General features: G+C 74.4%; 51 protein-coding genes (2 of these 51 cut by a window edge). 21 read left to right on the top strand and 30 right to left on the bottom strand.

What is annotated here, in order from left to right:
* A protein-coding gene (locus tag ACFXHB_RS01675; protein WP_380571296.1) for an FHA domain-containing protein crosses the window boundary here: on the top strand, nucleotides 1–957 show its 3' portion. The gene continues 39 nt to the left of window position 1, outside the view; the window shows 957 of its 996 coding nt (coding positions 40–996); its start codon lies off the left edge, out of view; it ends in the stop codon at nucleotides 955–957.
* Nucleotides 958–1,005: 48 nt separating this feature from the next.
* A complete protein-coding gene (locus ACFXHB_RS01680; protein ID WP_380571297.1) occupies nucleotides 1,006–1,398 on the top strand; it encodes a hypothetical protein in 393 nt (130 codons plus the stop codon).
* A gap of 76 nt (nucleotides 1,399–1,474) precedes the next feature.
* Here the strand turns inward: ACFXHB_RS01680 and ACFXHB_RS01685 are convergent, their stop codons facing one another.
* The 5 genes from ACFXHB_RS01685 to ACFXHB_RS01705 all read right to left on the bottom strand — a co-directional run bounded on the left by ACFXHB_RS01685 (nucleotide 1,475) and on the right by ACFXHB_RS01705 (nucleotide 5,455).
* The gene (locus ACFXHB_RS01685) at nucleotides 1,475–2,428 is read right to left on the bottom strand and encodes a phosphotriesterase (RefSeq protein ID WP_380571298.1); all 954 of its coding nucleotides are present in this window, start codon (nucleotides 2,426–2,428) and stop codon (nucleotides 1,475–1,477) included.
* The gene (locus ACFXHB_RS01690) at nucleotides 2,425–2,841 is read right to left on the bottom strand and encodes a carboxymuconolactone decarboxylase family protein (protein ID WP_380571299.1); all 417 of its coding nucleotides are present in this window, start codon (nucleotides 2,839–2,841) and stop codon (nucleotides 2,425–2,427) included. Before ACFXHB_RS01690 ends, ACFXHB_RS01685 begins: the two co-directional genes overlap by 4 nt.
* Before the next feature lie 17 nt (nucleotides 2,842–2,858).
* Nucleotides 2,859–3,434: a DUF4865 family protein gene (locus tag ACFXHB_RS01695; protein ID WP_380571300.1), complete on the bottom strand. Its 576-nt coding sequence runs from the start codon at nucleotides 3,432–3,434 to the stop codon at nucleotides 2,859–2,861.
* A gap of 178 nt (nucleotides 3,435–3,612) precedes the next feature.
* Nucleotides 3,613–4,179, bottom strand: a complete 567-nt coding sequence (locus tag ACFXHB_RS01700; RefSeq protein ID WP_380571301.1) for a TetR/AcrR family transcriptional regulator — start codon at nucleotides 4,177–4,179, stop codon at nucleotides 3,613–3,615.
* A 256-nt stretch (nucleotides 4,180–4,435) separates the two neighbouring features.
* Nucleotides 4,436–5,455, bottom strand: coding sequence for an LLM class flavin-dependent oxidoreductase (locus ACFXHB_RS01705; protein WP_380571302.1), 1,020 nt, complete (start codon nucleotides 5,453–5,455; stop codon nucleotides 4,436–4,438).
* Nucleotides 5,456–5,948: 493 nt separating this feature from the next.
* Between ACFXHB_RS01705 and ACFXHB_RS01710 the strand changes: the two genes are divergently transcribed.
* Nucleotides 5,949–6,938 (top strand): aldo/keto reductase, encoded by a 990-nt coding sequence (locus tag ACFXHB_RS01710; protein ID WP_380571303.1) that lies wholly within the window; start codon nucleotides 5,949–5,951, stop codon nucleotides 6,936–6,938.
* 245 nt (nucleotides 6,939–7,183) lie between these two features.
* Here the strand turns inward: ACFXHB_RS01710 and ACFXHB_RS01715 are convergent, their stop codons facing one another.
* The 6 genes from ACFXHB_RS01715 to ACFXHB_RS01740 form a co-directional block, all read right to left on the bottom strand.
* Nucleotides 7,184–8,260, bottom strand: a complete 1,077-nt coding sequence (locus ACFXHB_RS01715; protein WP_380571304.1) for an LLM class flavin-dependent oxidoreductase — start codon at nucleotides 8,258–8,260, stop codon at nucleotides 7,184–7,186.
* A 4-nt stretch (nucleotides 8,261–8,264) separates the two neighbouring features.
* A complete protein-coding gene (locus tag ACFXHB_RS01720; protein WP_380571305.1) occupies nucleotides 8,265–9,170 on the bottom strand; it encodes an ABC transporter substrate-binding protein in 906 nt (301 codons plus the stop codon).
* Nucleotides 9,171–9,313: 143 nt separating this feature from the next.
* Nucleotides 9,314–10,075, bottom strand: coding sequence for an ABC transporter ATP-binding protein (locus ACFXHB_RS01725; RefSeq protein WP_380571306.1), 762 nt, complete (start codon nucleotides 10,073–10,075; stop codon nucleotides 9,314–9,316).
* Nucleotides 10,072–10,878: an ABC transporter permease gene (locus ACFXHB_RS01730; RefSeq protein WP_380571437.1), complete on the bottom strand. Its 807-nt coding sequence runs from the start codon at nucleotides 10,876–10,878 to the stop codon at nucleotides 10,072–10,074. Before ACFXHB_RS01730 ends, ACFXHB_RS01725 begins: the two co-directional genes overlap by 4 nt.
* Nucleotides 10,879–11,045: 167 nt before the next feature.
* The gene (locus ACFXHB_RS01735; RefSeq protein WP_380571307.1) at nucleotides 11,046–12,074 is read right to left on the bottom strand and encodes an NrtA/SsuA/CpmA family ABC transporter substrate-binding protein; all 1,029 of its coding nucleotides are present in this window, start codon (nucleotides 12,072–12,074) and stop codon (nucleotides 11,046–11,048) included.
* A gap of 175 nt (nucleotides 12,075–12,249) precedes the next feature.
* The gene (locus ACFXHB_RS01740) at nucleotides 12,250–13,296 is read right to left on the bottom strand and encodes an ABC transporter substrate-binding protein (RefSeq protein WP_380571308.1); all 1,047 of its coding nucleotides are present in this window, start codon (nucleotides 13,294–13,296) and stop codon (nucleotides 12,250–12,252) included.
* 531 nt (nucleotides 13,297–13,827) lie between these two features.
* Between ACFXHB_RS01740 and ACFXHB_RS01745 the strand changes: the two genes are divergently transcribed.
* The gene (locus ACFXHB_RS01745) at nucleotides 13,828–14,610 is read left to right on the top strand and encodes an IclR family transcriptional regulator (protein ID WP_380571309.1); all 783 of its coding nucleotides are present in this window, start codon (nucleotides 13,828–13,830) and stop codon (nucleotides 14,608–14,610) included.
* A 75-nt stretch (nucleotides 14,611–14,685) separates the two neighbouring features.
* Here the strand turns inward: ACFXHB_RS01745 and ACFXHB_RS01750 are convergent, their stop codons facing one another.
* From ACFXHB_RS01750 to ACFXHB_RS01775, 6 genes are all read right to left on the bottom strand, one after another.
* Nucleotides 14,686–15,543 (bottom strand): winged helix-turn-helix domain-containing protein, encoded by an 858-nt coding sequence (locus tag ACFXHB_RS01750; protein WP_380571310.1) that lies wholly within the window; start codon nucleotides 15,541–15,543, stop codon nucleotides 14,686–14,688.
* Between the two features lie 82 nt (nucleotides 15,544–15,625).
* Nucleotides 15,626–15,754, bottom strand: a complete 129-nt coding sequence (locus ACFXHB_RS01755) for a hypothetical protein (RefSeq protein WP_360632088.1) — start codon at nucleotides 15,752–15,754, stop codon at nucleotides 15,626–15,628.
* A gap of 642 nt (nucleotides 15,755–16,396) precedes the next feature.
* Nucleotides 16,397–16,945 carry an ATP/GTP-binding protein gene (locus ACFXHB_RS01760; RefSeq protein ID WP_380571438.1) on the bottom strand — a complete coding sequence of 183 codons (549 nt, stop codon included), beginning with the start codon at nucleotides 16,943–16,945 and terminating at the stop codon, nucleotides 16,397–16,399.
* A 70-nt stretch (nucleotides 16,946–17,015) separates the two neighbouring features.
* Nucleotides 17,016–17,483, bottom strand: a complete 468-nt coding sequence (locus ACFXHB_RS01765) for a DUF742 domain-containing protein (protein WP_380571311.1) — start codon at nucleotides 17,481–17,483, stop codon at nucleotides 17,016–17,018.
* Between the two features lie 8 nt (nucleotides 17,484–17,491).
* A complete protein-coding gene (locus ACFXHB_RS01770) occupies nucleotides 17,492–17,911 on the bottom strand; it encodes a roadblock/LC7 domain-containing protein (RefSeq protein ID WP_380571312.1) in 420 nt (139 codons plus the stop codon).
* Entirely contained in the window at nucleotides 17,908–20,793 is a 2,886-nt protein-coding gene (locus ACFXHB_RS01775) for a nitrate- and nitrite sensing domain-containing protein (protein WP_380571313.1), read from the bottom strand. The genes ACFXHB_RS01770 and ACFXHB_RS01775 overlap by 4 nt, the downstream gene beginning before the upstream one ends.
* Nucleotides 20,794–21,335: 542 nt before the next feature.
* Here ACFXHB_RS01775 and ACFXHB_RS01780 point away from each other — a divergent pair.
* The 5 genes from ACFXHB_RS01780 (at nucleotide 21,336) to ACFXHB_RS01800 (ending at nucleotide 27,819) form a co-directional block, all read left to right on the top strand.
* On the top strand, nucleotides 21,336–23,165 hold the full coding sequence (locus ACFXHB_RS01780) for an AMP-dependent synthetase/ligase (RefSeq protein WP_380571314.1): 1,830 nt from the start codon (nucleotides 21,336–21,338) through the stop codon (nucleotides 23,163–23,165).
* Between the two features lie 212 nt (nucleotides 23,166–23,377).
* Nucleotides 23,378–24,595, top strand: coding sequence for a polysaccharide deacetylase family protein (locus tag ACFXHB_RS01785; protein WP_380571316.1), 1,218 nt, complete (start codon nucleotides 23,378–23,380; stop codon nucleotides 24,593–24,595).
* 828 nt (nucleotides 24,596–25,423) lie between these two features.
* Nucleotides 25,424–26,290 (top strand): helix-turn-helix domain-containing protein, encoded by an 867-nt coding sequence (locus ACFXHB_RS01790; RefSeq protein WP_380571317.1) that lies wholly within the window; start codon nucleotides 25,424–25,426, stop codon nucleotides 26,288–26,290.
* Nucleotides 26,287–26,514 carry a DUF397 domain-containing protein gene (locus ACFXHB_RS01795; RefSeq protein WP_380571318.1) on the top strand — a complete coding sequence of 76 codons (228 nt, stop codon included), beginning with the start codon at nucleotides 26,287–26,289 and terminating at the stop codon, nucleotides 26,512–26,514. Before ACFXHB_RS01790 ends, ACFXHB_RS01795 begins: the two co-directional genes overlap by 4 nt.
* A 426-nt stretch (nucleotides 26,515–26,940) precedes the next feature.
* A complete protein-coding gene (locus tag ACFXHB_RS01800) occupies nucleotides 26,941–27,819 on the top strand; it encodes a nitroreductase/quinone reductase family protein (protein ID WP_380571319.1) in 879 nt (292 codons plus the stop codon).
* A 60-nt stretch (nucleotides 27,820–27,879) separates the two neighbouring features.
* Here ACFXHB_RS01800 and ACFXHB_RS01805 read toward each other — a convergent pair whose 3' ends face one another.
* From ACFXHB_RS01805 to ACFXHB_RS01820, 4 genes are all read right to left on the bottom strand, one after another.
* A complete protein-coding gene (locus ACFXHB_RS01805) occupies nucleotides 27,880–28,680 on the bottom strand; it encodes an SGNH/GDSL hydrolase family protein (protein WP_380571320.1) in 801 nt (266 codons plus the stop codon).
* A 205-nt stretch (nucleotides 28,681–28,885) separates the two neighbouring features.
* Entirely contained in the window at nucleotides 28,886–29,329 is a 444-nt protein-coding gene (locus tag ACFXHB_RS01810; RefSeq protein ID WP_380571321.1) for a glyoxalase, read from the bottom strand.
* 4 nt (nucleotides 29,330–29,333) lie between these two features.
* Nucleotides 29,334–30,071 (bottom strand): hypothetical protein, encoded by a 738-nt coding sequence (locus ACFXHB_RS01815; protein WP_380571322.1) that lies wholly within the window; start codon nucleotides 30,069–30,071, stop codon nucleotides 29,334–29,336.
* 203 nt (nucleotides 30,072–30,274) lie between these two features.
* Nucleotides 30,275–31,732: a hypothetical protein gene (locus tag ACFXHB_RS01820; RefSeq protein ID WP_380571323.1), complete on the bottom strand. Its 1,458-nt coding sequence runs from the start codon at nucleotides 31,730–31,732 to the stop codon at nucleotides 30,275–30,277.
* A gap of 176 nt (nucleotides 31,733–31,908) precedes the next feature.
* On the opposite strand from ACFXHB_RS01820, the gene ACFXHB_RS01825 reads away from it, so the two are divergent.
* Both ACFXHB_RS01825 and ACFXHB_RS01830 read left to right on the top strand, forming a co-directional pair.
* Nucleotides 31,909–33,078: an exonuclease SbcCD subunit D gene (locus ACFXHB_RS01825; RefSeq protein ID WP_380571324.1), complete on the top strand. Its 1,170-nt coding sequence runs from the start codon at nucleotides 31,909–31,911 to the stop codon at nucleotides 33,076–33,078.
* Entirely contained in the window at nucleotides 33,075–36,125 is a 3,051-nt protein-coding gene (locus ACFXHB_RS01830; RefSeq protein ID WP_380571325.1) for an AAA family ATPase, read from the top strand. Before ACFXHB_RS01825 ends, ACFXHB_RS01830 begins: the two co-directional genes overlap by 4 nt.
* 101 nt (nucleotides 36,126–36,226) lie before the next feature.
* Here ACFXHB_RS01830 and ACFXHB_RS01835 read toward each other — a convergent pair whose 3' ends face one another.
* Nucleotides 36,227–36,448 carry a hypothetical protein gene (locus tag ACFXHB_RS01835; RefSeq protein ID WP_380571326.1) on the bottom strand — a complete coding sequence of 74 codons (222 nt, stop codon included), beginning with the start codon at nucleotides 36,446–36,448 and terminating at the stop codon, nucleotides 36,227–36,229.
* Between the two features lie 285 nt (nucleotides 36,449–36,733).
* On the opposite strand from ACFXHB_RS01835, the gene ACFXHB_RS01840 reads away from it, so the two are divergent.
* On the top strand, nucleotides 36,734–37,378 hold the full coding sequence (locus tag ACFXHB_RS01840; protein WP_380571327.1) for a DUF1990 family protein: 645 nt from the start codon (nucleotides 36,734–36,736) through the stop codon (nucleotides 37,376–37,378).
* Between the two features lie 102 nt (nucleotides 37,379–37,480).
* Here ACFXHB_RS01840 and ACFXHB_RS01845 read toward each other — a convergent pair whose 3' ends face one another.
* A complete protein-coding gene (locus ACFXHB_RS01845) occupies nucleotides 37,481–37,948 on the bottom strand; it encodes a YjbQ family protein (protein WP_380571328.1) in 468 nt (155 codons plus the stop codon).
* 205 nt (nucleotides 37,949–38,153) lie between these two features.
* The gene (locus tag ACFXHB_RS01850; RefSeq protein WP_380571329.1) at nucleotides 38,154–38,420 is read right to left on the bottom strand and encodes a hypothetical protein; all 267 of its coding nucleotides are present in this window, start codon (nucleotides 38,418–38,420) and stop codon (nucleotides 38,154–38,156) included.
* 760 nt (nucleotides 38,421–39,180) lie between these two features.
* Here ACFXHB_RS01850 and ACFXHB_RS01855 point away from each other — a divergent pair.
* A complete protein-coding gene (locus tag ACFXHB_RS01855; RefSeq protein ID WP_380571330.1) occupies nucleotides 39,181–41,394 on the top strand; it encodes a CDP-glycerol glycerophosphotransferase family protein in 2,214 nt (737 codons plus the stop codon).
* Between the two features lie 77 nt (nucleotides 41,395–41,471).
* Here ACFXHB_RS01855 and ACFXHB_RS01860 read toward each other — a convergent pair whose 3' ends face one another.
* Nucleotides 41,472–41,684 carry an EF-hand domain-containing protein gene (locus ACFXHB_RS01860; protein WP_360632140.1) on the bottom strand — a complete coding sequence of 71 codons (213 nt, stop codon included), beginning with the start codon at nucleotides 41,682–41,684 and terminating at the stop codon, nucleotides 41,472–41,474.
* A 238-nt stretch (nucleotides 41,685–41,922) separates the two neighbouring features.
* Here ACFXHB_RS01860 and ACFXHB_RS01865 point away from each other — a divergent pair, with 238 nt between their 5' ends.
* Complete coding sequence (locus ACFXHB_RS01865) at nucleotides 41,923–42,591, top strand: lysophospholipid acyltransferase family protein (RefSeq protein WP_380571331.1); 669 nt, start codon at nucleotides 41,923–41,925, stop codon at nucleotides 42,589–42,591.
* Nucleotides 42,592–42,640: 49 nt separating this feature from the next.
* Here ACFXHB_RS01865 and ACFXHB_RS01870 read toward each other — a convergent pair whose 3' ends face one another.
* On the bottom strand, nucleotides 42,641–44,464 hold the full coding sequence (locus tag ACFXHB_RS01870) for an ABC transporter ATP-binding protein (protein ID WP_380571332.1): 1,824 nt from the start codon (nucleotides 44,462–44,464) through the stop codon (nucleotides 42,641–42,643).
* 323 nt (nucleotides 44,465–44,787) lie between these two features.
* Entirely contained in the window at nucleotides 44,788–45,564 is a 777-nt protein-coding gene (locus ACFXHB_RS01875; RefSeq protein WP_380571333.1) for an SDR family NAD(P)-dependent oxidoreductase, read from the bottom strand.
* A 187-nt stretch (nucleotides 45,565–45,751) separates the two neighbouring features.
* Between ACFXHB_RS01875 and ACFXHB_RS01880 the strand changes: the two genes are divergently transcribed.
* From ACFXHB_RS01880 to ACFXHB_RS01895, 4 genes are all read left to right on the top strand, one after another.
* Nucleotides 45,752–45,949: a hypothetical protein gene (locus tag ACFXHB_RS01880; protein ID WP_380571334.1), complete on the top strand. Its 198-nt coding sequence runs from the start codon at nucleotides 45,752–45,754 to the stop codon at nucleotides 45,947–45,949.
* A gap of 93 nt (nucleotides 45,950–46,042) precedes the next feature.
* Nucleotides 46,043–46,882, top strand: coding sequence for a hypothetical protein (locus tag ACFXHB_RS01885; RefSeq protein WP_380571335.1), 840 nt, complete (start codon nucleotides 46,043–46,045; stop codon nucleotides 46,880–46,882).
* Nucleotides 46,879–47,817 (top strand): DUF6895 family protein, encoded by a 939-nt coding sequence (locus ACFXHB_RS01890; protein WP_380571336.1) that lies wholly within the window; start codon nucleotides 46,879–46,881, stop codon nucleotides 47,815–47,817. Before ACFXHB_RS01885 ends, ACFXHB_RS01890 begins: the two co-directional genes overlap by 4 nt.
* A gap of 5 nt (nucleotides 47,818–47,822) precedes the next feature.
* Complete coding sequence (locus ACFXHB_RS01895; protein WP_380571337.1) at nucleotides 47,823–48,977, top strand: serine hydrolase domain-containing protein; 1,155 nt, start codon at nucleotides 47,823–47,825, stop codon at nucleotides 48,975–48,977.
* A gap of 60 nt (nucleotides 48,978–49,037) precedes the next feature.
* Here the strand turns inward: ACFXHB_RS01895 and ACFXHB_RS01900 are convergent, their stop codons facing one another.
* Genes ACFXHB_RS01900 through ACFXHB_RS01910 form a run of 3 tightly spaced genes read right to left on the bottom strand, consistent with a single transcriptional unit; the run spans nucleotide 49,038 to nucleotide 52,590 of the window.
* Nucleotides 49,038–49,931, bottom strand: coding sequence for an SDR family oxidoreductase (locus ACFXHB_RS01900; RefSeq protein WP_380571338.1), 894 nt, complete (start codon nucleotides 49,929–49,931; stop codon nucleotides 49,038–49,040).
* Entirely contained in the window at nucleotides 49,928–50,875 is a 948-nt protein-coding gene (locus ACFXHB_RS01905) for an alpha/beta fold hydrolase (RefSeq protein WP_380571339.1), read from the bottom strand. Before ACFXHB_RS01905 ends, ACFXHB_RS01900 begins: the two co-directional genes overlap by 4 nt.
* A complete protein-coding gene (locus ACFXHB_RS01910) occupies nucleotides 50,872–52,590 on the bottom strand; it encodes a flavin-containing monooxygenase (protein ID WP_380571340.1) in 1,719 nt (572 codons plus the stop codon). The genes ACFXHB_RS01905 and ACFXHB_RS01910 overlap by 4 nt, the downstream gene beginning before the upstream one ends.
* Before the next feature lie 189 nt (nucleotides 52,591–52,779).
* On the opposite strand from ACFXHB_RS01910, the gene ACFXHB_RS01915 reads away from it, so the two are divergent.
* The 3 genes from ACFXHB_RS01915 to ACFXHB_RS01925 form a co-directional block, all read left to right on the top strand.
* Nucleotides 52,780–53,583, top strand: coding sequence for a MerR family transcriptional regulator (locus ACFXHB_RS01915; RefSeq protein ID WP_380571341.1), 804 nt, complete (start codon nucleotides 52,780–52,782; stop codon nucleotides 53,581–53,583).
* Nucleotides 53,584–53,690: 107 nt separating this feature from the next.
* A complete protein-coding gene (locus ACFXHB_RS01920; protein WP_380571342.1) occupies nucleotides 53,691–54,638 on the top strand; it encodes an ABC transporter substrate-binding protein in 948 nt (315 codons plus the stop codon).
* Nucleotides 54,639–54,999: 361 nt separating this feature from the next.
* Nucleotides 55,000–55,287, top strand: partial view of an MFS transporter gene (locus ACFXHB_RS01925; RefSeq protein ID WP_380571343.1) — the 5' end (the start) only. It continues 1,122 nt past the right edge of the window; 288 of the gene's 1,410 nt are visible here — the first part of the coding sequence; the start codon lies at nucleotides 55,000–55,002; its stop codon lies beyond the right edge, outside the window.

The following is a 55,287-nucleotide window of genomic DNA, read 5'->3' on the forward strand; positions in this document are numbered from 1 at the left end:
GTCGTCGACAGTCCGGACCGGCTCCGGGGCCAGGTGTTCGTCCTCGCCGACCGGCCGATGCTGGTCGGCCGGGACTCCACCTGTCAGATCCGGGTCGGCGATCCCGGCGTCAGCCGACGCCATGCCGTGGTGTGGCGGTCCGACGGTCACACCAGCGTCGAGGACCTGGCCTCCACCAACGGCACCCGGCTGAACGGCCGGCCGGTGCGGGGACAGCAGGAGGTGCACGCCGGGGACGTCCTGGACTTCGGGCCCTTCGAGGTGCACTACGAGGACCCGTACGAGGCCGCCACCGTCCCCGGCGCCGGTCAGCAGGGCCCCACCGCCAGCACCCGGACCGCCGAGCTGCCGCTGCGGCAGGAGCCGGCGGAAGGGCGCGGGCCGCAGGGAGCCCCCCGGCAGCAGCAGCCGCCGGCCCCACCCGTCCCGCCTCAGGCCCCCCGGTACCACTCGCCGCCGCAGCGCCCCGCGGCGCAACGGCCCCCGCCGGACCGGCCCCCGCCGCCGCCGGCCGGGGCGGATCGCCGGTTCGACGTGGGACAGCAGCAGGCCGGCAATCTCAGCAACGTCGCCGGCAACCAGTACAACGTCGTCATGCAGGCCCGGCGGGAGAGCTTCTTCCGCGAGATCGCCGCCACCCGGACCAAGGCGCGCCACTTGGTCGTGACGGGCTTCGTGCTCTTCGTGGTCGGCGGCGCGGTCTACGGCTGGGCGATCATCAGTTTCATCGCCAAGACCAACGACGCGGTCAGCTCCGCCCGCCCCGACGTCACCGTGCCCAATGTGCTCGGGCCGGAGATCGGCGGCATGCCGGTGGGCGCCATCGGATTCGCCGTGGCGGCGATCGGCAGCGTGCTGATCGTCATCGGCATCGTCCTGCACATCGTGGCCACCTCCCGGCGGCGCCGTTTCGAGTCGGAGGAGGCCCAGCGGCTGCAGGCGCCGCCACCGCGCTGATTCCCCGCCCACCCCCGTACTCCCGGACCTACGGACCGGAGGCCCGCCATGGTCTTCAACATCGGCAACCAACAGGGCGGCGTGATCAACAACGTCGCCGGCGACCAGACCGTCCGGGGCGGCCAGTCGGTTCACTTCACGGCGGACGGGCGGGACGTGCGCGAGCTGGTCGGCGAGCTCCGCACCGCCGTCGATGGGGCGCAGCTGCCGCCGGCGGTCGCGCCCGAGGTCCGGACCGAGCTCGACGCGCTGGACGACGAGGTCACCCGGCCGGAGCCGGACCACGAGGCGGTGGCGGGCCGGCTCACCCGGATCACCCGGCTGCTCTCCTCGGCCGGCGCACTGGTCGCGGCCGGCACCGGACTGCTCGGGCCGCTCTCCGCCCTGGCGGGCTGGCTCGGCACGCTGGGCCAACCGATCCTGCGGGCCCTCGGCGGCTGAGCGGAACCCGGGCCGGACGACGGACACCCGGATGACGAACGCCGGGCGACGAACGCGGGACGCCGGGCCACCGGCGTCAGGCGGCGGAGCGGGGGACGGCCAGCGCCTCGGCGGGGTTGGTGACGAGGAGCCGCCGGCTCAGACCGGGGCCGAACTCGCGGTCGAGGCGCGGTCCGACCGAGGTGAGCAGGTGGGTCGGCCCCGGGCTGTGCCGGGCGGTGCGGGTGGTGGTGTCGCCGCCGAGGAGGAGCCGGTCGACGTGCCCGGCCTCGACCAGCGCGGCGACGGTGTCGAACAGGTGGTGGTCGGTGGCGTGGTGAGCCCGGGAGGGACCGTCCAGGGCCAGGTAGGCGCCGGAGTCGGCGAGGTGCCGGTGCAGACGCAGGTCGGGCAGGCGGTTGAGGTGGCCGAGGATCACCCGGTGGGCCGGTACGCCGTACTGCCCGCAGAGCAGGTCGAGGACGTCCGGCGCGGCGGTCCCCAGTTCGTGGTGGACGGCGATCGGGGCTCCGGTGGCGTGGTGCGCCTCGGCGGCGGCCGCCATCACCCGGCGGGTGTGCGGGCCGAGGTCGTGGTAGTCGCCCGCCACCTTGATCAGCCCGGCCCGGACGCCGGCCGGCGCGTCGCGCAGGCCGGTGGTCAGCTCGGCGGTGAACAGCTCGGCGAGCCCGTCGTACAGCCCGGCGAGCAGCTCCGGTTCGTAGTGGACGGCCTGGTGCAGGCCGGTGGCCGCGACCAGGTGGACCCCGGTCGCCCGGGAGAGTCCGGCGAGGGCGGAGGCGCCGCGGCCCATCCCGTACGGGGTCCACTGGACCAGCGCCCGGCCGCCGGCCGCCGCGAAGGCGCGCAGCACCCGCTCGGCCGCCGCCGGGTCGTCCAGCTCCTCGCCGGGCAGCCGGGGACTGCGCAGGAAGAGGTGGTCGTGGGCGTCGCAGACACCGAATTCGGCCGGGTCGAGGTCGCCGAGAACGGTGCGGATCACGCCGCCCCCGGTGGTGGCGGCGGCGGTGGAAGGGCGGGCGGCGCTCACGCGGCCCGGCTCCCGGCGTCCGCCTCGGCGAAGGCGGCCCGGGCCACCCGCAGACCGGCCAGGGCCTTGGGCACGCCGACGTAGGGCGCGAGGTGGACCAGCACCTCGGTGATCTCCGCCCTGCTCAGCCCGACCCGCAGGCTGTTGCGGACGTGGTCGGCGAGCTGCGGCTCCACCCCGCCGAGGGCGGTGAGCGCGGCCAGGTTGGCCACCTGGCGGTCGCGCGGCGCCAGCCCGGGACGCTGGTAGGTGCCGCCGAAGAGGCTGGTGACGATCCAGTCGGCGAAGCCGGGCGCCAGCTCGTCCAGACCGCGCAGGGTGGCGTTCTGGGTCTGCGGGCCGGCGAGTTCGTCGAGCAGCGCGTAGCCGGCGGCCCGGTCGAACGGGGTGGGGACGAGGTCGTCGGGGTTCATGGCGGGAGGGCGTCCTTTCACCAGTGGCGGCCGGCGGGCAGCCGGTCGAGTTCGGGGGCGGAGAGGTGCAGCACCCGGTAGCGGGTACCCGGGTCGGCCTCGGGGGCGGGACCGGTCCGGAGCGCGACGCGCAGCAACTCCCAGCGATCGGGGTCGACGGCCACGGCGGCCGTGTGCAGCCCCGGGTCGTCGGGCAGGGCGGCGAGCGCGGCCTCGACGGCCTCGGCCGGGTCGGTGCCCTCCGGGATGCGTTCGAGCCGACGGGTGGCGGCGGCCACCGGCCCGGTGGCGGAGCCGCGGCGCAGACCGGCGCCGAGCCAGTGCCGGACCGCCGGGCGGCCGAAGTCGGCGCTCAGGCCCCGGAAGCCCGGGCCCCAGAGAAAGCTGTTCATGCCTTCGGGGGTTCGCCAGAGGTAGAACGGGGCGTACTGGTTGACGGGCGAGCGGTCGTGGCCGCGCTCGCGGACCAGGTACGCCTTGAGGCCGAGGCCGGGATAGGCGTCGATCAGGTGGCCCTTGTCGGCGACCCGCCGGTGGATGATCCCCATGTCGTAGTCGGCGGGGAGGGTGATCTCGTACTGCATGGCGTGCACGGCGGGGTCCTCACAGGAGGGCTTCGGTCAGGGGACTTCGCGCAGGGGGCTTCGGGTACGGCGCATTCGGGCACCGCGCTCCAGCACGGCACGGCACGGCACGGCACCGCACGGCACGACACCCCACCGCACGGCGCTTCGCGCAGGGGCCGGGCGCGCCGGGACCGGGCCGGCGGTCTCAGCCGGTGCGGTGGGCGGCGAGCAGCCCGAGGGCGCCCCGGACGGCCTGGTCGAACGGCTCGGCCGTCCCCGCCGCGCGGGCGAGCACGTAGCCGCCCTGGACGACGGCGACCACCGCGGCGGCGGTGTCGGCCGGGTCGGCGGCCGGGGCGAGTTCACCCGCGGCCTGCCCTGCGGCGATCACCTCGGCGAGCCGGCCGCGCAGCCAGTCGAAGGTCTCCTCGACCGGGGCGCGCAGCTGCGGGTCGGCGACCACGTCCGGGTCCTGCGCCATCCGGCCGATCCGGCAGCCGCGCAGCACGTCGCGCTCGCGGCCCAGGTAGCGGGCGATCCGGTCGTAGGCGGTACCGGGGGCGGTCAGATCCGCTTCGGCGACGGCACGCATCTGCTCGGCGCTGCGACGCAGCGCGGCGGCGGCGAGGTCGGGCTTGCCGGCGAAGTGGTGGTACATGCTGCCCTGGCCGACGCCGGCGCGTTGCTGGATGGCCTTGGGGCTGGTGCCGACGTAGCCGCGGTCCCAGAGGAGTTCCTGGGTGCTCTCGATGAGGCGGTCCTGGGTTGCCATGCGGCCACTGTACCTACTGGTACGGACAGCTGTACATACCAGTAGGTACAGAAGATCGGCGGGAGCGCGGAGACGACGGTGGGCCGTGGGCCGCCCCCCGACGGTCCACGGCCCCTCGTGATCACCGTCCCCCGGCGCACCCGGCCACACGCGCCCCGCGACCGTGGCGCGCGTCACGCGACGGTGTCACGCGACAGCCGGACCGGGCGACGCGGTGCGGTGTGACGCGGTGCGGTGCGGGCCGCCGGCTCGGCGGTCAGGGCAGCGCACGCCGGATCACCGGGGCCACCTCGGCGGCGAACAGCTCCAGTTGCTCGTGCTGCGCGTCCTCGGTGAGCGCGTCCACACCGATCCCGACCACCTCGTTGCCGAACGCCTCGTGATAGCGGTGGATCTTCTCGATCACCTGCTCCGGACTGCCGACCAGCGCCGACCCCCGCTCCAGGGCGTCCTCCAGCGACTGGAACGGCGAGTTGTTGTGCTTGCCGGCCGCGGAGTCGAACAGCGCGTTCCAGTACGGGCGGAAGCCCTCGACGGCGTCCTGCGAGCGCTTCGCGAGGAACAGCCCGCCGAAGCTCGTCCCGATCCGGGCGTCCTTCGGGTCACGGCCGTAGTGCTCCCAGCGCTCGCGGTAGTGGTCGACCAGCGCCTTGTACTTGGCCAGCGGGTGGAAGGAGTTGGCGGAGAACAGCGGATCCCCGAAGCGGGCCGCCAGGTCGGTGGACTGTTCGCTGGTCGCACTGCCGTGCCAGACCGGGATCGGGGCCTGGAACGGGCGCGGCGAGGTGGTGACCCCCCGGAGCGGCGGCCGGGTGCTGCCCTCCCAGCTGACCTTCTCCTCCCGCCAGAGCCGGCGCAGCAGCGCGTAGTTCTCGGCCAGCGCGTCCCACTGGCGCTCCTCCGGCAGTCCGAACAGGTCGAAGTGGCGCGGATCGTTGCCCTTGCCGATGATCAGTTCGAGGCGTCCGCCGGAGAGTTGGTCGAGCACCGCGTAGTCCTCGGCGACCCGCACCGGGTCCAGGATGCTGAGCACCGTCACGGTGGTGAAGAGCCGGATCGTGGAGGTGCGGGCGGCGATCGCGCTGAGCAGCACGGGCGGGGCCGGGGAGAGGAACGGTTCACCGTGCCGCTCCCCCACCCCGTAGCCGTCGTAACCGAGCTGTTCGGCCGTGACGGCCTGGTCGATGACGTTGTGCAGCTTCTCGTACGGGGTGCGCAGCACGCCGGTGACGGGGTCGGGGCCGTTGGCGACGAGGGACGAGACGGTGAACCGCATGGCGGTCTCCTTGGGGGCGCTCGGTGATCGCTCGGCGCGGCGCGCCGGCGTTCGGCGGGGAACTACGGGCAACCGCAGGAGGATCTGCGGGAGGGCACGCGGGACGACCGGGGGCCGGCCGAGGCCGACGAGGACCGGGCACGGCCGACGGAGCCGAGCGGACCGGCCGCACCTCGGCTCACGCGCTTCGGCGGGGATCCGGCGCCACGGAGGACCGGGCACCCCCGACACGACGGCGGCGCACCCGGGCTCCGTCACGCCCGCACGGAGACGCCCGCACGGAGACGACCGCGGGGCGGCACCGCGCGCGACCGGCGCGGCGGTGGTGTCAGCTGGAGCCGTCGACGGGGCGACAACAGCGCGGGAGAGCGGCGCGGATGGTCATATCGGCTCCCCTTCGGCTCGCGCACACACGATCAACCGCGAGCATATGCACCGGTCAGGAGCGGGGCAAGAGCTTGATCGGGGCGGTAGTCCTGGCAGGATGTCCGGCATGACGTACCTCGCCGCGGATGACCGCTATGCCTCGATGACCTACCGCCGGGCCGGCCGCAGTGGCGTCCAGCTGCCCGCCGTCTCGCTGGGCCTGTGGCACAACTTCGGGGACAGCCAGCCGCTGGAGGTGCAGCGGTCCGTCCTGCGCCGCGCCTTCGACCGGGGCATCACCCACTTCGACCTGGCGAACAACTACGGCCCGCCGTACGGCAGCGCCGAACGCAACTTCGGCTACCTCTTCGCGCAGGACTTCCGCCCGTACCGGGACGAGATGTTCATCGCGAGCAAGGCGGGCTGGGACATGTGGCCCGGCCCGTACGGCGACGGCGGCAGCCGCAAGTACCTGCTGGCCAGCCTGGACCAGTCGCTGGGCCGGATGGGCCTGGACTACGTGGACGTGTTCTACTCCCACCGCCACGACCCGGACACTCCGCTGGAGGAGACGATGGGCGCGCTGGACACGGCGGTGCGCTCGGGCCGGGCCCTGTACGCGGGGATCTCCAACTACCCGGCGGAGCAGCACCGGGAGGCCGTGGCGATCCTGCGCGAGCTGGGCACCCCGGTCCTGCTGAACCAGTCGGCCTACTCGATCCTCAACCGCTCCGTGGAGGAGGGGGTACTGGACGCGGTGGGCGAGACCAGGACCAGTCTGATCGCCTACTCCCCGCTCGCCCAGGGCTTGCTGACGGACCGTTACCTGTCCGGCGAGGTGCCGGCCGGGTCGCGGATGTCGGTCGGTCGGTTCCTGAAGGAGGAGGCGCTGACCGGCCCGAAGCTGGAGCAGCTCCGCTCCCTCGCCAAGGTCGCGGAGCGGCGCGGGCAGACCCTCGCCCAGCTGGCGCTCTCCTGGGTGCTGCGTGACGAGCGGGTCACCTCGGTGATCATCGGCGCGAGCAGCGTCGCCCAGCTCGACCAGAACATCGACGCGCTGAACGGCGGCCCGCTGACCGCCGAGGAGTTGGCGGAGATCGACGCGCTCAGCAGCTGAGCCGGCCGGCCCCGGCGGGCCGTGCGGCACGCACCTGGCCTTCTCGGTGCGCACCGCGTGACCTGCCGGGGCTTCGGGCGTGACCTGCCGGGGCTTCGGGCGTTGTACCGTCCGCACACGTCCTTCGAGACCCGGGAGTCCCCGTGCGGACGATCCTCCTGCGCGCTCTGGCGCGCTTCGCCCGGCAGCTGGCACTGACCTCGCCGCTGCCGTTCCCGCTCCTGCCGGGGTCCTTTCCCGTTCCGCTAGCGGCGGCCGACCCCGAGCGCGGGTAGCACCGTCTCGGCGACCCGGTGGGCCTCCTCCAGCAGCGGATTGCCGGAGAGGATGAAGGTGTCCACGCCGAGCGACTCGAACTCCTGGAGGCGCTCGACCACCTGGGCGGTCGAGCCGACCACCGCCGTGCCGGGACCGGGCCGGAACAGGCTCATACCGGGCCAGAGGTTCGGGTAGCTCTCCAACTCTCTTGCCCGAGCCGGGACTTTGCCGCCGTGCTGGCGGAACTGGCGCTGCCAGCCGACGCCGTCCTCGCTCGTGGCCCCGCCGAGTTGGCGGGCGTAGGTGGCCTCACTGGTGACGTCGAGCAGCCGGTCGGCGGCGGCCCAGGCCTCGTCCTCGGTGTCGCGGACGATCAGGTGCAGCCGCAGACCGATCCGCAGGGTGCGACCGTGGGCGGCCGCGCGCTCGCGGACCAGGTCCAGCTTCTCCTTGAGCTGCTGCGGCGGCTCGCCCCAGGTGAGGTAGACGTCCACGTGCTCGGCGGCCATCTCGATGCCGGCCGCCGAGCTGCCGCCGAACCAGAGCGGGATGCCGCCCGGCTGGACGGGAGTGAGCTCGCGCAGGCTCGCGCCGGCGTTCTTGAGATCGTAGAACTCACCCTTGTGGTCGAAGACTTCGCCCGAGGTGAGCCGCCTGACGATCGACCAGTACTCGGCGCTGAGCCGGTACCGGTCGTCGTGCTCGACGTCCAGACCGTACTCGCGCAGCTGCGCGGTGGAGCCGTTGACCACGTTGAACCGCAGCCGGCCGCCGTGCAGATGGTCGAAGCTGAGTGCCATCTTCGCCAGCAGGGTGGGCGAGATCAGCCCGGGGTGGACGGCCAGCAGCGGCTTGAACGCCGGGGTGGTGGCGGCGGCCAGCGCGTTGCCGAGGTCCCAGACGTCGTAGAGGTCGGTCGCCAGCAGCGCGCCGGTGTAGCCCAACCGCTCGACGCTCCCCGCGAGTTGCTGGAGGTAGCGGAGGTCGACCGGACGGCGGCCGGCCGGCTCCCACGGGTAGTGACCTTCGCGCGGGATGATGTACCAGAGGACTTCGGAGGCCATCGGGTCAGACCGCCTTGGCGAGTGCGGCGGCCACCGGGGCCTCCAGCGCGGGCAGGTGGGCGTCGGCGACGGTCAGCGCGCGGTCGATGAAGCCGACGCCGTGGAAGATGTCGGCGGCCTCCTGCTGCTCGGCGACGAACGCGGCGGTGGCGGGCTCCAGCCGCCACGGCAGCGCGGCCAGCGCCTGCTGCCAGTCCTCGACCGCACCCCCGAGGTCGGCGGCGGCGATCGCGGCCGCCTCGGCCGGGTGGGCGGCCACCCAGGCGTCCGCCCGGCGCAGCGCGACGCTGATCGCGGCGATCAGCTCCGGGCGCTCGGTGGCGACGTCCCGGCGGGTGAAGAACACCGAGCGGTCGGTGATGACGTCACCGGTGCGGATCAGCTCGCGGAACTGCCCGCTCCGGCGGGCGGCGGCCAGTTCGGCGCCCTGGGCGATCCAGCCGAGGATCTCGCCGTCGCGCAGGCGCCGGCCCTGGTCCTCGTCCGCGGCCGGCCGGACCGGGGTGATGTCGGTCGCGTAGGAGAGACCCTCGGCGTGCAGCGCCTTGGCCAGCAGGTGGGTCTGCCAGGACCCGATGCCCAGCACGACGGTGCCGCCCTTGAGGTCGGCGACGGACGTCACCGGCCCGTCGGCGAGCACCAGGAGCGCGCCGTGGTCGGGGCGGGGCGCGGAGACCACCGCGTACACCAGGTCGTGCCCCGCGGCCTGGGCGGTGACCGGCGGGGTGGAGCCGGTGCCGCCGAAGTCGATGGTGCCGTCCGCGAGCAGGGCGCCCGTGCGGGTGCCGTCGGCGTAGTGGTGGAAGGCACCGGTCTCACCGAGCGGAGCCAGCTCCTCGTCCAGGTAGGCCAGGCGGGAGAGGTAGTAGAGCGAGGGGTTGCTGGCGTGGACGCCGAGGGTGATGGCCATGGGGATCTCCGTTGGGCTTGCGGGGGCGTGCGGGGGGACTTGTGCGGAGGGGGACTTGCGGGGGGACTTGCGGGGGGACTTGCGGGGGGACTTGCGGGGACGGCTGAGAGGGAACGGCGCGGCCGGCGGACGGACGACGGGTGTCAGTGGACGCCGAGGTCGGCGAGCAGGCGGCGGCGCAGGTCGGCGAAGGCCGGGTCGGCCGGGTCCCGGGGGCGGTCGACGGCGACCCGCTCGTCACGGACGAGCCTGCCGTCGCGCAGGACGGCGACGCGGTCGGCGAGCCGGACGGCCTCCTCCACATCGTGGGTGACCAGCAGGACGGCCGGCCGGTGGCGCCGGACGAGGTCGCCGACCAAGTCCTGCATGCGCAGTCGGGTGAGTGCGTCCAAAGCGGCGAACGGTTCGTCCAGGAGGAGCAGTTGGGGCTCCCGAACCAGCGCGCGGGCGAGCGCCGCCCGCTGCGCCTCGCCACCGGAGAGGGTGGCCGGCCAGGCGTCGGCGTGCTTCTCCAACCCCACCTCGGCGAGCGCCCGCAGGGCGGTCTCCCGGGTCGCCGCGCCCCGGGGCAGGCCGACCGTGACGTTGGCGAGCACCCGCTTGGACGGGACCAGCCGGGGCTCCTGGAAGACCACGGTACGGACCGGCGGGACGAGCACCGTGCCGGCGTCGGCCTTGTCCAGAGCGCCGAGGATCCGCAGCAGGGTGGTCTTGCCGGTGCCGCTGGCGCCGAGCAGGGCGACGAACTCGCCCCGGGCGATGGACAGATCGACCCCGTCGAGGACGGCCCGGGTGCCGAACACCCGGCGCAGACCGCGCAGGTGGACCGCGGGGGCACCGAGGTCGACCCCGCCCGGGGTGGGGGCGGCCGTGGGGACGGCGGTGGGAACGGCGGCGGTGCTCATCGGCCCGCTCCTTGGGTGGCCTTGCGCCAGGGCATCAGAAAGCGCTCCAGGAGGCGGACGACGCCGTCCGCCGTGAGGCCGAGCAGCCCGTAGATCAGGATGCAGACGGCGAGGATGTCGGTACGCGAGAAGTTCTGCGCCTGGGCCATCAGATAGCCGATGCCCTCGGTGGAGTTGATCTCCTCGGCGGCGATCAGCGCGATCACGCTGAGCGTCATGGAGAGCCGCAACCCGGACAGCAGCGAGGGCAGCGCACCGGGCAGGACGACGGTGCGGACGATCGCCCAGCGGCCGAGGCCGAAGCTGCGCATCGCCTCGATCAGCTTGCGGTCGGTGTTGCGCACGCCCCCGGAGGTGGAGACGTACATCGGGAAGCTGGTCGCGACCCCGATCAGGGCGATCTTCGCGGTCTCGGTGATGCCGAACCAGACCATGAAGAGCGGCACCAGGGCGAGGAACGGCACGGTGCGCAGGACCTGCACCGCGGAGTCGAGCAGCTCCTCGCCCAGCCGGAAGAACCCGGTGACGACGCCGAGCACCAGGCCGACGCCGGCCCCGAAGAGCAGACCGAGCCCGGCCCGGGTGAGCGAGACGGTCAGCGCGTCGGCCAGCTGGCCGTTGCCCCAGAGCTCGCCGACCGCGTCGGCGACCTGGGCGGGCGAGGCCAGCACGTCCTGGGTGAGCGCACCGGTGGCGGAGGCCAGCGCCCAGCCGCCGAGCAGGGCGAGCGGGCCGAGGGTGCGCAGCAGGACCGCGACGGGGCGGCGGCGGGGCGCGGGCAGCCGGGTGCGCGGGGCGACCAGGCCCGCTTCGAGGGCGGCCGCGGTGCCGTCGTCGGCCGCGGTGGCCGGCGCGTCGGTCCCGGCCGGCCCGGGCGTGGCGGTGGCGGTGGTCTCGGTGGTGGCGGAGGTGGCGGTGGTGGCGGGGGTCTCGGTGGTGGCGGTGGTGGCGGTGGTCTCGGTCACGGTGCTCACTTGGTGCCGTCCGCGAACGTGCTGATGTCGATCAGGTACGGCTTGACGTCGACCAGCTGCTTGGTGACCTTCTGGTCGGCGAAGAACTGGGCCACCGTGCCGAACCGGGCGGTGTCGGCCTCGGCGATGACGTCGGCGGCGGCGCTCTGCCGGGTGACCGCGACCGCGATCTCCTTCTCGGCGGGGGTGACGGCGGTCGGACCGGAGTCGGTGAAGACGTTGAGGTAGCCGGCCGGGTCGGCCTTCTCCTTCAGTCCCCCCTCGTGCAGGTAGGCGTAGAAGGCCTTGACCACCGCCGGGTACTTCTCGGCGAAGCCGTTGCGCACCGCCCAGACCGCGTAGTTGTCGGAACCGACCTCCTTGCCGTTGACCAGGAAGTGCGCGCCGGAGTTGGCGATCGACGGGGTGGAGAAGGTGTTCCACGTCGCCCAGGCGTCCACCTGGCCGGAGTTGAAGACACCCGAGGTCTGGTCGGCTCGCAGGTAGACGCGTTCGACCTTGTCGGCCGGGACGCCGTTCTTCTCCAGTGCCTTGAGCAGCAGGTACTCGCTGGTGCCGCCCTGGCTGACGGCGACCTTGCGACCGGCCAGGTCCTGGACGGACTTGATGGGCGAGTCGTTCTTCACCAGGATGCCCTCGCCCACGCCGTCCGGCGCCGTCTGGGCGAACAGCTTGAAACCGGGCTTCTGGGCCAGCGCGGCGACGGCCGAGGTGATCGACCCCTGGGCGACGTCGAGCTGGTCGGCGGAGAGCGCCTGGGCGGCGGGGGCGAACGGACCGGCGCTGCCCGTCCAGGCGACCTTGGCGTGGACGGCCGCGAGGGCCTTGTCGAGCGAGCCGTCCTTCTTCCCGAGGGCGAGGAAGCCGCTGTTGCCGGGGTCGGGCAGGCGCAGCACCACCTCGGCCTTGCCTCCCCCGTCGGCGGAGGCCTCGGCCCCGCCGGTGGAGGAGCCGCAGGCGGCCAGAGCGGTGGAGGCGAGCAGCGCGGTGGCGGCGAGGGCGAGGCGAGGGGTCTTCACGGTCAACTCCAGGGGATCGGCAGGGGGGTCGGGGGCGGCGAGGGGCAACGGACGGACAGCCGGTCAGGGGCGGCTGTGCCGGTCGGGCCGGGCTACGGGGGCGGGGTCGGCTGCGGGCCTGGTCCGGCTGCGGGGCGGGACGGGCTCCGGGCCGAGCCGGGTACGGGGGCAGGCCGCGGGGTCAGCCCGGTTCGACCGTGCGGCGGCGGTCGGCGAGCAGGGCGCGGGCGGCGCGCAGCGGTTCGGGGTCCGCCCAGCCGCGGACGTCGACGGGTGCGGCCAGGAACCCGTGCCGGTGCAGGAACCGCTCCTGCTGCTCCAGCAGACCGAGGCGCTCCTCCGAGAGATCGAGGTGCAGGGTGCGGTGGCTGCCCGCCGCGTACGCCCCGGCGACGCCCTCGGCGCCGGCGCCGGTCTCGGCCCGCAGGATCCGGGCCACCTCGCCGGGGTTCTCGGCGGCCCAGTCGGCGGCCTCCAGCAGCACGGCCAGGAAGCGGACCACCAGGTCCGGGTGGTCGTCCAGCAGCCGCTGGTGGACGGTGACCGGGCGCGGAGTGCCGTTGTTGACCCGGGTGCGGCGGTCCGGCGCGGTGTCCAGCTCGATCGCGACCTCGGCGCCGAACCGGCGGGCCGCCTCGACGGCCAGGGCGCCCTTGACGTAGACCGCGTCCACGAGACCGTCACGCAGGGCGGCCAGCTCGGCGGTCCACTGCCCGCCCCCGGGGGCGGCCGGGACGTCCACCAACTCGGCGTCCTCCAGCGTGAGTCCGGTCGGGGCGAGGGCTCCGTGCAGGCCGGCCAGCGCCATCGCCCGCCAGAAGTCGATACCGATCCCATGGCGTGGGACGGCCAGGCGCAGGCCGCGCAGCTGCCCGGGTGAGGTGATGCCGCTGCCGGCCCGGACCAGGACGACCTGGCGCTCCTCGATCCAGGTGAGGCCGATCAGCCGGGTCTGCTCGCCGCGCGAACGGGCCCAGAGCGCGGGCACGTTGCCGCCCTCGCGGAACAGTCCGGTGAGGGCGTGGGTGTAGTGGTGGTCGGCGGCCACCTCGGGCGGGGCGTCCTGGAGCGAGCGGACGGTGATGCCGTCGGCGGCGAACTCCCGGGCGAACCGGCCCTGATCGGCGGCGATTCCGGTGGCGGTGGGCACGGGGCAGCGGGTGAACCAGAGGGTGTCCGGGGCGGCGGGTGCCGTCTCGGCGGCGGCGGAACGGGCGTGGCTGGGCACGGTGGCGGGTCCTCTGCGGCTGGGTGGGTGCACGGGTGCGGCGGGGCGCGACACCGGACGTGGTCGGTCGGGGCGCGGTCGGGACGGTGAGCTGCGGGGCGGAGCAGGGCGGGGGCGGAGCGGGGGCCGGCCGGGCCGCGGCGCAGCCGGTTCGGCGGCCCGCGGAGGCACCGGGACGGGCGGGAAGGGGTCGGGCGTGGGTGGCGTTCCGGCCGGCTCTGGCGTCTCGGCAGGGTCAGCGACAACAGGCGCAGGGGGCGGGGCACCGGTGTGTCGTCACGGCGCTGCTCCTTCCTGCCGGTTGGGTGGTCCGGGCGTCAACTCGGGCGCCGGACGGGGCCGCCCGGTGCGCTGTGCCGAGCGTTCCACGACGGAGGAGCGCGAAGCAAGCCTTTGCCACATGGTGGGATCACTTGTTCATCAATGCCATCCCATTGCAACGTCGCTGACACAATTCCACAGCACCCGCTGCCATAGTCTGGAACCGACTCCGGTGGACCCGCCGGGGCGCCGGACCGAACGCGAGGTGTCATGGCCGAGGCCGCCACCGCCGTCCAGAGCCCGCCGGCCGGTGCGCAGGCCGTCCAGCGGGCGCTCGGGCTCCTGCACTGTTTCCACGACAACGGTCCCGACCTGAGCGCCTCGGACCTGGCCCGCCGGATGGACCTCTCGGTCTCCACCGCGCACCGCCTGGCCCGTACCCTGGTCAGCGCCGGCTTCCTGGAGCAGGACGAGCAGACCGCCCGGTACCGGCTCGGCCCGGCCGTCGCCGAACTCGGCCAACTCAGCTTCCACCAGCGGGGCCTGCATCTGGCCGCACCCGAACTCGACCTGCTCGCCAAACGCACCGGCGCCACCGCCGATCTGGCGATCCGCAGCGGACCGCACGCGGTCATCCTGGTCGGCGCCTCCGTCCGCCCGGACACCGGACTCGGGCTCAGGCGACCGCTGCACTCGACGGCCCTGGGCAAGGTCCTGCTGGCCTGGCCCCGCTCCGGTGACTCGCAGTCGGCGGCGATCGGCCCGCTGCTGCCGTTCACCGAGCGGACCATCACCGAACCGGACCGGCTGGCGGACGAGTTGTCCAAGGTCCGGGCCGCCGGTCATGCGCTCAACGACGGCGAATCGGCCACCGGGGTCCGTACGGTGGCCGTCCCGGTCCTGGACGGCGCCGAGCAGGCCAGGTTCGCCCTGGCCGTCCGCTCGACACCGGCGCACCTGACCGACGACCGGCTGGACTGGTTCCTCGGACATGCCCGGACCTGCGCGGCCGCGCTCGCCGTCCTCCTGCTGCCGCCCGACCAGCGCGCCTGACGCATCGTCAGGAAAGCACGACGGGCCGGGCGTTCGAAGGAACGCCCGGCCCGTGGCGCAGGAATCAGCGGCGGTTCACGCCACCGGGGTGTACTTGTAGCCGACCCGGCGGACCGTCACGATGCTGTCGCGGTAGGCCGCACCGAGCTTGCGGCGCAGGCGCGCCACGTGAACGTCCACCGTGCGGCCGTCACCGACGTGGCCGTAGCCCCAGACGGCGGAGACCAGGTGGTCGCGGGTGTGCACCCGCTGCGGGTGCTCGGTCAGGTGCGCCAGCAGCTCGAACTCCAGGTAGGTGAGGTCGAGCAGCCGCCCGTCGACATAGGCGTTGCGGCGCTCGACGTCGACGGCGATGCCGTGAGCGGACGGCCGGATCGGACGGCCGACGGCCGGGGCGGCCGCCTGGGCCTGGCTACGGTCCTGGGGCTGCCCGGCGTGGAACGGCGCGTTCGGCACCGACCCGCCCTGGAGGTTCTGGCCGCCCTGGACGGTCTGGGCGGCCTGGACGGCGGCCGCGGGAACGGCCGCACCGAACGATGCGCCGTTCTCGGCGGGCACCAGCACCAGGTAGCCGACCATCGGGTGACCGGCCGAGGCCCCGAACTGCGCGCCGTACTGGGCGAGCAGCGCCTGCGGCAGCGCACCCTGCGGGAGCGCGGCGACGACGGCGGCCCCCTCCGGCAGCGCGGCGAGCAGGGCCTGCGGCGGCTGCGCGGCCGGGGCGTGCGGCGCCACCGGGTTGTGCGTCGGGAACTGCGCCGGAGCCTGACCGGCGGCCGGGTGCTGCGGAGCCGTCTGGTGCTGGGGTGCGGCGGGGTGCTGCGGGAGCGCCCCGCCGTGCCATCGCTCGGCCGTCGAGGGGAGGGAGCGGACCGCGCGCAGGTGCGGGGTCGCGGTGGGGAGGGGAAGGGTGGCCGTGGAGGAAGAAGACATGGTGCCGCTCATTTCGCGCGTGACGGACGGGGTGGAGTCGTCTGCGCGTCGACCGGGCGTACTGCCGGGGGCTGAACCGAGGTCAGCGGGCGGAGAGCCGGGACGCGCTGGGCGAACCCGGACACGTCTGGTCGAACAGGTGCGGCTGCCGGGACGGCCAGAACGGCTCAAGGTCGAGGTGACCTCGGCTGCTGTCCACGACGTTGCTCATGCGCCTATTGAACCATGTGAACGGATCGTTGCACCGCACTCGGCGCGGGGCTCCCGACACACCGTCGGACCCGCCGGCGGCGGGGGTGGAAGTGGGGCAGGCGAGGTTCACTGGTGCTCTCCGCGAAGCGGTACCGGACCACCGGCGAAGCACCGGACAGGGCGTCCGGCACGACCGGGTCGACGAATTGACGGATCGTCAGGACAGGGCGCGGCAGCCGGGGAAGGCAGGTCGAGCCAGCAGGTCCGTCGGATTACCGGGGGACGGGCCGATCCGTCACCGACAGCAGGCGCTGCAGATCAGCGCGTGGTCGATGTACCGGCGGATCGTCAGGGCCGGCGTGACCGGAGTGGGCGCGACGGCGGCACGACGGCGGTCGACGGTCACTGTGCTGCCCTCCCCCTGGTCCCTGGACACGGCCGCGGACAGCCGTGCGTCGTGGTGCGCCGCGACGGTTCGCGCGGCGCTCCGGTGTACCCCGAGGCACCCCGACGGCAGGGCCGGGCGGCCTTCGTTCACAGAGCCTTCCACGCCGGACCGGGTCAAGGCAACCTCCCGAGCGACAGCCGTCCGGCATGCGGACGCCCGGGTGAGACGCACGGGTGGACGCCCCGGTGGACGCCCGTCCCCGCAGGCCCCCGGTCAGGCCCGCGCCGGAACCCCCCGGCCCCGCCCGGCGGCGTGCTCGACCAGGGCGACCAGCAGGTCCTTGCCGTCCTCGCGCCGGCGGGCGTCGCAGAGCAGGACCGGGATCCCCGGGTCCAGGTCGAGCGCGTCCCGGACCTCCTCCGGCGCGAACACCTCGGTGCCGTCGAAACAGTTCACGGCCACCACGAAGGGGATGCCGCGCTGCTCGAAGAAGTCCACCGAGGGGAAGCAGTCCGCCAGCCGGCGGGTGTCGGCGATCACCACCGCGCCGAGCGCGCCGCGCGCCAACTCGTCCCAGACGAACCAGAACCGGTCCTGGCCGGGAGTGCCGAAAAGGTAGAGCGCCAGCCCGGGGCGCAGGTCGATCCGGCCGAAGTCCATCGCCACCGTGGTGGTCCGCTTGTTCTCCACCCCCTCGGTGTCGTCCACCGGGCGGCCGAGTTCGCTCAGTTCCTCCTCGGTGCGCAGGGGGCGGATCTCGCTGACCGAGCCGACCAGCGTGGTCTTGCCCGCGCCGAAGCCGCCCGCCACCAGGATCTTCACCGCGACCGCCGGCCCACCGCGCCAGCGCGGATCGTCGGCCGTGGCGCCGACGGCGTAGTTCTCGTGGTGGTCAGAGCGCACGGAGTCCATTGATCACGTCTCGCAGCAGGCGCTCGTCCGGCAGCTCGGCGAGCGGAACGGGTCGGGTGACGCTGATCAGCTCGGCGTCGTACAGGTCGCCGAGCAGCACACGGACCACACTGACCGGCAGGTCGGTGTAGGAGCCCAGCTCGGCGACGGACAGCGGCTCGCGGCGGCACCAGGCCAGGATGGTCTGGTGCTCCGGGTCGAGCACGTGCGCGGGCACCGCCCCGGCCTGCGGCCCGGGGTCGGCGGCGGTGATCAGCGAGATCAGGTCGAACAGGCCGTCCTCGACCGGCCGGGTGCGACCCCGGGTCATCGAGTACAGCCGCACCACCGGGCCGGCGTCGTCGTCGAACCAGCGGTCGTCGACCGGGGTGCGCGGCTGGAACAGGTCGACCTCGGAATCGTCCCCGACCGGGTCGTCCTGCTCCAGCTCCGGCTCCTCCTCCGCCATCGGGCCGCTCATCTCCCCGGCGGGGCGGCTTCGGTTCGCGGCTCGGCGGCCATGTGCTCGCCGACCCGCTTCACCAGCAGGGCCATCTCGTAGGCGATCTGGCCGATGTCGGCCTCGGCCTCGCTCAGCACCGCCAGGCAACTGCCGTCGCCGGCCGCGGTGATGAAGAGGAAGGCCTCGTCCAGCTCGACCATGGTCTGGCGGACGCCGCCGACCTTGAAGTGCCCGCCGGCGCCCTTGGCCAGACTGTGGAAGCCGGCCGCGACGGCGGCCAGGTGCTCGGCGTCCTCCCGGTCGAGGTCGCGGGAGGCCCCGGTGGCCAGCCCGTCGCTGGACAGGATCACCGCGTGCCGCAGGGCCGCGACGCGCCCCACGAGATCGTCGAGAAGCCAGTTGAGGTCCCCGGCCGACTGCGTCGAAGTGGTCATGAATCTCTTCCTTCCGCTGGAGCGGGTGGTGCGGGTGGTGCCGGTACTGCCGATGATGACGGTGCTGAGGGTGATGACGGTGCCGAGGGTGCTGTCTGTGCGGCGCGCGGTGCGAGCGGTGCGAGCGGTCCGGCCGGGACCCGGCGGGCGAGCGGGGCCCGGTCGCCGGGGGGCGGGGCGGGCAGCGCCGCGGGGGCCGGCGCCGGGCTGATCGCGCGACGGGTCGGGTCCGGCGGCTGCCAGGCGGGCACGGCGACGGGCCGGGCGGGCGGGACCGGGGCGGCCGGCCCACGACCCCGGGTGAAGCCGCGCTGGAAGGAGGCGAACGTCGCCCGCGCCTCCTCCGGCGAGCGTTCGCGGAGGCTGTCGGCGGCGAGCCGCTCGGGCTCCTGGACGGCGCGCTCCCGGAGCTGGGGCGCGAGGCTGGCCTGCCGGACGCGGCGCGGCAGCGGGCCGGGCCGGTCGGCGCCCGCCCGCTCGGCGGACCGCGGCTCGACGGTCGGCGACGAGGCGGTCGGCGACGAGGCGGCCAGCGGTTCGACGGACCGCGGCTCGACCCGCTCACGGCCCGCGGCAGCGCCGTCCCGGCCGAGGGCGCCGACGTCCTGCGGGCCGCCCTCGACACCCTCGGACGCGGTCACGCCCTCCCGGCGGTGGCGGCCGGAGCCCCGCACCTCCTCGTCGGACGACGCCGTGACCAGCGTCGGCCCGCTCCGGTTCCGGGCCCGCCGCGGCAGACCGCCCGGGGTACGGGCCGTCTCGGGCGCCGACGGACGCGGGCCGCCGCTCCCCCGGTGCCGTCCGCCCTGGTCGGACGCCGTCCCGCCGGCCCGGGGGCGGTCGGACCGGGCACCGCCCTCGGCCGCGCCGTTCGCGCCGGCGCCGCCGCCCTCGCCGGCCGGCGCGGGCACCACGACCAGGTCGCGCTCGCCCTGCCGGGCCGGCACCGCACGCCGGCCGGGCGGCGCCGCGGCGGCCGGCCCGTCCGAGGCGTCCGCCAGCAGTTCACGCGGGATCAGCACCACCGCGGTCGTCCCCCCGTACGGGGACGGCCGCAGGTGGACCCGGATGCCGTGCCGTCGGGCCAGCCGGCTGACCACGAAGAGGCCCAGCCGGTCGGTGTCGGCGAGGTCGAACTCCTGCTCCACCGTGAGCCGCTCGTTGATCTCGGCGAGCGCCTGTTCGCTCAGCCCGAGCCCCCGGTCGTCGATCTCCAGCGCGAAGCCGTGCGCCACCACCTCGCCCTGGACGGTCACCTGGGTGCTCGGCGGGGAGTACACCGCGGCGTTCTCGACCAGCTCGGCGATCAGGTGGGTGACGTCCGCGACCGCGCTGCCGAGCAGCCCGGTGCCGGGGAACGGCCGGACGATCACCCGGGCGTAGTCCTCCACCTCGCCGACGGCGGCGCGGACCACGTCCACCATCCGGACCGGCTTGCGCCAGGCCCGCCCCGGGGACCCGCCCGCCAGGATGATCAGGCCCTCGGCGTGACGGCGCATGCGGGTGGTGAGGTGGTCGACCTTGAAGAGGTCCTCCAGCTCCGCCGGGTCCTCGGTGCGGCGCTCCATCGTGTCCAGCAGCGTCAGCTGGCGGTGCAGCAGCACCTGGCTGCGGCGGGCCAGGTTGACGAAGACGGCCGAGACGCCGCGCCGCAGCTCGGCCTGCTCGACGGCGGCCTCGACGGCGGCCCGCTGCACGGCGTTGATCGCCCGCCCGACCTGGCCGATCTCGGCCGGGCCGAACTGCAGTTCCGGCGCCTCGGTCGTGACGTCCACCGCCTCGCCCCGGCGCAGCCGCAGCATCACCGAGGGCAGCCGGGTGCCGGCCAGCTCGTTGGCGGCGTTGCGCAGGCCGATCAGCTCGCGGGCCAGGCCCCGGCCTATTCGGTAGGAGATCATCACCGACAGCACCACGGCGACCAGGCCGATCGCGCCGGCGATGCCGCCGCGCCAGAGCAGCCCGATCGCGTACGAGCGCTCGCGGTCGCCGATCGCGCCCGCCAGCCGGGTGTTGATCGCGGCGAGGTCGCCCAGCGCCCGGTCGGCGGTCTCCCGCCAGGAGTCGCCGTTGATCGCCTGGACCACCCGCTCCGGCCCGCCGGCGCCCACGAAGTCGGCCTCGGCCCGGGACAGGGCCGCCCAGGCCTCGCCGCCGCGCAGCGCGATGTAGTCGCTCTGGTCGACCGGGTCGAGCTCGATGATGTAGACGGTGAACAGGGCCTGCTGGTTGTGCAGGGCGTCCAACGCGACCTGGTACTGCTCGGCGGTGGGCCGGCCGGTGGCGGTGGACAGGCCCTCCATGGCCGCGTCCTCCTGGGAGAGGTACTCGCGGGCACGGGCCAGCTCGATCAGGATCGTTCCCTGGCGCGGCAGCTGGCCGCTCTGCCGGGCGACGAAGGCGGACCGGAAGCCGAAGGTGGGCTTGACGAGGTCGCTGTACTGGCCGAGCGCGAACTCCCAGTTGAGCGAGGAGCGGCTGATCTGGCTGCGCAGCGGGGGCAGCTGGTCGGCGGCCGCGAGGATCTGCAGGTACCGGCCGCGCTGCGCCGCGTCGAGCTTGCCGCCGTCACCGGTCTTCTTGTCCCGCAGCACCGCGAGGTCCCGGTCGGTGAGGGCCTGGGCCCGCTCGAAGGCGTCCCGGGCGGCCGGCGAGGTCGGATCGGCCAGCCGCTGGACGGCGGCGCGGCGCTCGTTCTGCAGGTCGTAGGCGTACTGGTCGACCGGCTTGCCGAACTCCTTGTACGTACTGCTGACCGCCAACTGGCTCCAGACGTCTCCGGTGGTGGCGAGCGTCGCGTACACCCACAGGGCGGTGAGCGCGACGATGGGCACCAGGAGCAGCGCGATGATCTTCGCGCGGATCGAGCTGCTGCGCAGACGCATGGAGTCCTCGGTGGGGAAGTGCCAGGCGCGGACGGGGAGCGGTTCGAAGGGACGGTCGGCTGGGGCGGGCGGGCGAGGGCGGTGCGGGGTCCTGCGGGTGGTGCGTGATCTTCGTGCGCGAGCTTCGTGCGGGGGTTTCCCGCAGGTCTTCGTTCGGGGTCTTCGTCCGGGGTCTCGCTCGGGGTTCCCGGTGGTCGGACCGGCCCCGGACGGAAGCCCCCGGCCGCAGGTCTGCGAGAGCCTACTACGCCCTGACCACTCGTTCGAGGGTCGAACCCGCCCTCTCCGCACCCCCGACCCGATCATGTCCGAATCATCCCGGACATCCCGGATTCGCCCCTCCGGCACCCCTCCCAGCCATCCCCGGCTACGGCACTTTCCACACGGGCAGGTGCCGATCTCGTCGCGTCACGGTCACAACCCTGGGCAGTGACAGAGCAATCCGATAGTTTCGCTCCACCTGCCCGACCGTTCAGCGCGCCGCCGATCCGGACGCCCGTACGGGCCCGGCAGGCAGGGGCCACAACGGGATCGGGGGCAATGTGCGCGAGTTCACCTCCCCCGACCCGGCCGGGCCCCCGGCCACCGGCGGGCTGGCCGACTCGCTCTACGACACCGCCGAACGCACCTCCGGCCTGGTCCAGTTCGTCCGCCGGACGGAGGGGGACCCGCAGTGGCGGGAGGTCACCGCGACCGCCTTCCGGGACGAGGTCCTGGCGCTGGCCAAGGGCCTGCTGACCCGGGGCGTCCGGTACGGCGACCGGGTCGCGCTGATGTCCCGCACCCGCTACGAGTGGACCCTGTTCGACTACGCGCTCTGGTCGATCGGCGCGATCACCGTCCCGATCTACCCGACCGCGGCGCCCGAACAGGTCCGCTGGATCCTCGCCGAGACCCAGGCGGTGGCCTGCCTGGTCGAGGACGAGGACCACGCCATGACGGTCGGCGCGGTCTGTGACGCGCTGCCCGACCTCACCGGCATCTGGCAACTGGACCGGGGCTGCGTCGCCTCGATCGCGGAGGACGGGCGCGGGGTGCCCGACTCGCTCGTCCACCGCCAGCGGCTCGGCGTCTCGGCGGACAACGTCGCCACCGTCGTCTACACCTCCGGCACCACCGGCCGGCCCAAGGGCTGCCTGCTCACCCACGCCAATCTGGCCTCCTCGGCCGACGCCCTGCTCGACGGCTGGGCCCAGGTCTTCGCCGACACCGGCGGCGGCCAGCCCTCCACCCTGCTGTTCCTCCCGCTGGCGCACGTCTACGGGCGGATGGTGCAGATCGCGGCGGTCCGCGGCGGCTTCCGGATCGGGCACATCCCCGAGGTCTCCACCGAGGCCCTGCTGCCCGCGCTCGCCTCCTACCGGCCGACCTTCCTGCACCTCGTCCCCTACGTCTTCGACAAGGTCTTCCAGCAGGCCCGGCGGACGGCCGAGGAGGCCGGGCGGGGCGAACTCTTCGAGCAGGCACGGCAGGTGGCCGTCGAGTGGGCCGGCGCCCGCGAACAGCGCGCGCTGGGCCACGGCCCCGGGCCGGGCCCCCGGCTGAGGCTGCGGCACCTGGCGTACGAGCGGACCGTCTACCAGCGGCTGCGGGCCGTGCTCGGCGGCCGGGTGCGCGGCGTGATGTGCGGCGGCTCGACCCTCGACCGGGACCTCGCCCTCTTCTTCACCGGCATCGGCCTCGACCTGTACGAGGGCTACGGCCTCACCGAGACCTCCGCCGCGATCACCGCCAACCCGGCCGGCCGGCAGAAGCTGGGCACGGTCGGCCGGCCGGTGCCGGGCGCCTCGGTGGCCATCGCCGACGACGGCGAGGTGTGGGTGCGCGGTGCCGGTGTCTTCGGCGGCTACCTCAACCACCCGGAGTGCACCGAGGAGTCCCTGTACGACGGCTGGTTCGGCACCGGGGACCTCGGCCGGCTGGACGAGGACGGCTACCTCACCCTCACCGGGCGCAAGAAGGACCTGATCGTCACCAGCAGCGGCAAGAACCTCGCCCCGGCCACACTGGAGGAGCGGGTCCAGGCGCACCCGCTGGTCTCGCAGTGCCTGGTGGTCGGCGACGACCGCCCGTACGTGGCCGCGCTGATCACGCTCGACCCGCCGGCGCTGGCGCACTGGCTGAAGTCCCACGGGCGGGAGCAGCTGGACCCGTGGGCGGTGCTCTCCGACGAGCAGTTGCACGCGGAGATCCAGCGGGCGGTGGCGGCCGCGAACACCGCCGTCTCACGCGCCGAGTCGATCCGGGCGTTCCGCCTGCTGCCGAGGGAGTTCGGCGTGGACCAGGGCCTGCTGACGCCCTCGTTGAAGCTGCGCCGGTCGGCCATCGCGGAGTACTACCGACCGGACATCGAGGAGCTGTACACCCCCTGACGGTGCGTCTCGTCCCTTTTGCGGCACGGCCTGCGGTCCGTTCTTGACCCTCCGGTCCCTTGACGATCCGAGTGGTCCAGTCCATTGTTTTGCCTCGGTCCGAGTGCGGCACGCCACCGGCTCCCACCCCTCGGGGAGCGCTCCACCCCGTTCCACGCGCCCTCCCCACGGGTGTGTTCCCCACTGCCCCCACGCAGGAGTCCCACGTGTCCATGTCCTCGCGCCTGTCGGCGCTGGCCGCCTGCACGCTGCTCGCCGTCTGCGGCCTCGCCGCCCCGGCCTCCGCCGATTCCGCGCCCGGCGCACCCGCGGCACCCACCGTCAACCTGGCCACCAACCCGGGCTTCGAGATCCCCGCCTCCTCGCTCGCCGACTGGGGCAGCGTCCCCGGCTGGCGCTGCGCCGGCGGCCCGGCCGAGGCGGCCGTCACCACCACCGCCCCTCACTCCGGCGGCTCCGCCCTCGCCGTCACCCCGGCGGGCGACGACTCCAACGGCGAGTGCGCGCAGACCGTCTCCGTCCAGCCCAACACCACGTACACCGCCTCCGCCTGGGTGCGCGGGGCGTTCGTCTACCTGGGCGCCACCGGCACCGGCCGCGACGTCGCCCCCGCCTGGACGGAGACCACCAACGGCGGCTGGCAGAAGCTGACCACCCGCTTCACCACCGGCCCGACCGCGCGCACCGTGCGGCTGTACGTCCACGGCTGGTACCAGCAGGGCCCGTTCGCGGTCGACGACGTCCGCGTGGACGGCCCGGCCCCCGCCCCCGCGACCGCCGCCGGCTCGGTGGCGACCAGCGACCGGGTGGTCTTCTTCACCGTGGACGACGGCTGGCAGCGCACCCCCGAGGCCGAGAAGTTCATCACCGACCACAAGCTGCCGATCACCGCCTTCCCGCTGCCGATGCCGGCCGCCACCGACCCCGACTTCTTCCGGCGCGTCACCGCCGTGCCCGGCTCGTCCGTGCAGAACCACAGCGTCTCCCACCCGGACCTGACCACCCTCTCCCCCGCCGAGCAGCAGGTCGAGATCTGCGACGCCCGCGACGCCCTGACCCGCACCTTCGGCACCGCGCCGACCGTCTTCCGCCCGCCGTACTTCACCTGGAACGCCGACGTGCTCCAGGCCGCCGCCAACTGCGGCATGCGGAACGTGCTGACCGCCGACGCCGACTTCAGCTGGGGCGCCTCCAACATCTGGCACGAGGGCACCCTTTCCCCCGGCGACGTCGTGCTGATGCACTGGACCGACACCCTCGCCGGCGACCTGCAGCGCGCCCTCGCCGCCGCCCAGGCGGCCGGCCCCAGCACCGGGTCATCCTCCCAACGCCGGACGCCCGCCAGCGCGAAGGCGTCCAGCACCTCGGGGTCGGCCTCCTCCCAGGCCGGAATGCCGCACGCCCAACCCTCCGCGTACGCCGCCGGCTGACCGCCCTCGGCGATCAGCCGGAGCACCCAGAGCGCGGGTTCGATCCACGCCGCCCCCCGCATGGCCGAGGCCCAGCCCACCAGCCGCGTGCGCCCGCCCCGGATCAGCACGTTCTCGCGCGCGAGGTCCGTGTGCAGCAGCACGTCCCCCGCGAACCGGGCGAGCACGGAGGGGTCGTCGACACAGGCGGCCCACCGCTCCTCCGCGCGCGGCAACAGCACTTCCGGAGGGACCGGCCGGGCCAGCCTCCGCAGCAGCCCGGCCATCTGCCGCAGATCCCGCGACCCGCGCCCGTACGCGGTAGGACGTCCCTCGACATACTCGAATCCGAGCAGCCGCCAACCGTCCACCTCCACCCGCCAGAGCAGCCTCGGCGCCACCCGGGTGACGTAGGGATTCACCTCCGCCTCGCGCCACAGGGCCTCCGCACGCGGATCGTCAACTCGGGCACCCTTGACGTAAACACGTGCCCCATCCGTTGCGGCGAGGCGCACAGCCAGATGGCAGTCCGAACTCGCCCTGACAGACCTGGCCGACTGGACCGGACACCTCAGCTCCGCCTCCACCACCTCCCGAACGGAACGAGGCAGCTCAACCGACCGGGCTCGGGCGAGCACATGTCCGCTTTCAGGCATGGGGCCGCTCCCTGAACAAAGGTTTCAAAGGTTCTCTCCTCCAACTCGCCGCCGATCACTTTGCGTTGGCGGCCAGCTACCTATGGTCAGGATGCAGTTTTTCGACCCACTTCAGCAAGTTTTCTACCTGCTTGTACGGGTGAACTGGAGTGAACCCCCCTTGTTCGCGCGCCCCGAGTGCCACACTGCGCCCATGCCGAACGCACCTCTGGTACCCACCGTCCGGCGTCGCCGCCTGGGCTCGACGCTGAGACACTTCCGCCACCAGGCCGGTCTCACGCTCGAAGAGGCCGCCGTGACCATGGGGTGGAAAGCCCCGAAGATGTCAAAGATCGAGAACGCCACTCAGTCGATTCGCCCATCTGACATCGCCCAACTCCTCGCCGCTTACGGCCAACACGATGCCGAGGTGGTCACCGCCCTTCAGGGGCTTGCTCGCGATGCGGGCAAGCGCGGCTGGTGGCAGACCTACAGTGGCGTCCTCGCGCCTGCCTACGCGGACTACATCTCGCTGGAGGAAGACGCCGAAAGTATCCGCGTCTACGCCTCGGGGGTCATCCCGGGCTTGCTGCAGACCGCCGCCTACGCGCGCGAGACCATCCTCGGCAACACTGTTCGCACTCCCGAAGAGGTCGCCGCCCTCGCCGAAGTACGCCTGGCGCGCCAGGCGGTGCTCACACGCCCCTCGCAGCCCGTCCAGCTCTGGGCAGTGATCCAGGAAGCGGTTCTTCACCAACGCTTCGCCATAAGGCCGGCCACGATGCTGGACCAGCTCCAACGCCTTCTGGACGCATCCGAACTGCCGAACGTCACCATCCAGGTGATGCCCCTCAACTCCACGCCCCACCCGGGCGGCGCCGGCGCCTTCAACCTGATCGGCTTCCCAGGCCGCGTGCCCGGGGTCGTGGTGTTGGAGAACCTGCTCGGCGCGTCCTACATTGAGGCGGCCGACAGTGTGAAGACGTACGCCGCCGCGTACGAGCGGATCGTCGCCACGGCACTCTCCACGGATGACTCGCTCGCGCTCATCACACGCCTACACGAAGGAACACGCACATGAGCACCGATTCCTCCAAGGCCGACCTGTACGGCATCGACATCTCCGAAGCCGTGTGGGCGAAGTCGTCGGCCAGCGCGGGTGAGCACGAGTGCGTCGAGGTCGCCGTTCTGCCCGGCGGCGCGCGGGCCGTCCGGGACTCCAAGAACCCCGACCGCCCTGCCCTCCTCTTCACCGAGAGCGAATGGCACGCCTTCCGCACCGGTGTCATCGCCGGCGAACTCTGACAGACGCGCCGCCGCTCCCAACGGGAGCGGCGGCGCCTTGCGACGACGTTCCCGCTTCGAGCTCGGACCGCCCCGGCGGACGGCCGACAGCCGAGGCCGTCCGCCGACACGGCCCCGAACACCCTGAGCGCTCCGACCGGCCACTGGCTGGCTCCGCGGACATGATCTCGCCCGTTGACACGGGGTGGACCCGGTGGTTTGAATGAGGGCGTGCAGCGTGGTGTCGGCCAAAGAGAACTGGGCCGGCCGGCGACCGAGCGGGCACCTTTCACCGAGGGACGACGCGCGATGAGTTCTTTCTCCGCTCCCCTGATCTGACACAAGCCGCCGCAGCTGTCTTCCGCGCGCGCCAGCTTCGTCGTCGTGCTGTCCTGAGCGCGTGCCGGCCGGCTGTGGCCCTCACCCCCCTGGAGCTTCACACCACGCATGCCCATGTCCTTCAATCAAACGATCATCGAGGAATTCCGGGCCAACGCCGGCCAGGTCGGCGGCCCCTTCGAGGGCGGCGACCTGCTGCTGCTCACCACTACCGGCGAACGGACCGGGCGGGAACACACGGTGCCGCTGGGGTACGTCCGCGCGGACGGCCTGCTGCTGGTCGTCGCCTCGGCGGCCGGGGCACTGGACCATCCGCAGTGGTACCGCAATCTGCTCGCCCACCCCATGGTGCGGGTGGAGCTCGGCACCGAGGTGTTCGAGGCCGTCGCGGTGCCGGCCGAGGGTGCCCGGCGGGACCGGCTGTTCGAGGCGGTCGTGCGCGCCGCACCCGGCTACGGCGACTACCAGACGCACACCGCGCGACTGCTGCCGGTGGTGGCCCTGGAGCGGTCGGCGGCCGAGCCGCACGCGGTGACCACCCTCGCGGACAAGCTGCTGGAGGTGCACACCTGGCTGCGCGCCCAACTGCGGCACGTCCGGGCCGAGACGGAGGCCCACTTCGCCGCCGGGCCCGCGGCCGGCGGCCGGCCGCCGGGTCTCGGGCTGCAGATCCGGCAGCACTGCCTCGCACTCTGCGAGGGACTGTCCCACCATCACACCGGCGAGGACGCCGCGATCTTCCCCGCACTGGCGCGGAGCCACCCGCGGCTGCGGGAGACGCTCGCGCGACTGGGTGAGGAGCACCGCTCGGTCGGCCGGATCAAGGAAGCGCTGGTGGGGCTGCTGGCCGGGATCGGGACGGCCGAGCCCGAGCGGTTCCGGACGGAGCTGGCCCGGCTGTCCGCCGAGCTGGAGGCGCACCTGGACCACGAGGAACGGGAGCTGCTGCCGGTGCTCGCCGGCATCCCGTTCCCACCGCGGGCCTGAGCCGACGCGCCGGCCGTCCGCACCCACGCCAGGGGTGCGGACGGCCGGCGCCGGCGCGGGCTAGGCCTGCGCGGAGAACACCGGGAGGTAGCCGCCCGAGTGCCCGGAGGCCTTCGGGTGGTAGCTCTCCTCGACGGGCAGGGTGGTGCTGTTCAGCCAGGTGGTCTGGGAACCGCAGATCTCGTGCTCGGTGAAGGCGCCCCGGACGTCGCCGAACGCGAAGCCGGCGTTGGCGGCCCGCTTGGCGATGACGCCGTCCAGGGTGTCCGCGGCGCCGTTGATCGCGGCGCGCTTGGTGTCACCGATGCCGAAGATGCAGCTGCCGCCGATCTTGTAGAGGTGCGGGTAGCCCAGCACCACCACGCGGGCGTTGGGCGCCTTGGCGTGGATGGCCGCGTAGACCTGGTCGAGCTGGCCGGGCAGCGTGTTGGTGGCGTAGGCCTTCGCGGTGGCGACGGCGTTGAGGCAGGCGCTCTCCGAGTCCAGCACGCAGGTCTGCATGGTGCTGGCGAAGCCGGCGTCGTTGCCGCCGACGCTGATGCTGACGAGCGTGGTGCCGGAGTTCAGGACCGAGAGCTGGTTGTTGAGGATGTCGCCGGTTCTGGCACCGGAGCAGGCCACGAAGGAGAAGGAGGACGGCGCGTGCGCGTTCTTCCAGAGGTAGGGGTAGGCGTTGGTGCTCCGCTTGCAGCTCCCGCTCTCGCTCGTGTAGCTGCCGGAGCCCAGGCCGGAGGCGTAGGAGTCGCCCAGGGCGACGTAGTTGACGCCGGCCGCGTGGGCGGACGAGGCGGTGAAGAGGGTGGTCAGGGTCAGGAGGGCCGCGAGGGCGACCATGGACATGGCACGGGTGGGGCGTAGCATGACACCTCCGATGAGTGACGTGAGTCACACCTGTGATACCAGGCAGTAGGGTCCCGGGGAAGTGGTCATGCCAAGGCAATTGACGGTCAGTCTGACAACGGTGGAGTGAACTCACCTGCGGGCAACCGGAAGTGCGCTGATCAGGCCCCGGCGGCGCCGCCGACAGGTACCCCGTTCGAGGGACGGCCGCTCCGCCGTCGCGCGCTCACCCGCCCGGGGCGGCGTCAGGATCCGGTACGTCAAGAGCTTCCGGACCCGGCACGGGAGCCGGCGCCGGAGCCGAATCCCGCGTGCGGACGATCTCCAGTTCGAAGCCCTGACCGTCGATCAGGTGCACCGCCTCGCCGGTGTCGACCCGGACCGTCCACCCGGCCGCGAGCGCGGCGGCAACCGCCGCGCGCGACCCGTGCACGGCGAGGTGGTTGAGCCCGGCGCGCAGGCGCTGATGACCGCCCGGCAGGAGCGCGGGCGACTGCTCGATCACCAGGTAGGCGCTGCCCAGGCGCCAGCTCCGGCCCCGGGGCCAGTGCTGGAAGGGCTCGCAACCGAGGGCGAGCAGCACCGGGGACCACTGCGCCTCGGCGAGGTCGAGATCGTCCGTCCAGAGTTCGACGTGGTGGAAGAGCCCCACCGGGTGCGGCACCGTCATCCGCTCACTCCCGGTCCGCCCGGTGGCCGGGGCCGGGGCCCGGCCGGACACCGTCGGAGCCGGGGTGCGCCGCCGCCGAACCCTGCGGAAGCGCCCCGGGGCCCGGGCCGGGGGCGGACGTGGCCGGCTCCGGCCGGACCGCGCCGGGGAAGACCTCGCACCCCTCGACCGGGAGCTCCTCGATCGCCTCGTTGGCGGCCGTGGGCACCCCGAGCCACCGGGCGCCGGCCGCGACCGCCGCCCGCGCCTGGCGCAGACCGGGCCCGCCCCAGCCGAGCAGCTCGACCGCGAGCCCGGGCGCGACCAGCAACCGCCGGTAGTGCCGCCCCGAGGCCGGATCCGCCGCACTGGGACCGACGGCCCGGAGCGCGGCGGCCATCCGGACCCGGGCGCACTCGTGCCCGCCGTTCGCCGAACCGACCCGGTCGTAGAGGTACCCGAGGTAGTACGGCGTGCCGATCACCGCCTGGGCCTCCTCGGCCGCCTCGCGGGCCAGGGCGGACCCCGGGTCGCCCTCGTCCTCGGGCTCCAGCGAGCCGCCGGGGAGCGAGACGATGCCGTCCTTGGGGTTGATCAGCGTCAGCACCCGGCCGTCGGGCGCGAACAGCCAGCCCCACGACTGCTTCACCGGCAGCCCGGCCGGCACCCGCTCGCCCGGTCGCCACGGCCAGCCCGCCGTGGGACGCCGCCGCACCTTGCCCAGCAGCTCGGCGATCTCCGCGCTGTACTCGATCCGGCTCATGCGTCCCCCTCTCGGTGTCGGGCTCGCCGGACCGACGGTGCGCGGGGAGGACCTGCGTGCGCGGTACAGGGCGGAGCGGTGAAGCGCAGGTGTGGGGCACCGCGCGCTTCTGCTGTTGATCTTCCCCGAAATCTTCCCCGAACAGGCGGTCGATGAACAGTCCCCAGCGCCGCTTGGTGGACACGGAGGCCTCACCCGGGTGGTCAGACCAGCGGCCCACCGCCCTCCCGGCCCAGGTCACCGCGGCCGGACGGCGGCTCGTCGGGCCGCGGCCCCGGATCGGACGCCGGCGCGGCACCGAACGGCGGCCCGGCCCCGAACGGCGGCCCGATCCCGAACGGCGGCCCGGCCGGCAGCGGGAAGCCCGGCGACGGAACCGCTCCGGCGGGGACGGGCACGCCCAGGGCGACGTCCTCGGCGAGCGCGTCGGCCACCTCCCCGGCCGCCATCGGCCGCAGCCGTCCGGCCTCCAGGGCCCAGCCGCGCACCACCCGGGCGTCGGCCGCCGACCCGTCCCGGACCGCGCCCCCTCCTCCGCTGCCGCTGCCGCTGCCGCTCCCGCTCCCGCTCCCGTGCAGCAGGAGCGCGCCCGCACCGCCGAGGGCCACCCCTGCCGCCAGGGTGGCGCAGAACGCCTCGGCGTTGCGGCCGCCGACGAAGAGGTACCCGCCCTCGGTGCCGATGTCCGCCGCCGCGGTGAGGTGCTCGCCGTCCTCCGGCCCGTGGCAGCGCAGGGTCAGCAGGTGGCCGCCCTCCCCGGCGCCCTCGGCCAGCGCCAGGTAGACCGCGGTGACGTGGTGCATCACGGCGACCAGCCGCGACTGCCCCGACGGACCGTCGCCGACCGCGTCCAGCAGGGCGGCGCAGGCGATCGAGATCCGCACCCGGGCCGCGTGGTCGTCGACCAGCACCGGGAGCAGCTCGGCCAGCCGCTCGCCGCCGTAGACGAAGGGCTCGCCGGCCAGCTCCGGGTCGGCCGCGTACGCGACGCGCGCGGCCGCCGACCCGGGATCGAGGCCGAACGCCTCGCAGTAGTCCTCGTAGTCGGCCGGCTCGAACACCCGCAGGTGCACCTCGATGCCCTGCCCGCGCAGCGCCCGGAGCCCGGTCTCCGTCCGGCGCAGATAGTCCCGGAAGGCGAGGGCGCCGAACAGCCCGTGCCGGGCCAGCTCGGCGAAGTCGGCGGCGCGGACGGCCAGCGCCAGCGCCACCGGCTGCGGTGGCGGCGCACCGGGCGAGCCGCCCCGCCGTCGTGCCCGGGCCCCGGGAGCGCCCGGACCGCCGCCGCCTCCACCGGGTGCCCGGCCGACCGCCCGGCCGTCCGGGGCCCGACCCCCGCCCCGACCGCCGGACGGCGGGCCACCCGGCGGGGCACCGGCGGCCGGCCCGCCCGCCCCAGGCCGCCGCCCCGACCGGGCGCGCGCCGTACGCCGCACGCCCCGATCGGCCGCCGAGCGCCCGGACGAGGCCCGCCCGGCCTGCCCGGCGGGCGCGGTGGGCGCGGCAGGCTCGGCAGGCTCGGCGGGCTTGGCGGGCTTGGCGGGCGCGGCAGGCTCGGCGGCCGCGGGGCCGACGCGGCCGCCGGAGAGGTCGGCGAGGTCGGAGGGACCGGAGAGATCGGACACATCGGAGGAGTCGGAGAACAGGAACTGCGCGGACATGGTCCCTCCCACGGGTTCGGGGCGGCGCCGCCCCGAAGCCCGGGTCGGCCGGCGATCGAGAACATACACAGCGTCACTGACAATCCACCCTGAGCGAGCGTCCGAGGGGCCCCTCGGACCGGTGGGACACCCGGTCCGGCCCGCGTTGTCGGTGCCGGACGTTATGGTCGGGGACCATGCGACTGCTGCATACCTCCGACTGGCATCTCGGGCGCTCCTTCCACCGGGAGAGCCTGCACGACGCCCAGCGCGCCTTCCTGGACCACCTCGTGGCGGTGGTCCGGACCGAGCGCGTGGACGCCGTGCTCGTCGCCGGCGACGTGTACGACCGGGCGCTGCCCGGCCTGGAGGCGGTCGCCCTGTTCGACGACGTGCTGCACCGGCTGGCCGACCTGGGCGTGCCGACGGTGTTCATCAGCGGCAACCACGACTCGGCCCGCCGGCTCGGGGTGGGCGCGGGCCTGATCGGCCGCGCCGGCGTGCATCTGCGGACCGACCCGGGCGAGTGCGCGGTGCCGGTCCTGCTGGCCGACGCGCACGGGCCGGTCGCCGTCTACGGGCTGCCCTACCTGGAGCCGACGCTGGTCCGCGAGCGGTTCGGGCTGGCCCGCGGCGGCCACGCGGCGGTGCTAGGGGCGGCGATGGACGCCGTCCGGTCCGACCTCGCGACCCGCCCGGCGGGCACCCGGTCGGTGGTCCTGGCGCACGCCTTCGTCACCGGCGGCGCGCCCAGCGACAGCGAGCGGGACATCGCGGTCGGCGGCGTCGCCTCCGTCCCGGCGTCCGTGTTCGACGGCGTGCACTACGCCGCCCTGGGCCACCTGCACGGCTGTCAGACGCTCGCCCCGCACCTGCGCTACAGCGGCTCGCCGCTCGCCTACTCCTTCTCCGAGGCCACCCACCGCAAGACCATGTGGCTGGTCGACCTCGCGGCGGACGGCACGGTCTCCGCCAAGCGGATCGACTGCCCGCGGCCGCGCCCGCTGGCCCGGCTGCGCGGTCGCCTCGCCGAGCTGCTGTCCGATCCGGAGCACACCGAGCACGAGCGGTCCTGGGTCCAGGCCACCCTGACCGACCCGGGCCGCCCGGCCGAGCCGATGGAGCAGCTGCGCCGACGCTTCCCGCACACCCTGCAGCTGCTCTTCGATCCCGAGGACAGCGGGGCCGCCGCCTCCCCCTCCTACGCGGCCCGCGTGAGCGGCCGGGCGGACCTGGAGATCGCCGAGGGCTTCCTGCGGCACGTGCGCCCCGGCGCCGAGCCGGACGCGGACGAGCTCGGCTGGCTGCGCGAGGGCTTCGAGACCGTCCGGGAGACCGGGGACCGGAAGGCGGAGCTGCCCCGATGAGACTGCACGGCCTGACCGTCACCGCCTTCGGACCGTTCGCCGGCACCGAGACGGTCGACTTCGACGCGCTCGCCGCCGGCGGTCTCTTCCTGCTGCGCGGGGCCACCGGCGCGGGCAAGAGCAGCGTGCTGGACGCCGTCTGCTTCGCCCTCTACGGCGAGGTGCCGGGCGCCCGGCGGGCCAACCGGCTGCGCAGCGACCACGCCGACCCGCGGCGGCTCACCCAGGTCCGGCTGGAGCTGACGCTCGGTGGGCGACGACTGGAGATCACCCGGCTGCCGGAGCAGCTGCGCCCGAAGAAGGTCGGCAAGGGGACGACCGTCGAGCGCGCCCAGACGCTGTTGCGCGAGTGGGCCGCCGACGGCGGCGACGGGACGCCGGGCTGGCGGGCGGTCAGCAAATCGCACCAGGAGGCCGGGGAGGAGATCCACCGGCTGATCGGGATGAGCCGGGAGCAGTTCTGCCAGGTGGTGCTGCTTCCGCAGGGGGACTTCGCCCGCTTCCTTCGCGGCGACTCCGAGGAGCGCGGCAAGCTGCTCCGACGGCTGTTCGACACCGAGCGGTTCCAGCACGTCGAGACCTGGCTGGCCGAACAGCGGCGCTCGCACGAGGCCGCCGTCCAGACCGGTCGCCGGCGCCTGCGGGACTTGGCCAGCAAGGCCGAGCAGGCGGCCGGCCCGCAGGCCGAGCCCGCCGCCGGCTGGGTGCCCGCCGAGGAGGAGTCGGCGCACCCCGCCGCCGACCTCACCGCCGGGGTGCTCGGCTGGGCCGCGATCCTGCGCGGCGGGGCCGCCGAGCAGCTCGCCGTCGCCGGTGCCGCGCTGGCCGGCGCCGAGGCGGGCCATCGCGCCGCCCAGGCCGCCCGGGGCGCCGCCGAGGAGCTGGCCGGACGGCAGCGCCGCCACCGGGAGGCCGCGCAGGAGGCGGCCCGCCTCGCCGAGGGCGCGCCGGCGATGGAGCGGGACTTCGGCAGGCTGACCGCTGCCCGGGCGGCCGTCGGGGTGGAGTCGGTGCTGCACCTGCGCGAGGCCGCCGGGGCGGCCCACCGGGCGGCCCGCGAGGAGGAGCGCCGCCACCGCGCCGCGCTGGCCGCCGCACCGGACGGCGAGGGCCTGGTGCCGGCGCGCGCCGAGGCCGAGGAGCTGGCCGCGGCCGAGCACCGGCTGCGGGCCGAGCTGGTCCGGCTGGAGGCGGCCCGCGCCGACGAGTGGCGCTGCGCGGAGCTCCGCCGGGAGCAGGCGTCGCTGGAGGCCGACCGCCGGCGCGCCGAGGAGCTCGCCGAGGAGGCGGCCGACTGGCTGGCCGACTTCGACGGCCGGCTGGCCGCGCTCCAGGAGGAGCGGTCCGCCGCCCGGGCCGCCGGCGCCCGGGTCGAGCAGCTGGACCTCCGGCGCGGCGAGCTGACCGGGCGCCTCGCCGCCGCCCGGCAGCGGGACGACCTGCGGGCGGCGATCGCGCTGGCCGAGCCGCGGGCCGTCGCCCTGCGCACCGACGCACTCGACGCCCGCGAGCACAGCCAGGACCTCCGCGAGCGCCGGCTCACCGGCATGGCCGCCGAGCTGGCGGCGCAACTGCGGGCGGGCGAGGCCTGCCGGGTCTGCGGTTCGCCCGAGCATCCGGAGCCGGCCCGGCCGGCGAGCGGCCAGATCGGCGCCGCGGACGAGGAACGCGCCCGGGCGGCCCAGACACGGGCCGAGCAGGCGGCCGACACCGCCGAGCGGGAGCTGGCGGGCCTGCGGGTGCGCGAGGCCACCGCCGCCGGGGCGGCCGGGCCGGAGGGCGTCACGGCCCTCACCGAAGCGCTGGGCACCTTGGAGCGCGAGCACCGCGAGGCGCTGCGGGTGGCGGAGGGGTTGGGCCCGGTCACCCGGGAGCTGGAGCGCCTGGCACAGGACCAGGCCCGCCAGCTCGCCGCACTGCGCGACGCGGGTGAGCACACCGCCGTGCTGACCGCCCGGATCCAGGACCTGGGCGGCGAGCAGGAGGAGCTGGACCGCCGGGTGGCCGCGGCCCGGGGCGGCGCGCCCTCGGTGGCCGGCCGGGCGTCGGTGCTGGCCCGGCTGGCCGACGGCGTGGCGGCGGTCGCGGGAGCGGCCCGCACCTGCGCGGACGCCGCGCTGCGCCTGAAGGAGGCCGACGCCGGACTGGCCCGAGCCACCGTGGCGGCCGGGTTCCCGAGCCCCGAGGAGGCGGCGGCCGTGCTGTTACCCCGGGAGGAACGCGACCGGCTGGAGGCCCGACTGACCCGGTACCGCTCGGCACTGGCCGCGGCGGAGCAGCAGTTGGCCCTGCCCGAGCTGGCCGGGGCGGTCGCCCGCCCACCGGCCGACCTGCCCGGCACCCAGGCCGCGCTGCTGGCGGCCACCGACCGGCTCCGTCGGGCCCACGCCGCGCACGAGGCGGCCGGCGAGCGCTGCGCGGCCCTGGCCGGGATCGGGCGACAGCTGACGGAGCTGGCCGCGGCGCTGGCCCCGGAGCTGGACCGGTACGCCCGGATCAACCGGCTGGCCTCGGTGACCGCCGGCACCTCCACCGAGAACCGGCTGCGGATGCGGCTGGAGTCGTACGTCCTGGCGGCCCGGCTGGAACAGGTGGCGGCGGCGGCCAGCGCCCGTCTGGTGCGGATGTCCGGCGGCCGCTACACCCTGGTCCACAGCGACGGCCGGGGCAACGGCAACAAACGCTCGGGCCTGGCCCTGCGGGTGGTCGACGCCTGGACCGGCACCGAGCGGGACACCTCGACGCTGTCCGGCGGCGAGAGCTTCTTCGCCTCGCTCGCCCTGGCGCTCGGGCTCGCCGACGTGGTGACCGACGAGGCGGGCGGCATGCCGCTGGACACGCTCTTCATCGACGAGGGCTTCGGCACGCTGGACGAGCAGGCGCTGGAGGAGGTGATGGACGTCCTCGACGGCCTGCGCGAGCGGGACCGCGCGGTCGGCATCGTCAGCCACGTCGCCGACCTGAGGAGTCGCATCCCGGCCCAGCTGATGGTCCGCAAGGGCCGCCGGGGCTCCACTCTCACGCCGGCCGGGCGGGAGGACACCTGAGTCAGGGCCCCGGAGGGGCACGCCGGGCGCCGGACTCGCGGCGAGCGGCCTCACCCCGGGAGCCGGCCACGGTCGAGGTCGCCGGCCGGCGGGTCAGCCCGTCAGCCCGAGCAGGCGATCCGCTGCGCCTGCTGCCAGGCGCAGACCGGGCAGAGGGTGCTGCCGGGGTGGTCGGCGGGCAGTTCGGTCGGCTCCCCGCACAGCACGCAGTCCGCGCGCGGCCCGGTCAGCTCCGGGTCGTGCGTCAGGGCCGCCTCCGGACCGGCCCCGGCGGGGGCGAGTGCGCAGACCGGGTTGTCGTCGTTCGTCAGCACTTCACTCATGCCGCCTTGATACTCCGCGCCCCCGCCCTGCGGCAAGGCCGACCCCGGCCACCGCACCGGGCGGCCCGGGAAGGCGGCCCGGACGGGCGGCCCAGACGGACGGCCCGGGAAGGCGGCCCGGAAGGGCGGCCCGGGAAGGCGGCCCGGCTGTACGAAGGGGCCGCCGTACGAAGGGCCGCCGTGCGGAAGGGCCTGCGGCGACGGTCCGGAGGCGGTCCGGCATCGGTCGACCGGGTCCACCCACCCACCCCGCTCCCGGCCGTCGGCCCCGGTTACGGTGGGCCCATGCCCGCATCGTCCACCGCCCTGCACCGCCGACTGCTCGCCGCCCGCGCCGCGGCCCCCACCTACCCGGAGGTGGGCGCGACCCGCGAGGCCGGGCTGCCCGCCGGCTACGCGCACCTGCGGCGACGGATCCACCTCGGGCACGGACCCGAGGTCCTGGAGCGGGCCGGGCGGTACGTACTCGGCTGGGGCAGCCAGTTGGGCAGCGGCTTCGCCGTCCACCCGTACGCACCGGCCGAGGAGGGCGCGACCGTCCTGCTGCGGCTGAGCCCGCCCGGGTTGCGGCAGCCCCGGTTGGTGATCCCCTGCCGAGTGGTGTGGACGGTGGACGAGCCGGATCGGATCGGGTTCGCGTACGGGACGCTGCCCGGGCACCCGGAGTGCGGCGAGGAGGCGTTCCTGGTGACCATGGACGCCGCGGGCGAGGTCTGGTTCGAGGTGACGGCGTTCGCCCGGCTCGCCTCCTGGTACGCCCGGCTCGGCCGTCCGGTGGCGGTGCTCTGCCAGTACCTCGCCATCGAGCGCTACCTCGCCGCCGTGGCTTCGGCGGCCTCCCGGCGGCCCAGGGCCTTCCCGGCCCCGGCGGGCCGGGTACGGTCGGCGCACCGCGTACGGCCGGGCCACCGGACGCACCGGACGCGTTGAACCAACAGGACGGGCCGGACGCGCCGGGCCGGACCGGCGGCCGGACCCGCCGCGCGACAGCCGGCCCGTCCGGAGCACTGCCCGGGGGCCGCCGAGGGCCGGTCAGCCCAGGAAGGAGAGCCGGACCGTCCGGTGCGGGTTGTCGCCGTTGGTGTCGATCAGGACGACGGATTGCCAGACGCCGAGCGCGAGTTGGCCGCCGATCACCGGCAGGGTGGCGTGCGGGGCGACCAGGCCGGGCACGACGTGGTCGCGACCGTGGCCGGGGCTGCCGTGCCGGTGGCGCCACCGGTCGTCGGCGGGGATCAGGTCGCGCAGCGTCGCGAGGAAGTCCTCGTCGCTGCCCGAACCGGTCTCCAGGACGGCGATTCCGGCCGTGGCGTGCGGCACGAAGACGTTGAGCAGACCGTCACGGCCGACGGCCCGTTCGTTGAGGAACTCGGCGCAGCGACCGGTGATGTCGAGGGCGACCTCGCGGCTGCCGGTGGTGATCTCGATGGTGGTGGAGTGGAAGGTGCCGGAGTGGAGGGGCGTGGAGGGGAGGGACGTGGAGTGGATGTTGTCCGCCATGACCGCCATCCTCACCCACCGCCGGGAACCCCGGGGAGTGCCTCGCCGTCTGCCCGCGCCACGGCCGCGCGGTGTCGTACGGTGAACGGTTGGGGCTGTCGCGGACCCGCCACCGCGTCAGGCACGGGACCGGGATACGCCGAAGACCCGACGGTCCCTGAGGTCCGTCGGGCCGGATGCCCGGTGGGCGCGGGGGCCGGAGGCCCTAGCCGCGACCGCCGAACAGGCTCCGTCGCAACCGGCGCAGCGGCGCCAGCAGCGACACCCGCACGTGGCGGCGCGGCGCGGTCGGGGTGCCGGCGCCGCGCGGCGTCAGTTCCCTTATCAACCCGAGTGCCTCGGCGGTGTCCACCGCCGGGAGTGCGGGCGCGCCGAGCACAGCCAGGTGCCGCTCGATCCGACGGCCGGTCGCGCCGACGCCGCACTGGATCGCCGGCACGCGGGGCCGAGACCGCACTTGCATGTGTTCCATCAGTATTCCCACCCCTACGAGGCGCCAGGGCCGTGAGGCGAAGACTATCCGTGACAGACGGCCTTCGCGCAACCGTCCTGGTGTACTGCCACCGTATCGTGCGGCGTCAACTGACGCCGCACCAGGGGCCGCCCGGGGCGATCACGACTAGGCATCAATGATGGTGCACGACCGGGTGCGCGTCACCGGCGCCGTGGGGGCACGAGCCGGGCGCTTGCCGGGGAGGCACGCGCCGGGCGCACGGGATCATGCCCCGATCGCCACCGGCGGGCCCGGGACGCGACCGGCGGCCGGCCGCACGGCTGCGGCGGCGCCCCGGCCGACCGGTGCGAATCGTTCGGAAAGTGAACACAATCGAGGGATTGACGTGGAGGAAACCTCCAAGCAATATCTTCATCGACCGCGCAAGCCCGAGCGGCGCTCCGCCCTCGCGCAAGCATCACTCAATCGCGCGTTCGACTGATGAAGGACTCCGGCTCCCCCGAGCCACTGCCCGGCCACCTCGACGCTGCGGTGGCCAGGCCCGGGAGGCGCTCGGACCGGCGGCCGGCCGTAGAGGGTCGGCCGGGCCGCCACCAGGCTGCCGGTGCCACCCCCTATGGGGCCCGGCACCGGCGGCTCCGGATCACCGGACCGGGCGCCGCGGCAGGGACCGACCGGGGCGCCGGAGCACGTACCGACCCGTACCGCGGCGCGGCCCGCGCCCCACCCCGGACCGCGCGAATCCGCTCCCCGACCACGCTCGGTAGACTCGGCCAGCGTGCCAGTCCTCCTCAGCATCGTGCTCCCGGTCCACGGGGTCGAGCGCTACCTGCCCCGCTGTCTCGACTCGATCCTGGAAGCCACTCCCGCCGGGGAGTCGCGCTTCGAGGTGATCGCGGTCGACGACCTCTCCCCCGACCGCTGCGGCGCGATCCTGGACGAGTACGCCGTCCGCGACCCCCGGTTGCGCGTGCTGCACCTCACCGAGAACCAGGGGCTCGGCGGCGCCCGGACCGCCGCCCTCCCCGAGCTGCGCGGCCAGTACGTCTGGTTCGTCGACAGCGACGACTGGCTGCCGGACGGCACCGTCTCCGCGCTCCTCGACGAGCTCGCCCAGGAGCGCGACCGCGAGACCCCCGCCGACGTGCTGCTCACCGACTTCACCCACGTCTACCCGGACGGCGGGACCGAGCCCAACCCCTGGCGTCACCTCCTGACCGGCTCGCCGCTGGTCGACGGCTGCACCCTCGCCGAGCACCCCGCGCTGTTCCGGACCGTGATGTCGGTGTGGAACAAGGTGTTCCGCCGGGACTTCCTGCTCGGCCTCGGCGTCTCCTTCGGGCGCGGCTTCTACGAGGACATCTCGGTCACCTACCCGGCCCTGCTGGCCGCCGAGAGGCTGCGCTACCTCGACCGCGCCTGCTACTTCTACCGGCGCGGCCGCCCCGGCGCGATCACCAGCACGGCCTCCCCCAAGCACGCCGACGTCTTCGCCCAGTACGACGCGATCTTCGGGTTCCTGGACCGCCCGGACCGGCCCGGCCGGCCGGTGCCGGACTCCCTGCGCACCCTCGTCTTCGAGCGGACCGTCCAGCAGGCGCTGACCGTCCACGACACCCCGGGGCTCGTCCCGGCCGGGCTGCGCAAGGACTTCTTCCGGCTGATCGCCGAGCACTTCGCCCGCCACCGCCCGGCCGGCTACCGCTACCCCGGTGGTCTGCGCGGCGTGCAGTACCGGCTGGCGGCACGCGGCGCCCGGGTCGCGTACGCGGAGCTGCGCCGCACCGGCCGGCTGCCCCGCGAACTCAAGCGGGGGGCGCGGGCGGTCGCCCCGGCGGTGAGGAAGGGGGTCCGCAGCGGCGCGCGGTTCACCGCGTACAACGCGTTCCGCCGGCTCCCGCTGGACGAGCACCTGGCGGTCTACGCGGCGTACTGGCACCGGGGTTACGCGTGCAGCCCGGCGGCGATCTACGAGAAGGCGAAGGAACTCGCCCCCGGCGTGCGGGGCGTGTGGGTGGTGGAGAACCGCGCGCAGGCGGCCACGATGCCCGCCGGGGTGCCGTACGTGATCGTCAACACCCCCGCCTACCTCAAGGCGATGGCGACCGCCAAGTACTTCGTGAACAACGTCAACTTCCCGCGCACCATGGCGAAGCGGCCGGGAACGGTGCACGTCCAGACGCAGCACGGCACACCGCTGAAGGCGATGGGGATGGACCTCAGGGACCACCCGGTGGCCGCCGACGGGATGGACTTCGACCGACTGCTGGAGGCCGTCGACCGCTGGGACTTCCTGGTCTCCTCCAACCCCCACACCAGTGAGCACTTCGCCCGGGCCTTCCCCGGCCGCTACGAGATGCTGGACACCGGCTACCCGCGCAACGACCGGCTGGCCACCGCCACCCCGGCGGAAGTGGCGGCGATGCGCGAGCGGTTCGGGCTGACGCCGGGCCGCACCGCGGTGCTGTACGCGCCGACCCACCGCGAGGGCCGGGGCGGGTACGTGCCGCTGCTGGACGTGCGCGAGCTGGCCCGGCGGCTGGGGCCCGGCTTCACACTGCTGGTGCGCACGCACTACTTCCACACCGGCGGCCCGGGCGACCTCGCGGCGGGCGAGGAGGCGGCCGAGATCGTGGACGTCTCGGCGCACCCGACCGTGGAGGACCTCTACCTGGCGGCGGACGTCCTGGTCACGGACTACTCGTCGATGATGTTCGACTACGCCGTACTGGACCGGCCGGTCGTGGTCTTCGCACCGGACTGGGAGGAGTACCGGCGGGTGCGCGGGGTCTACTTCGACCTGTTCGCGGAGCCGCCGGGCGCGGTGACGGTGGACGCCGACGGGCTGGCCGCGGCGCTGCTGGCGGGAGACCCCGAGCCGGCGGCGCGGGCGAGGTTCCGGGAGCGGTTCTGCCCGTGGGACGACGGCGGGGCGGCCGAGCGGGTGGTCCGCCGGGTGTTCCCGACGGAGCCTGAGCACGCGCCCGCCTGAACACGGACCCGGGAACGCGGGCCCGGGAACGCGGCGGCGGGGCCCCGGGGAGTCCCGGAGCCCCGCCCGAAGCGGACTCAGCCCTGGCGCGCGGCCAGGAACTCGTCGAAGGTCAGCTCACCGTCGTGGTTGGTGTCCATCTGGTTGATGATGGCCTCGGCCATCGAGATCGACGTGGTCAGGTCGCCGAGCTCGCGGGCGACCTTCGCGTACTCGGCGGCGGTGATCCGGCCGTTGCCGTTCACGTCGTACTTGTCGAACGCCGCGCGGATGGTGTCGACGTCTGCCATGGGTGGCCCCTCCTGAATGAACTGCATGACTGCGATGATCTGCATGACTGCTGATGTGCGTTTCCGACGGCCGTACCCTACCCGGCCGTGGCGAGCACCACGGTTGCCGGGAGTGGACGGGCTCGGGGGTGGGTGTCGTAGTCTGCGGGTCTGATCCCGGCCCGGCCGGGGAACGACCACCGATCGTCGTCTGTTCAGGCCCGGGCACCTCTCGGGCGTGCTCGTCCTGGGAGGGACCATGCTCGATCTCGTCACCAAGCTGGTGCTGAAACCGCTCGCGCGGGGGATCTGGCGGCCGACCATCGAGGGCTTGGAGAACGTGCCGCGCAAGGGCGGCGTGATCCTGGCCAGCAATCACCTCTCGTTCATCGACAGCGTGGTGATCCCGCTGACCGCGCCCCGCCGGGTGCACTTCCTCGCCAAGGCCGAGTACTTCACCGGCACCGGGATGAAGGGCGCACTGTCCAAGGGCTTCTTCGAGGCGATCGGCGCGGTGCCGGTCGAGCGCGGCACCTACCGCTCCGCCCAGGCCTCGCTGGAGTCGGCCCTGGAGATCCTGGAGGACGGCAAGGCCTTCGGCATCTACCCCGAGGGCACCCGCTCGCTGGACGGCCGCCTCTACCGGGGGAAGACCGGCGTGGCCTGGCTGGCCCTCACCGCCGGGGTGCCGGTGGTACCGGTGGCACTGGAGGGACCGGACCAGATCCTCCCGATCGGCAAGCGCGTCCCCCGGGTGCGCAAGGTGACGGTCCGTTTCGGCGAGCCCCTGCACTTCGACGAGCTGCACGGCCAGGCCCGGTCGCTCAAGGCCCGCCGTCAGGTCACCGACGAGGTGATGCGGGCGATCCAGCGGCTCTCCGGCCAGGAGGTCGCGGAGACCTACAACGAGGTCCCCAAGGCCGCCTGAGCCGGGGCGGCGCGGCGCTCACCACGGGCGCGCCGCCACCGCCCGCCGCTCAGCGGCGCCCCGCCGGCTGGACCGCGGCCGGCGCCTCCCGGCGCAGCAGCGCCGCGTACCGGCCGTCGGCCTCGACCAGCTCGTCGTGGCTGCCCAGTTCGACGATCTCGCCGCCGTCCAGGACGACGATCTGGTCGGCGTCGCGGACGGTGGAGAGCCGGTGGGCGACGGTGATGGTGGTCCGACCGGCCGCGAGGGTGTCGACGGCCTGCTGGACGGCGTGTTCGGTGCGGTTGTCCAGCGCGCTGGTGGCCTCGTCCAGGATCAGCACGGGCGGGTTGCGCAGGATGGTGCGGGCCAGCGCGAGGCGCTGCTTCTCCCCTCCCGAGAAGCGGTAGCCGCGCTCGCCGACCAGGGTGGCGTAGCCGTCCGGGAGCCCGGCGATGGTGTCGTGGATCTGCGCGGCCCGGGCGGCGGCCGCGAGCTCCTCGTCGGTGGCGTCCGGCTTGGCGAAGCGCAGGTTGTCGGCGACCGAGGCGTGGAAGAGGTACGTCTCCTGGGAGACCACGCCGACCGCCCGGGACAGCGAGTCGAAGGAGAGCTCCCGGACGTCGACCCCGTCGATCGTGACCCGGCCGCCGGTCACGTCGTAGAGCCGGGGGACGAGGTAGCTGAGCGTGGTCTTGCCCGAGCCGGTCTCGCCGACCACGGCGAGCGAGCCGCCGGCCGGGACCTTGAGCTCGATACCGGCGAGCGTGGGCCGTTCCTGCTCCGGGTCGTAGCGGAACTCGACGCCCTCGAACCGGACCTCACCGCGGATCTTCTCCAGGACGACCGGCCGCTCGGGCTCGGCGATCTCCACCGGGAGGTCGAGGTACTCGAAGATCCGCTGGAACAGGGCCAGCGAGGTCTGCACCTGGACGCCCGTGGACAGCAGGCCGACGGTCGGGCGGAACAGGCCCTGCTGGAGCGAGACGAAGGCGACCAGGGTGCCGACCGAGACGATCGGCGAGCCACCGGCCGAGGCCAGCCCGGCCGCCCAGTAGATCACCGCGGGCATCGCGGCCATCACGATCTGGATGGTGTTCATCCGCCAGCGGCCGGCCATGCTGGAGCGCACCTCCAGCTCGGCGAGCTGGTCGGACTGCCCGGTGAACTCCGCGGCGAGCGAGTCGGAGCGGCCCATGGTGCGGCCGAGCAGGATGCCGCTGACCGAGAGGGACTCCTGCACGGCCGAGCTCATCGCGGCGAGCTGCTTCTGCCGTTCGCCGGTGATCTTCTTGCGCTCGTTGCCGACCCGGCGGCTGATCCAGACGAAGAGCGGCAGGAGCAGCAGCGAGACGACGGTGAGCCGCCAGTCCAGGGCGACCATGGCGACCACCGAGGCGATCACGCTGGTGAAGTTGGAGACCAGCGAGGTGGCGGTGGACGTCACGGTGGACTGCATGCCGCCGATGTCGTTGGCGATCCGGGACTGCACCTCGCCGGTACGGGTGCGGGTGAAGAACGCCAGCGACATCCGCTGGAGGTGGCTGTAGACGGCGGTGCGCAGGTCGTGCATCACCCGCTGGCCGACGGTGGTGGAGATCAGCGTCTGCAGCACGTTGAAGATGCTGTTGATCACGGCTGCGGCGATCATGCCGAGCGCCAGCAGGCTGAGCAGGCCGGTGCGCCCCTGCGGGATGGCGGTGTCCAGCACGGCCTTCAGCAGGAACGGCGACGCCACCGAGACGACCGCGGAGGCCGCCACCAGCGCACCGACCACGGCGAGCCGGCCGGAGTACGGGCGGAACAGCGCGAGGATGCGGCGCCACTGGGCCGGCGGGCGGGGCTCGCCCTCGGCCTGGGCGGGTGGGGTCCATCGGATGCCGTCGGGCCTCAAGGGCGGGCCTCCTGGGGTCGGACGCGCGGGCGCGTGGCGGGCACGGCGCCGCACGGTGGTGCGGCGGGTGCGGCAGCGGGGGTGGGCGGGGCGGTCGGACGGCCTCCGCCAGCATAGCGAGGATAGCTCATAGTTAGCGAAGCTAATAGTGAGGCTCTCTCTATTCCCATGACCGCCCAACCGCCCCGCGCCGTGCCGCGCCGCGCCGCGCCCGCGCCGCCCCGCGCCGAGCCGCCCCGCACCCGAGCCGCACCGCCCTGCCCCCGGCCCCGGCCCGACACCGCCGGCCCGACACCGCCGGCCCGGCCCCCGGCACCGCCCCCTCAGTCCGTCCGGTACGTCCGGGCCGCCTTCGAGGAGACCCCGCCGAGCTTGCCGGACGGCAGCAGCCGGGCGATCGCGACCGCGATCTTGTAGCGCTTGCTCGGGACGGACAGCGAGCGGCCGCGCGCCAGATCGCGCATCGCCTCGTCGACGACCCGCTCGGCGGACAGCCAGCCCCAGGCCGGGATGTTCCCCGTCCCCATACCGGCCCGCTGGTGGAACTCGGTGTGGGTGAAGCCGGGGCAGAGCGCCATCAGCCGCACACCGCTGCCGCCGAGGTCGCGCATCACCCCCTGGGTGAAGCTCACCACCCAGGCCTTGCTGGCGCCGTAGGTGCCGCGCGGCAGGAAGGCCGCCACCGAGGCGACGTTGACGATCGCGCCCCGCCGGCGCTCGCGCATACCGGGCAGGGCCGCCGTGGTGAGCCGCAGGATCGCCTCCACGTGCACCTTCAGCATGTCCAGCTCGTCCTGGAGCGGGACGGTCAGGAAGGCGCCCCTGTTACCGAACCCGGCGTTGTTCACGAGCAGGTCCACCGGGTGGGCGGGGTCGGCCAGCCGGGTCTCGACGGCCGCGATGCCGGCCTCGGTGGCGAGGTCCGCGGTGAGCACCTCGGTGGCGATGTCGTACTTGGCGCGCAGGTCGGCGGCGACCTTCTCCAACCGCTCGGTGTCCCGGGCGACCAGGACGAGGCGGTAGCCGCTCCGGGCGAGCCGGCGGGCGAAGGCGGCTCCGATGCCGGCGGTGGCGCCGGTGATCAAGGCAGTGGTGGTCATGCGGCGACCGTATCCACTCATGGGTATCCACGACACCCCGGCGGCTCCGCTGCGCGGCGGCGGCCTGGCTCTCGGTGACGACGGTCACGGAGAGTACAGCGGTGGCGCCTGATGGTTCGTGCTCCTATCGTCGATGAAGGGGGCGTCGCCGGACCAGGCGATGGAACTTCGATGAGGAGGCACTCAGATGCTTACTCAGACCACCCGGACCACGCGGTCGTCGCTCGCCACCCAGGCGGAGCTCGACGCACTCGGCATGTTGATCACGGAGGACGAGGCGACCGTCAGCGACGCGCCCACGTACCGTCCGGAAGCCGCCGCCCTGCTCCTGCTGGCAGGTGCCCTGCTGTTGTCGCCGAAGCCGCCGAAGGAGAAGACCCGGTAACTCGGGACCGACGGTACCCGGCACCGCGCGGAGTCCGCGGCGGCACTGCCGCCCATGACACCGCGAAGCCCTCTTCAAGGAGACGCACGCACCATGCCAACCGCCGATCTCTCGCTCCGTGACGAATACGCCGCGGCGGTGGAGCGGCTGGCAGGCCGCACCCTCGACGCCCTCCGGGGAGTCGGGGGTGCGGTCGCGCCCGCCGCGCCCGACACCGGCCCCGCACCCGATTCCGGCTCCGTGCCGCGTCCGGTCCTCGCCGCCGCCCGGGTGCTCGGGCCGGACGTGCTCGCACCCCAGGTACTGGGGGCGGCCGGGGCCGACGAACAGGCCGTCCTGCTGCTGACCGAGGCCCACCGGGCCTTCCCGCTCGCCGCCTTCCCGGCACCCGCCGACCCGGGCTCCCCCGCCGACGCCGGAGCCGACCGGTCCGCCGACGAGGAGCGGGCCGCCGGTGCCGTCCTCGTCGCCGCGTGGCGGGACTGGGCCACCACCGTGCTGCTGTCCCGGACACCCGGCACCTTCTCCGGGACCCCGTTCCCCGAGCCGGCCGGCGACCCGGCGCGTGACCAGGGCGCCCCGCACCCCGGTCACGCCCCTCGGCCGGAGCCCTACGCCTGGCAGGCCTGGTCGGTCCGGATGGCCCAGCTGTCGGCCCTCGCCCTCCCCGGCCTCGACGGCCCCGTGCACGACGCGGCCCGCGAGCACACCCTCGACCTGGCCCGCGGCGCCGTCCGTTCGCTGCTGCGCTGCGACTACCGGGTCGCCGCCCGGCTGACCCGATGGCTCGCCTGGCTCGCCGCCGACGGACGACAGCTGCCCCTGGAGGTCGAACCCGTGCTGGACCGGATCCGGGCGGTGGGCGACGGCAGCGCCCGCACCGCACTCGAACTCGCCGTCGCCGACCACCTGCTGAGCGGAGCAGCCTCATGACCGACCATCAGCTCCTCTCCGTCGCACAGCAGTTGGGCTCCCGCTCGATGGGCTGGCTGCACAGCTGCCACGAGCGCGGCTTCGGCCGGCTCCCCGACGACGTCACCATCGACCTGGCCGATCCGAACAACGCCTACAAGCCGCTCGCCGAGTCCGCCCTGGCCGCGTCACTCGTCCTGCGGGACGGCGTCACCGGCCCGCAGGACGCCCGCATCGCCCGCGAACTCCTGGACTTCGGCTGGTCGCAGCTGCGCGAGGGCGACCTGCTGTACGAGCGGCTGCTGCGCTACCCGGTGATGACCGACCCGCTGGAGACGTACGTCCACTTCGCCCGGGCCGGCTACCGGCACGCGCCGCTGGAGGAGTTGCTGGAATCCCTGACGAAGGTCCGCGGGATCCAGGCCATCGAGATGATGCCCAACCGGCGGCTCGCCCTCGCCAACGCGCGCCGGGTGATCGGACTGCGCAACCAGCCCGACGACTGGGACGCCCTCACCGCCCGGACCTGGCTCGGCGCCACACCGGAGCCCTGGGCGATCGACTGGCTGACCGGCTACCACATCACGCACGCCGTGTTCCACCTCACCGACTGGGGCGCCCGGCCCGAGGGCATGCCCGAACCGATGCGCGACTACGTCCGGAACTGGCTGCCGGTCTGGGTCGACACCTGGCTGGAGGTCGGCCAGTGGGACCTCGTCGGCGAACTGCTGGTGGTCGACTCGTGCGTCGGGGAGCCCGTCACCGGCACACAGGGCTGGGAGGCGCTGGCCGCGATCCAGCGCGAGGACGGGCTGATCCCGCGCGAGAGCGCCGAACCGGTCTCGGACGACCCCGAGCAGGCCTTCCGCGACCACGAACACACCGCCGTCGTCGCGGTGGTGGCCGGTACCGTCACCCTGTCCCGGGCGCTCGGCGGCGCCGCGGTCGCGGCCTGACCGCGATGGCCGAACCGGACGCGACGACCAAACCGGGCACGGCGGCCGAACCGGGCACAGCGGTCGAACCGGACGGCCCCTCCCGGCCGGCCGCCGTGCCGGGGGTCGGGGCGGGGGTCGGGGCGGACCCCGGCGGTCCGGGCGCGGACCACGTCCCCGTCCTGGTCCGGGCCGCCGCGCCGTACGCCACCGCCGTCACGCTGGCCGTGGCCCAGGGTGACCGGACGGCCGTCCACTGCCACGGACGGACCGCCCGCGACGGGGAACCCTGCACACCCGACACCGTCTACGAACTCGGCTCCGTCACCAAGACGTTCACCGCGCTGCTGCTCGCCGTCATGGCCGCCCGGGGCGAACTCGCCCTGGACGACCCGCTGGAGCGCCACCTGCCGCCGGACTGGCGCCCGCCGGACCTCCGGCACGACGGCCCGATCCGGCTGCTGCACCTGGCGACCCACACCTCCGGCCTGCCCAAGCTCCCGCCCGGACTGCTCACGACCGCCCTGCCCACCTGGACCAGCAACCCGTACGTCGACTTCGACGACCGGCGGTTGCGGGCCGGCGTGGCCCGGACCACCGTGCGGCACGCGCCCGGGACGCGGTACGGGTACTCCAACTACGGCGTCGGCCTGCTCGGCCGACTGCTCGCCGAGACGGGCCGCGCCGGCTACGCCGAGCTGCTCGCCGACCGCCTGCACCGCCCGCTCGGGCTGCGCACCGCCACCTGCTCCCCCGACGCCCGGCACCGCGCCACCGGACACCGGCGCGGCCGGCCGCTCCCGCCCTGGCTCATCCCCGGGCTGCCGGGCGCCGGCGCCGTCCGGGCCGGTGGCGCCGACCTGCTGCGCTTCCTCCGCGCCCACCTGTCGCCGGGCGAGGGCGAGTTGGGGCACGCGCTGCGCGACGTCCAGCGCCCGCGACTGCGGCTGGCCCGTTCGACGGACCGACTCGGGCTGGTCTGGAACCTGCGTCGCGCGGCGGACGGCCGCGATCTCTACTTCCACTCCGGCGCCACCCGCGGGTTCACCGTCGTGGTCGGCTTCTGCCCGCAGACCGCGACGGCGGTCGCCGCCCTCACCAACACCGGCCCGGCCCTCGACGGGCGCTTCGTGCAGGCGGCGTACGAGACTCTGAAGCAGCTCGCGAAGCCGACGGACTGAGCGGCCACCGGGCGGGGCCCGGGCGGCACCGCGTGACGGGGCCGGCCCGGGCCCGGGCGGTCAGCGCTTCTCGGGGTGCGCGGCGCTGTCGGCCGCGCCGCCGGCGCCCACCGGACGGAGCCGGGAGGCGGCGGTGGCGGCCAGTTGCGGGGCGAGCCGGGCGACGTCGCGGGAGCCCACGACGGCGATCAGCGAGGGCAGGATCCAACGGACCGGCTGCATGCCGCGCAGCCAGGACTGGGCGTAGACATGGGCGGAGCGGCGGACGATGCCCGCGACCAGCCGGTCCACCGCCGGACCGAGCGGGTAGGTCTTGTTGGCGGGCCAGGGCAGCCGGGCTCGCATCTGCTTGAGGACGGCGTCCTCGTCGGCGCCGCGGACCATGTCGGTGTCCGTCCAGCTCAGGTACCCGACACCGACCTTGACGCCCTGCGGAGCCACCTCGGCGCGGATCGAGTGGGCGAAGGCCTCGACACCGGACTTGCTGGCGCAGTAGGCGCTCATCAGCGGGGCGGGCGTGAGCGCGGCGAGCGAGGCGATCTGGAGCAGGTAGCCGCGGCTCTCGGCGAGGGCCGGCAGGAACGCCCGCGCGGTGGCCACGCTGCCGAGCAGGTTCACCTCGATCACCCGGCTGAACGCCCGGTGGTCGCTGTCCAGCAGCGGGCCGCCGATGGCGATGCCGGCGTTGGCGACCACCACGTCGATCCGGCCGTAGTGCTCCTTGATCTGCCGGGCGGTCTCGGTGAGCGCCTCGATGTCGGTGACATCGGCCTCCCAGGCGGTGGCGCCCGGACCGCAGAGCGCGGCGACGGCCTTGAGCTCGGCCGGCTCCAGGCCGAGCAGGGCGACCTTGGCCCCCCGCAGGGTGAGCTTGCGGGCCAGGGCGGCGCCGACACCGCGCGCGGCACCCGTGACGACGACGACCTGTGCGGACAGCGGCAACGTGGCGCTCATGCGGGCAGGCTCCTCTGGGGGGACGGACGGTGGACGGCGGGCAGGTGGGCGGCCGCGAGCCGGTCGATCTCGGCGGCGACCTCGGCGGGCCGCTCGATCGGTGCCATGTGGCCGACCCCGGGCAGCAGGAGCAGGCCCTGCGGGTCGGGCAGTGCGGCGACGATCCGGTGCGCGTGCACCGGCGGGGTCAGCCGGTCGTCGGTGCCGACCACCACGGCGGTCGGCACGGTGAGTCGCGCCAGCCCGGCACGGACGTCCAGCGTGTCCAGCACCCCGGCCCAGCGGGACCGGACGACGGTCGGGCAGGCGTGCACGATCCGGGCCGTCGCCTCGACCTGCTCGGCGGGCGAACCGGCGCCCATGGTGCCGTACTTGAGCGCGGCCCGGCTGACCGGGCCGACCGGACCGAGCGGCAGCCGCGAGCGCAGCCCCTGGCGGTGCAGGAAGCGGCGCAGCCGCGGCGGGCGGACCGCGTCGGGCAGGACGCGCAGCTCGGCCACCAGGTCGGCCGCGCCGGTGGAGACCAGCACGGCGGCGGCGGTGCGCTCGGCGACCTCGGGGCGGCCGGCGGCGGCCATCACGGTCATGCCGCCCATGCTGTGGCCGGCCAGCACGGCCCGCTCCCCCGCCGGGACGGTCCGGACGAGCACGGCGGCGAGGTCCTCGGCGAGCGCCCGGGTGGAGTACCGGATCCGGCTGGGCGGGACTTCGCTGCGGCCGTGGCCGCGCTGGTCGTAGGCCACCACCCGGTAGCGGTCGGCGAGCCGGTGGATCACCGGCGCCCAGAAGAGGGTGGAGCAGGTCCAGCCGTGGGCGAGCACGACGGTCGGGGCGCCGGGCTGCCCGTGGATCTCGGCGTGCAGGCGGCTCCCGTCCGCCGAGCGGATCTCCAACTCCTCGGCGGGGGCGGGCGGGACGCAGTCGGCGGGGATCGCGGGGCTCATGCCAGGGCCTCCTCGGGCGTCGCGGCCCCCCGGGTGGCCGGCGCGGTCCGCATGATCAGCTCGTACTCGGCAAGGTCGACCTTGCGGGTGGCGCGGCGGAAGGAGGTGGTGGAGCCGGGCCAGAGCACGGTGTTCTTGCCGCTGCTGTCCAGGTACCAGCTGCGGCAGCCGCCGGTGGTCCAGACGGTCCGGTCCATCCGGTGCTGGAGTTCGAGGTTCCAGTGCCGCTGGGCGCGGACGGTCGGCTGCATCGCGGTGGCGCCGACCGAGCCGAGCGTGGTGAGGGCGTCGACCAGGTAGTTCAGCTGGGACTCGATCATCAGGATCATCGAGTTGTTGCCGAGGCCGGTGTTGGGACCGATCACGAAGAAGAGGTTCGGGAAGCCGTGCACGGTGGAGCCGCGCAGCGCCTCCATGCCGTCCTTCCACTCCTCCGCCAGGCTGGTGCCGTTGGCCCCGAACACCCGGGCGCCGATGGGCATGTCGGTGACGTGGAAGCCGGTGCCGAAGACGATCGCGTCCACCTCGTGCTCGCTGCCGTCGGCGGCGACCAGGGTCGAGCCGCGCACCTCGCGCAGGCCGGCGGAGACCACCTCGGTGTTGGCGGCGGCGAGCGCCGGGTAGTAGGTGTTGCTGAGCAGGATCCGCTTGCAGCCGATCCGGTAGTCCGGCGTGAGCCTGGCGCGCAGCGCGGGGTCGGTGACGCTCTGCGCGATGTGCCGCTCGGCGAGTTGCTGGACCAGCTTCAGCAGGCCGGGGCGCCGGACGAAGGCGTCGACCTGGAGCTCACGGAGCGCGAACAGGGCACCCCGGCGGAGCTTGGCGGTGACGGGGACCCGGCTGTGCAGCCACTTCTCGGCCTCGCTGATCACACGGTCGCGGCGCGGCAGGACCCAGGCCGGGGTGCGCTGGAAGACCGTCAGCCGGCCGACCTTCGGCTGGATGTTCGGGATGATCTGGGCGGCGGAGGCACCGGTGCCGACCATCGCGACCCGCTTCCCGGCCAGGTCGAACTCGTGGTCCCAGCGGGAGGAGTGGAAGACCTTGCCGGTGAAGGAGTCCAGACCGGGCAGGTCGGGGATCTGCGGGTCGGCGAGCGGTCCGGCGGCGGAGACGACGGCGTCGGCCGTCCACTGGCCGGCCGTGGTGGTGATCCGCCAGCGGGTCCGGTCGGCCTCCCAGCGCGCCTCCGTCACCTCGGCGTTGAAGCGCAGGTGCGGGCGGATGCCGAAGACGTCGGTGACCTTCTCCAGGTAGGCGCGGATGTCGGGCTGGCCGGAGAAGCTGCGCGGCCAGTCGGGGTTGGGCGCGAAGGAGAAGGAGTAGAGGTGGGAGGGCACGTCGCAGGCGCAGCCGGGGTAGCTGTTGTCCCGCCAGGTGCCGCCGACCGAGTCGGCGCGCTCCAGGATGACGAAGTCGGTGATGCCGGCGCGGCGCAGCCGGACGCCGGCGCCGATGCCGCCGAAGCCGGAGCCGATGACGGCGACCCGGACGTGCGGGACGGCCGGAGTGGCGGGGGTGGCCGAAGCGGCGGCGGGCTCGGACGCCGGGGCGGGGACGGTCGGGCCGGCGGCGTCCGCGACGGTGTCGGCAGCGGCGTCCGCGACCGGGGCGGTACCGGCCGCAGCGGTGTCGGCCGAAGCGGTGTCGGCCGCGGCTGCGAGCGGGTCCCGGTCGGACGCGTCGGGGCGGGGGCGCTTGGTGCTGGATGCCATGCGGCGTCCTCCTGAGGGTGGTGGCCGTGAGGTGCGCACTGCCGCGACGTGCCGCCGTACGTCCTGCCATCGTGCCGTCATGCCGTCGCGATAACCATGCCAGCAATCACTGGCACGATTGGCAGAGTAGCCCCTGCCGACAGCGGAGGGAAGGAGCCCGGCCACGTCACTTCCGCGATCGCCGGTCCTATGCTGAGCGCCGTGGACAAGGTCAGAGCGGGTACGGGCGACGGACGACGCGAGTACCGGGTGGAGGAGTTGGCCGAGGCGGCCGGCATCACCACCCGGACACTGCGCTTCTACCGCGAGCGCAAGCTGCTCCCGCCACCGCGCAAGGACGGCCGGATCGCCTGGTACGGCGAGGCCCACCTGACCCGGCTGCGGGTGATCGCCGAGCTGCTGGAGCGCGGCCACACCCTGGGCGGCATCGCCGAGTTGATCGGCGCCGGCGAGAGCGGCCGGGACGTCGCCGAGCTGATCGGCCTGGGGGCGGCGATCATCGCGCCCTGGTCCGACGAGACCCCGGTCCACCTGGGCTGGGACGAACTGAAGGCCACCTTCGGCGACCAGCTCACCGAGGAGAACACCGCCGCCTCCATCGCCCAGGGGTACATCTCGGTCGAGGAGGACGGGATCACCCACGTCAGCCGCCGGCTGATGGACGCCACGACGGCGCTGGTCGCCGAGGGCGTACCGCTGGCGATCGTGCTGGAGGCGAGCCGTCGCACGCAGGAGCACGTGGACGCGATCGCCGAGATCTTCACCGCGCTGGTCCGCGAGGAGTTGCTCGGCCCGCTCGCCGCCGACACCCCGCTGCCCCCCGGTGAGGCGGCCCGCCTCACCGAGCAGATCCTGCGGGTGCGGCCGCTGGCCCGGACGGTCACGGACGCCCAGTTCGCCCTGGCCATGGACCGGCGGGTGCACGCCGAGTACGACGAACTGCTGCGCCAACGGCTGGAGCGCGAGGACGGCACGGACGGCACGGACGACTGACCCGGGGCCCTCCGGCGCTCCCGGCGCGCCCCGTCCGCAGGCGTAGCCGCCTCCCCCGGCGGGCAGGGATCGGGGCGCCTCGCCGCCCGCCGGATCGGAGTCGCCCGATGCTCCCCGCCCTCACCCGTCGCACCGTCCTCACCCTCGCCTCCGGACTGGCGCTCGCCGCCTGCGGCTCCGCCGGGGGCGGCCCCGCGGCCGCGCCGACCGCCGGCCGGGTGGTCCGACACGCGCGCGGCGACAGCACGGTGCCGGAACGCGCCGCCCGGGTCGTCGCGCTGGACACCGACGCCCTGGACTCCGTCGTCGCCCTCGGCCTGACCCCGGTCGGCGCGACCACCGTCGCCGAGGGCGCGCCGCTCTCTCGCTACCTGCCGGCGGACCGGCTGGCCGGGACCAAGGCCGTCGGCACCATCGGCCAACCCAACCTGGAGAGCATCGCCGCCCTGAAGCCGGACCTGATCCTGAGCAACCAGGTCCGCGACGACAAGCGGTACGACGAGCTCTCGAAGATCGCGCCGACCGTCCTGACCAGAACCACCGGGCCCGCCTGGAAGGAGAACGCCCGGCTGCACGCCGAGGCACTGGGCCGCCGCAGCGAGGCCGAAGCGGTGGAGGCGGCGTACCGGGCCAAGGTGGCCGAGCTGGTCACCGCCCTCGGCGGACCGGCGAAGGCGGCCGCCACCAAGGTGGAGATGGCCCGCTTCCTGGCCGGCGCGCCCACCCGGCTCTACCTCAACGACACCTTCGTCGGCTCGCTCTTCAGGGACCTCGGCCTGGGCCGGCCGGCCAATCAGGACAAGCCCGGCTTCTCGATCGAGATCAGTCCCGAGCAGGTCGACCAGGCCGCCGCCGACGTCATCTTCTACTCGGTCTACGGCGACGCGGCCAAGTCGGACCGGTCCAGGATCGTCGACGGCGCGCTCTGGAAGAACCTGGACGCGGTGCGTGCCGGGCGGGTCTACGAGGTGGACGACAGCCTCTGGATGCTCGGCATCGGCTACACGGGCGCCGGGCTGATCCTGGACCGGATCCGCGCCGCTCTGACCGGGTGAGGCGGGGGCGGCCCCGCGCCCGCCCTCCGGTCACCCGTCGGCCACCCTCCCGCCAGGCCACCGGCCGTACCCCGACAGACCGCCGCCAGGCCACCGGCCGGACCCCGACAGACCGCCGCCAGGCCACCGGCCGGACCCCGGGCGGTCCTCGGGCCGGACCTCGGCCGGTCCTCGGGCCGTCCTTGGGCGGTCCTCCAAGGTGACCGAAAGCCGCCGATCGACTGCGCTGGGTGATCGCACGGTTTCCCGTTCGATCATCCAGGCCTTACGGTCGGTACTCACCCGCAGGCCACTGCCACCAGGTCGGGCCGGTGGTGGGAGGCGGGCGCCCACCACCGGCTCCGTGTGGGGGTACGACACGATGTCCGTGGTCACGAAGTTCCGCTCGGCGGCGCGGCTGACGGGCGGTGGGGTCCTGCTCTGGTCGCTGCTCGGCCGGTTGCCGAACGCGATGTGCCCGATCGGCACCCTGCTGCTGGTCACCCACAACACCGACAGCGTCTGGCGCGGTTCGGTGGTGGCCGGCGCGCTGGCCGTCGGCCAGGCGGTCGGCGGTCCGCTGGTCGGCCGGCTCGCGGACCGACGCGGGCAGCGCACCGTCGGGCTGGTCACCGCGATCGTCAACACGCTGGCCATCCTCGCCCTGGTC

This window comes from Kitasatospora sp. NPDC059327 (assembly GCF_042752535.1).
Lineage (GTDB): Bacteria > Actinomycetota > Actinomycetes > Streptomycetales > Streptomycetaceae > Kitasatospora.

Coding starts and splice junctions, on each gene's coding strand:
- ACFXHB_RS01680 (WP_380571297.1), top strand. CDS start 1,006: ATGGTCTTCAACATCGGCAACCAACAGGGCGGCGTGATCAACAACGTC.
- ACFXHB_RS01690 (WP_380571299.1), bottom strand. CDS start 2,841: ATGAACCCCGACGACCTCGTCCCCACCCCGTTCGACCGGGCCGCCGGC.
- ACFXHB_RS01700 (WP_380571301.1), bottom strand. CDS start 4,179: ATGGCAACCCAGGACCGCCTCATCGAGAGCACCCAGGAACTCCTCTGG.
- ACFXHB_RS01705 (WP_380571302.1), bottom strand. CDS start 5,455: ATGCGGTTCACCGTCTCGTCCCTCGTCGCCAACGGCCCCGACCCCGTC.
- ACFXHB_RS01710 (WP_380571303.1), top strand. CDS start 5,949: ATGACGTACCTCGCCGCGGATGACCGCTATGCCTCGATGACCTACCGC.
- ACFXHB_RS01715 (WP_380571304.1), bottom strand. CDS start 8,260: ATGGCCTCCGAAGTCCTCTGGTACATCATCCCGCGCGAAGGTCACTAC.
- ACFXHB_RS01720 (WP_380571305.1), bottom strand. CDS start 9,170: ATGGCCATCACCCTCGGCGTCCACGCCAGCAACCCCTCGCTCTACTAC.
- ACFXHB_RS01725 (WP_380571306.1), bottom strand. CDS start 10,075: ATGAGCACCGCCGCCGTTCCCACCGCCGTCCCCACGGCCGCCCCCACC.
- ACFXHB_RS01745 (WP_380571309.1), top strand. CDS start 13,828: ATGGCCGAGGCCGCCACCGCCGTCCAGAGCCCGCCGGCCGGTGCGCAG.
- ACFXHB_RS01750 (WP_380571310.1), bottom strand. CDS start 15,543: ATGTCTTCTTCCTCCACGGCCACCCTTCCCCTCCCCACCGCGACCCCG.
- ACFXHB_RS01755 (WP_360632088.1), bottom strand. CDS start 15,754: ATGAGCAACGTCGTGGACAGCAGCCGAGGTCACCTCGACCTTGAGCCG.
- ACFXHB_RS01765 (WP_380571311.1), bottom strand. CDS start 17,483: ATGGCGGAGGAGGAGCCGGAGCTGGAGCAGGACGACCCGGTCGGGGAC.
- ACFXHB_RS01770 (WP_380571312.1), bottom strand. CDS start 17,911: ATGACCACTTCGACGCAGTCGGCCGGGGACCTCAACTGGCTTCTCGAC.
- ACFXHB_RS01775 (WP_380571313.1), bottom strand. CDS start 20,793: ATGCGTCTGCGCAGCAGCTCGATCCGCGCGAAGATCATCGCGCTGCTC.
- ACFXHB_RS01785 (WP_380571316.1), top strand. CDS start 23,378: ATGTCCTCGCGCCTGTCGGCGCTGGCCGCCTGCACGCTGCTCGCCGTC.
- ACFXHB_RS01790 (WP_380571317.1), top strand. CDS start 25,424: ATGCCGAACGCACCTCTGGTACCCACCGTCCGGCGTCGCCGCCTGGGC.
- ACFXHB_RS01795 (WP_380571318.1), top strand. CDS start 26,287: ATGAGCACCGATTCCTCCAAGGCCGACCTGTACGGCATCGACATCTCC.
- ACFXHB_RS01800 (WP_380571319.1), top strand. CDS start 26,941: ATGCCCATGTCCTTCAATCAAACGATCATCGAGGAATTCCGGGCCAAC.
- ACFXHB_RS01805 (WP_380571320.1), bottom strand. CDS start 28,680: ATGCTACGCCCCACCCGTGCCATGTCCATGGTCGCCCTCGCGGCCCTC.
- ACFXHB_RS01810 (WP_380571321.1), bottom strand. CDS start 29,329: ATGACGGTGCCGCACCCGGTGGGGCTCTTCCACCACGTCGAACTCTGG.
- ACFXHB_RS01815 (WP_380571322.1), bottom strand. CDS start 30,071: ATGAGCCGGATCGAGTACAGCGCGGAGATCGCCGAGCTGCTGGGCAAG.
- ACFXHB_RS01820 (WP_380571323.1), bottom strand. CDS start 31,732: ATGTCCGCGCAGTTCCTGTTCTCCGACTCCTCCGATGTGTCCGATCTC.
- ACFXHB_RS01825 (WP_380571324.1), top strand. CDS start 31,909: ATGCGACTGCTGCATACCTCCGACTGGCATCTCGGGCGCTCCTTCCAC.
- ACFXHB_RS01830 (WP_380571325.1), top strand. CDS start 33,075: ATGAGACTGCACGGCCTGACCGTCACCGCCTTCGGACCGTTCGCCGGC.
- ACFXHB_RS01835 (WP_380571326.1), bottom strand. CDS start 36,448: ATGAGTGAAGTGCTGACGAACGACGACAACCCGGTCTGCGCACTCGCC.
- ACFXHB_RS01840 (WP_380571327.1), top strand. CDS start 36,734: ATGCCCGCATCGTCCACCGCCCTGCACCGCCGACTGCTCGCCGCCCGC.
- ACFXHB_RS01845 (WP_380571328.1), bottom strand. CDS start 37,948: ATGGCGGACAACATCCACTCCACGTCCCTCCCCTCCACGCCCCTCCAC.
- ACFXHB_RS01850 (WP_380571329.1), bottom strand. CDS start 38,420: ATGGAACACATGCAAGTGCGGTCTCGGCCCCGCGTGCCGGCGATCCAG.
- ACFXHB_RS01860 (WP_360632140.1), bottom strand. CDS start 41,684: ATGGCAGACGTCGACACCATCCGCGCGGCGTTCGACAAGTACGACGTG.
- ACFXHB_RS01865 (WP_380571331.1), top strand. CDS start 41,923: ATGCTCGATCTCGTCACCAAGCTGGTGCTGAAACCGCTCGCGCGGGGG.
- ACFXHB_RS01875 (WP_380571333.1), bottom strand. CDS start 45,564: ATGACCACCACTGCCTTGATCACCGGCGCCACCGCCGGCATCGGAGCC.
- ACFXHB_RS01880 (WP_380571334.1), top strand. CDS start 45,752: ATGCTTACTCAGACCACCCGGACCACGCGGTCGTCGCTCGCCACCCAG.
- ACFXHB_RS01885 (WP_380571335.1), top strand. CDS start 46,043: ATGCCAACCGCCGATCTCTCGCTCCGTGACGAATACGCCGCGGCGGTG.
- ACFXHB_RS01890 (WP_380571336.1), top strand. CDS start 46,879: ATGACCGACCATCAGCTCCTCTCCGTCGCACAGCAGTTGGGCTCCCGC.
- ACFXHB_RS01895 (WP_380571337.1), top strand. CDS start 47,823: ATGGCCGAACCGGACGCGACGACCAAACCGGGCACGGCGGCCGAACCG.
- ACFXHB_RS01900 (WP_380571338.1), bottom strand. CDS start 49,931: ATGAGCGCCACGTTGCCGCTGTCCGCACAGGTCGTCGTCGTCACGGGT.
- ACFXHB_RS01905 (WP_380571339.1), bottom strand. CDS start 50,875: ATGAGCCCCGCGATCCCCGCCGACTGCGTCCCGCCCGCCCCCGCCGAG.
- ACFXHB_RS01910 (WP_380571340.1), bottom strand. CDS start 52,590: ATGGCATCCAGCACCAAGCGCCCCCGCCCCGACGCGTCCGACCGGGAC.
- ACFXHB_RS01915 (WP_380571341.1), top strand. CDS start 52,780: ATGCTGAGCGCCGTGGACAAGGTCAGAGCGGGTACGGGCGACGGACGA.
- ACFXHB_RS01920 (WP_380571342.1), top strand. CDS start 53,691: ATGCTCCCCGCCCTCACCCGTCGCACCGTCCTCACCCTCGCCTCCGGA.